Source organism: Derxia lacustris (genome assembly GCF_002105195.1).
GTDB classification, from domain to species: Bacteria; Pseudomonadota; Gammaproteobacteria; order Burkholderiales; family Burkholderiaceae_E; genus Derxia; species Derxia lacustris.
The window spans coordinates 1-57,671 of sequence record NZ_MUHU01000010.1 but is presented as its reverse complement, the minus strand read 5'-3'; the positions used below and the strand labels follow the sequence as shown (position 1 = coordinate 57,671).

Annotated in this window: 37 protein-coding genes (1 of these 37 running past the window's edge); 27 read left to right on the top strand and 10 right to left on the bottom strand. The window is 71.9% G+C overall.

From position 1 onward, the window contains the following. From B9P64_RS10345 to B9P64_RS10290, 12 genes are all read left to right on the top strand, one after another. Positions 1-1,394, top strand: the 3' portion of a protein-coding gene (locus B9P64_RS10345; protein ID WP_176256791.1) for an EAL domain-containing protein. The gene continues 1,216 nt to the left of window position 1, outside the view; only the last 1,394 of its 2,610 coding nucleotides appear in the window; its start codon lies beyond the left edge, outside the window; the stop codon is at positions 1,392-1,394. A gap of 80 nt (positions 1,395-1,474) precedes the next feature. Next, on the top strand, positions 1,475-2,317 hold the full coding sequence (gene dapD, locus B9P64_RS10340; protein ID WP_085316165.1) for a 2,3,4,5-tetrahydropyridine-2,6-dicarboxylate N-succinyltransferase: 843 nt from the start codon (positions 1,475-1,477) through the stop codon (positions 2,315-2,317). 27 nt (positions 2,318-2,344) lie between these two features. Beyond that, positions 2,345-3,484 carry a PilT/PilU family type 4a pilus ATPase gene (locus B9P64_RS10335; protein WP_085316164.1) on the top strand — a complete coding sequence of 380 codons (1,140 nt, stop codon included), beginning with the start codon at positions 2,345-2,347 and terminating at the stop codon, positions 3,482-3,484. A 4-nt stretch (positions 3,485-3,488) separates the two neighbouring features. Further along, complete coding sequence (locus tag B9P64_RS10330) at positions 3,489-3,839, top strand: arsenate reductase (protein ID WP_085316163.1); 351 nt, start codon at positions 3,489-3,491, stop codon at positions 3,837-3,839. Between the two features lie 7 nt (positions 3,840-3,846). Continuing rightward, positions 3,847-4,992: a succinyl-diaminopimelate desuccinylase gene (gene dapE, locus B9P64_RS10325; protein WP_085316162.1), complete on the top strand. Its 1,146-nt coding sequence runs from the start codon at positions 3,847-3,849 to the stop codon at positions 4,990-4,992. Between the two features lie 20 nt (positions 4,993-5,012). After that, complete coding sequence (gene prmB, locus B9P64_RS10320) at positions 5,013-5,912, top strand: 50S ribosomal protein L3 N(5)-glutamine methyltransferase (RefSeq protein ID WP_085316161.1); 900 nt, start codon at positions 5,013-5,015, stop codon at positions 5,910-5,912. Continuing rightward, positions 5,909-7,843, top strand: coding sequence for an ATP-binding cassette domain-containing protein (locus B9P64_RS10315; RefSeq protein ID WP_085316160.1), 1,935 nt, complete (start codon positions 5,909-5,911; stop codon positions 7,841-7,843). The genes prmB and B9P64_RS10315 overlap by 4 nt, the downstream gene beginning before the upstream one ends. Before the next feature lie 78 nt (positions 7,844-7,921). Continuing rightward, positions 7,922-10,297 (top strand): penicillin acylase family protein, encoded by a 2,376-nt coding sequence (locus tag B9P64_RS10310; RefSeq protein ID WP_085316159.1) that lies wholly within the window; start codon positions 7,922-7,924, stop codon positions 10,295-10,297. A 102-nt stretch (positions 10,298-10,399) separates the two neighbouring features. After that, the gene (locus B9P64_RS10305) at positions 10,400-10,657 is read left to right on the top strand and encodes an MbtH family protein (protein WP_085316158.1); all 258 of its coding nucleotides are present in this window, start codon (positions 10,400-10,402) and stop codon (positions 10,655-10,657) included. Positions 10,658-10,712: 55 nt separating this feature from the next. Next, on the top strand, positions 10,713-16,040 hold the full coding sequence (locus B9P64_RS10300) for a non-ribosomal peptide synthetase (RefSeq protein ID WP_085316157.1): 5,328 nt from the start codon (positions 10,713-10,715) through the stop codon (positions 16,038-16,040). Continuing rightward, on the top strand, positions 16,037-20,605 hold the full coding sequence (locus B9P64_RS10295; protein WP_085316156.1) for a type I polyketide synthase: 4,569 nt from the start codon (positions 16,037-16,039) through the stop codon (positions 20,603-20,605). Before B9P64_RS10300 ends, B9P64_RS10295 begins: the two co-directional genes overlap by 4 nt. A gap of 10 nt (positions 20,606-20,615) precedes the next feature. Beyond that, entirely contained in the window at positions 20,616-29,810 is a 9,195-nt protein-coding gene (locus B9P64_RS10290; RefSeq protein ID WP_085316155.1) for a non-ribosomal peptide synthetase, read from the top strand. An 81-nt stretch (positions 29,811-29,891) separates the two neighbouring features. On the opposite strand, the gene B9P64_RS10285 is transcribed toward B9P64_RS10290, so the two are convergent. The 4 genes from B9P64_RS10285 to B9P64_RS10265 form a co-directional block, all read right to left on the bottom strand. After that, positions 29,892-32,021, bottom strand: coding sequence for a TonB-dependent siderophore receptor (locus B9P64_RS10285; RefSeq protein ID WP_235839958.1), 2,130 nt, complete (start codon positions 32,019-32,021; stop codon positions 29,892-29,894). A 134-nt stretch (positions 32,022-32,155) separates the two neighbouring features. After that, positions 32,156-34,294, bottom strand: a complete 2,139-nt coding sequence (locus B9P64_RS27990) for a GNAT family N-acetyltransferase (RefSeq protein WP_235839957.1) — start codon at positions 34,292-34,294, stop codon at positions 32,156-32,158. A gap of 81 nt (positions 34,295-34,375) precedes the next feature. Then, on the bottom strand, positions 34,376-35,332 hold the full coding sequence (locus tag B9P64_RS10270) for an alpha/beta hydrolase (RefSeq protein WP_085316153.1): 957 nt from the start codon (positions 35,330-35,332) through the stop codon (positions 34,376-34,378). A gap of 3 nt (positions 35,333-35,335) precedes the next feature. Further along, positions 35,336-36,625 carry a lysine N(6)-hydroxylase/L-ornithine N(5)-oxygenase family protein gene (locus B9P64_RS10265; RefSeq protein WP_085316152.1) on the bottom strand — a complete coding sequence of 430 codons (1,290 nt, stop codon included), beginning with the start codon at positions 36,623-36,625 and terminating at the stop codon, positions 35,336-35,338. A gap of 177 nt (positions 36,626-36,802) precedes the next feature. Between B9P64_RS10265 and B9P64_RS10260 the strand changes: the two genes are divergently transcribed. From B9P64_RS10260 to B9P64_RS10245, 4 genes are all read left to right on the top strand, one after another. Further along, positions 36,803-38,479, top strand: coding sequence for a cyclic peptide export ABC transporter (locus tag B9P64_RS10260; RefSeq protein ID WP_085316151.1), 1,677 nt, complete (start codon positions 36,803-36,805; stop codon positions 38,477-38,479). Positions 38,480-38,548: 69 nt separating this feature from the next. Further along, entirely contained in the window at positions 38,549-39,070 is a 522-nt protein-coding gene (locus tag B9P64_RS10255; protein ID WP_235839956.1) for a sigma-70 family RNA polymerase sigma factor, read from the top strand. Between the two features lie 118 nt (positions 39,071-39,188). Then, positions 39,189-39,410, top strand: coding sequence for a FecR/PupR family sigma factor regulator (locus B9P64_RS10250; RefSeq protein WP_085316349.1), 222 nt, complete (start codon positions 39,189-39,191; stop codon positions 39,408-39,410). Positions 39,411-39,491: 81 nt separating this feature from the next. Beyond that, positions 39,492-40,223, top strand: coding sequence for a thioesterase II family protein (locus B9P64_RS10245; protein WP_085316150.1), 732 nt, complete (start codon positions 39,492-39,494; stop codon positions 40,221-40,223). A 50-nt stretch (positions 40,224-40,273) separates the two neighbouring features. Here the strand turns inward: B9P64_RS10245 and B9P64_RS10240 are convergent, their stop codons facing one another. From B9P64_RS10240 to B9P64_RS10220, 5 genes are all read right to left on the bottom strand, one after another. Beyond that, entirely contained in the window at positions 40,274-41,491 is a 1,218-nt protein-coding gene (locus tag B9P64_RS10240) for a PepSY-associated TM helix domain-containing protein (protein ID WP_328589862.1), read from the bottom strand. A 122-nt stretch (positions 41,492-41,613) separates the two neighbouring features. Next, complete coding sequence (locus B9P64_RS10235) at positions 41,614-43,941, bottom strand: TonB-dependent receptor (protein WP_085316149.1); 2,328 nt, start codon at positions 43,939-43,941, stop codon at positions 41,614-41,616. Positions 43,942-44,067: 126 nt separating this feature from the next. Continuing rightward, positions 44,068-44,454, bottom strand: a complete 387-nt coding sequence (locus tag B9P64_RS10230) for a DUF2946 domain-containing protein (RefSeq protein WP_085316148.1) — start codon at positions 44,452-44,454, stop codon at positions 44,068-44,070. Positions 44,455-44,493: 39 nt separating this feature from the next. Further along, the gene (locus tag B9P64_RS10225) at positions 44,494-45,162 is read right to left on the bottom strand and encodes a response regulator (RefSeq protein ID WP_085316147.1); all 669 of its coding nucleotides are present in this window, start codon (positions 45,160-45,162) and stop codon (positions 44,494-44,496) included. Continuing rightward, complete coding sequence (locus B9P64_RS10220; RefSeq protein ID WP_085316146.1) at positions 45,159-46,574, bottom strand: sensor histidine kinase; 1,416 nt, start codon at positions 46,572-46,574, stop codon at positions 45,159-45,161. Before B9P64_RS10220 ends, B9P64_RS10225 begins: the two co-directional genes overlap by 4 nt. 253 nt (positions 46,575-46,827) lie before the next feature. On the opposite strand from B9P64_RS10220, the gene B9P64_RS10215 reads away from it, so the two are divergent. From B9P64_RS10215 to B9P64_RS10165, 11 genes are all read left to right on the top strand, one after another. After that, a complete protein-coding gene (locus tag B9P64_RS10215; RefSeq protein ID WP_085316145.1) occupies positions 46,828-48,561 on the top strand; it encodes a methanol/ethanol family PQQ-dependent dehydrogenase in 1,734 nt (577 codons plus the stop codon). 70 nt (positions 48,562-48,631) lie between these two features. Further along, entirely contained in the window at positions 48,632-49,486 is an 855-nt protein-coding gene (moxJ, locus tag B9P64_RS10210; RefSeq protein ID WP_085316144.1) for a methanol oxidation system protein MoxJ, read from the top strand. Further along, positions 49,483-49,974, top strand: coding sequence for a cytochrome c(L), periplasmic (moxG, locus tag B9P64_RS10205; RefSeq protein ID WP_085316143.1), 492 nt, complete (start codon positions 49,483-49,485; stop codon positions 49,972-49,974). Before moxJ ends, moxG begins: the two co-directional genes overlap by 4 nt. 39 nt (positions 49,975-50,013) lie before the next feature. Further along, positions 50,014-50,304, top strand: a complete 291-nt coding sequence (locus B9P64_RS10200) for a methanol dehydrogenase (protein WP_085316142.1) — start codon at positions 50,014-50,016, stop codon at positions 50,302-50,304. A gap of 99 nt (positions 50,305-50,403) precedes the next feature. After that, positions 50,404-51,417 (top strand): AAA family ATPase, encoded by a 1,014-nt coding sequence (locus B9P64_RS10195; protein WP_235839955.1) that lies wholly within the window; start codon positions 50,404-50,406, stop codon positions 51,415-51,417. After that, positions 51,414-52,271: a DUF58 domain-containing protein gene (locus B9P64_RS10190; RefSeq protein ID WP_085316141.1), complete on the top strand. Its 858-nt coding sequence runs from the start codon at positions 51,414-51,416 to the stop codon at positions 52,269-52,271. The genes B9P64_RS10195 and B9P64_RS10190 overlap by 4 nt, the downstream gene beginning before the upstream one ends. Beyond that, complete coding sequence (locus B9P64_RS10185; protein WP_085316140.1) at positions 52,268-53,203, top strand: hypothetical protein; 936 nt, start codon at positions 52,268-52,270, stop codon at positions 53,201-53,203. Before B9P64_RS10190 ends, B9P64_RS10185 begins: the two co-directional genes overlap by 4 nt. Before the next feature lie 7 nt (positions 53,204-53,210). Continuing rightward, on the top strand, positions 53,211-54,218 hold the full coding sequence (locus B9P64_RS10180) for a vWA domain-containing protein (protein WP_085316139.1): 1,008 nt from the start codon (positions 53,211-53,213) through the stop codon (positions 54,216-54,218). Next, the gene (locus B9P64_RS10175) at positions 54,215-54,805 is read left to right on the top strand and encodes a hypothetical protein (RefSeq protein ID WP_085316138.1); all 591 of its coding nucleotides are present in this window, start codon (positions 54,215-54,217) and stop codon (positions 54,803-54,805) included. Before B9P64_RS10180 ends, B9P64_RS10175 begins: the two co-directional genes overlap by 4 nt. After that, positions 54,805-55,809, top strand: coding sequence for a VWA domain-containing protein (locus B9P64_RS10170; RefSeq protein WP_085316137.1), 1,005 nt, complete (start codon positions 54,805-54,807; stop codon positions 55,807-55,809). The genes B9P64_RS10175 and B9P64_RS10170 overlap by 1 nt, the downstream gene beginning before the upstream one ends. Further along, entirely contained in the window at positions 55,806-56,336 is a 531-nt protein-coding gene (locus tag B9P64_RS10165; protein WP_085316136.1) for an SRPBCC family protein, read from the top strand. The genes B9P64_RS10170 and B9P64_RS10165 overlap by 4 nt, the downstream gene beginning before the upstream one ends. Positions 56,337-56,361: 25 nt before the next feature. Here B9P64_RS10165 and B9P64_RS10160 read toward each other — a convergent pair whose 3' ends face one another. Next, a complete protein-coding gene (locus tag B9P64_RS10160) occupies positions 56,362-57,489 on the bottom strand; it encodes a tyrosine-type recombinase/integrase (protein WP_085316135.1) in 1,128 nt (375 codons plus the stop codon). Positions 57,490-57,671 lie beyond the last annotated feature (182 nt).

Below are 57,671 nucleotides of genomic sequence, written 5' to 3'. Positions count from 1 at the left end.
CGCTGCATGCCTCCGACGGCGAGGTGTCGGGCGTGCTCGGCATCGTCGCCGACGTGACCGAGCGCAAGGAGGCCGAGGCACGGCTGGTGTTCCAGGCCGCGCACGATGCGCTCACCGGCCTGCCCAACCGGCGCAATCTGGTCGAGCGGCTGCACGAGATGATCGACGAGGCGCGCGCCGCCAATACCCATCTGGCGCTGATCTTCTGCGACCTCGATTTCTTCAAGGCGATCAACGACATGCACGGCCATGAGCTGGGCGATCAGGTGCTGCGCTCGGTGGCGGCCAGCATCTCGTCCACCTTGCGGCCGACCGACTGGATCGCGCGCTTCGGCGGCGACGAGTTCGTCATCGTCTGCCGGCCGATCCACAGCGCGCCCGAGGGCATGGCGATCGCCGAACGGCTGCTCGAAAGCGTGTCGCGCGAAATCGATGTGGGCGGCATCAAGCTCAAGGTCGATGCCAGCTTCGGCGTGGCCTTCCTGCGCCATGAGCACACCCGCGCCAGCGAGCTCATCCGCGATGCCGACGCCGCCATGTATCTGGCCAAGGAAAAGGGCCGCCACCGCATCGCGGTGTTCGACGACGACCTGCGCCAGCGCACCCTCGCCCGCTCCAAGATGGATCAGGCGCTGCGCTACGCGGTCGAGCGCAACGAGCTGTTCCTGATGTATCAGCCCAAGGTCTCGCTCCAGACCGGCCGCCTCTGCGGCTTCGAGGCGCTGATGCGCTGGAAATCCAAGCAGGGGCTGATTTCGCCGGTCGAGTTCATTCCGCTGGCCGAGGAATCGGGCGCCATCATCCAGCTTGGCCACTGGGCGCTGCGTGCCGCCTGCGCCCAGCTGCATCACTGGCAGACCGAATTCCCGGCGCTCGACGACCTCACCGTGGCGGTCAATGTGTCGGTGCGGCAATTGTTCCAGGAAGGTTTCGTCGATTCGGTCTGTCAGGTCATCGATGAATTCGGCATCTATCCAAGCGCGCTCGAACTCGAAATTACCGAAAGCGCCGCGATGTCCAATCCGGCCCAGGCGGTGCGGCTGCTGTCCGAATTGAAGCGCTATGGCGTGCGGATTGCGCTCGACGATTTCGGCACCGGCTATTCCTCGCTCGCGCATCTGCAAAAGCTGCCGATCGATGTGCTCAAGATCGATCGCGCCTTCGTCAACGGCCTCGGCGTGCATCGTGAAAATGCCGAAATCGCCAAACTGGTGATCGCGCTGGCCAAGACGCTCAATCTCGAAACCGTGGCCGAAGGCGTCGAAACCACCGACGACATGCGCGCGCTGCAACGGCTTCAGGCCGATATCGCCCAAGGCTATCTGTTTTCCAAGCCCATGAGCATCAGCGAGGCCGAGCAGCAATTGCGCATCGGCTCGCCCTATCTCATCTGAATCGGCGCCGCGAAAGCCGGCGGAATCGGGCGGGGCCGGACCTATAATCCGGCCCTTTCGCTTTTGCAGAATTCCGACCGATGACGACCGAACTCCAGACCCTGATCGAAACGGCGTGGGACAACCGCGCCGAACTCTCGCCCGCCAGCGCGCCCGCCCCCGTAGCAGAAGCTGTCGCGCATGTGATCGCCGAACTCGACAGCGGCAAGCTGCGCGTGGCCGAGAAGCTCGACGGGCAATGGACCGTGCATCAATGGGTCAAGAAGGCGGTGCTGCTGTCCTTCCGGCTGGCCGACAACGCGCCGCAAGCCTTCGCCGGCGTGGGTGAAGCGCCCGCCCCCATCCAGTTCTACGACAAGGTGCCGACCAAGTTCGCCGGCTTCAGCGAGGCCGATTTCGCCGCTGCCGGCGTGCGCGTGGTGCCGCCGGCCGTGGCCCGGCGCGGCAGCTTCATCGCCAGGAACGTGGTGCTGATGCCGTCCTACGTGAACATCGGCGCCTATGTCGACAGCGGCACCATGGTCGACACCTGGGCCACGGTCGGTTCCTGCGCCCAGATCGGCAAGAACGTGCATCTGTCGGGCGGCGTCGGCATCGGCGGCGTGCTCGAGCCGCTGCAGGCCAATCCCACGATCATCGAGGACAACTGCTTCATCGGCGCGCGTTCCGAGATCGTCGAAGGCGTCATCGTCGAGGAGAACTCGGTCATCTCGATGGGCGTGTACATCGGCCAGAGCACCAAGATCTACGACCGCGCCACCGGCGAAGTCAGCTATGGCCGCATCCCGGCCGGCTCGGTGGTGGTGTCGGGCTCCCTGCCCTCGGCCGACGGCAAGTACAGCCTGTACTGCGCGGTCATCGTCAAGCGCGTCGATGCGCAGACCCGCGCCAAGACCGGCCTCAACGAATTGCTGCGCGACTGAGTCGTCAACCGATCGGAGGGTTTCCGCATGGCGATGGACCGGCTGTTCCAGCTGATGGCGGACAAGAAGGCGTCCGACCTCTATCTCTCGGCGGGCTCGCCGATCAACATCAAGATTTCCGGCAGCACGGTACCCATCAACCAGCAGGTGATGGATCCGGACAGCATCGCCTCGCTGCTCTCCGAGGTGCTGTCGGAAGAGCGGATGGATCAGCTGCTCGAACATCACGAGCTCAACATCGGCATCCCGATGCGCGGCATCGGCAGCTTCCGGCTGTCGGCGTTCCGGCAGCGCGGTTCGCTGGCGGCGGTGATCCGCTTCATCCCGTTCGACATCCCGGCGCTCGAGACGCTCAACGTGCCTTCGGTGCTGGGTGAACTCATCATGGAACGGCGCGGCCTGATCCTGATGGTGGGCGCGACCGGCAGCGGCAAGACCACGTCGCTCGCCTCGATGATCGACTACCGCAACGAGAAGTCGGCCGGCCACATCCTCACGCTCGAGGACCCGATCGAGTTCCTGTTCAAGAGCAAGAAGTCGGTCGTCAACCAGCGCGAGATCGGCAGCGATGCCGAGTCGCTGAACATGGCGCTCAAGAACGCGCTGCGCCAGGCGCCCGACGTCATCATGATCGGCGAGATCCGCGACCGCGAAACCATGACCGCCGCCCTCGCCTACGGCCAAGCTGGCCATCTGGTGCTGGCCACGCTGCATGCCAACAACGCCTATCACGCGCTCAACCGGGTCATCAGCTTCTTCCCGATCGATGCGCGCAACGCCCTGCTGGCCGACATGGCCACCTGCATCCGCGCCATCGTTTCGCAGCGGCTGCTCAAGGCCAAGGCGGGCGGCCGCGTGCCGGCCTGCGAGGTGCTGCTCAACACCCGCTACATCGCCGAGCTGATCGAGCACGGCAAGGTGCACGACATCAAGGAGGCGATGCAGAACAGCCTGGCCCAGGGCTCGATCACCTTCGAGCAAAGCCTTTACAAGCTGATCGTCGACGAACTCGTGACCCAGGAAGAAGCCGTGGCCAATGCCGATTCGGCCACCAATCTCATCTGGCTCATCAACAACCAGGGCCGCGCGCCCGAAGCCGAAAAACGCGAACCGCCGCCGGAAGAATCCGCCGGTCCGTCGTTCAAGGAATTCACGCTCGAAGTCTGATCGCATGCCCATCACCCTCCACGGCATTCCCAATTGCTCCACCGTCAAGAAGGCGCGCAGCTGGCTTGAGGCGCGCGGCGTCGACTACGGCTTTCGCGACTACAAGAAGCAGCCGCCGACGCCGGCCGAAATCGAAGGCTGGCTTGCCCACCTGAGCCTCGACGAACTCATCAACCGCAAGGGCACGACCTGGCGCCAGCTCGACGACACCCAGCGCGCCGACGCCGCCACGCGCGACGGCGCCATCGCGCTGATGGTCGCCAAGCCGTCGGTCATCAAGCGGCCGCTGGTCGAGGGCGCGAGCGAATGGCTGCTGGGCTTCGACGAGGCGCGCTATGCGCGCGTCTTCGGCTGAGCGCGGCATGACGACGACCACCTTCGATCTCGCCGCCGACCTGATCGCGCGCAACTCGGTCACGCCGGCCGACGCCGGCTGCCAGGCGCTCATCGCGCAACGGCTCGCGCCGCTCGGCTTCGTCTGCGAAACCATCGAGCGCGGCGGCATCCTCAACCTGTGGGCGCGCCGCGGCACGAGCGCGCCGCTGCTGGTGTTTGCCGGCCATACCGACGTGGTGCCGACCGGCCCGCTCGAGCGCTGGACCAGCCCGCCGTTCGCGCCCACGGTGCGCGACGGCAAGCTCTACGGGCGCGGCGCCGCCGACATGAAAAGCTCGCTCGCGGGCTTTGTCGTCGCCATCGAGGAGTTCGTCGCGGCGCATCCAAACCACGCCGGCTCCATCGCCCTGCTGCTCACCGCCGACGAGGAAGGCCCGTCGATCGACGGCACCGTGGCGGTCTGCGAGGCGCTCGCGGCGCGCGGCGAGAAGCTCGACTACTGCATCGTCGGCGAGCCCACGTCGGTCGATGCGCTCGGCGACACCATCAAGAACGGCCGGCGCGGCTCGCTCAGCGGCAAGCTCACGGTGCGCGGCGTGCAGGGCCATGTGGCCTATCCGCATCTCGCGCGCAACCCGGTGCACCTGATTGCCGGCGCCCTCGCCCGCCTCGCGGCCGAACGCTGGGACGACGGCAACGAGTTCTTCCCGCCGACCAGCTTCCAGATCAGCAACGTCCACGCCGGCACCGGCGCCACCAATGTGGTGCCCGGCGAATGCGTGGTCGATTTCAACTTCCGCTTCAGCACCGAAAGCACGCCCGACAGCCTCAAGTCGCGCGTCGCCGCGCTGCTGGCCGCCGAAGGCCTCGACGCCGAACGCGACTGGTCCATCGCCTGGACGCTCGGCGGCGAACCCTTCCTCACCGGCCGTGGCGCGCTGTGCAATGCCATCACCGCCGCGATCAAGGCCGAAACCGGCCTCGACGCCGAACTCAGCACCACCGGCGGCACCTCCGACGGCCGCTTCATCGCCAAGATCTGCGCCGAAGTTGTCGAGTTCGGCCCGGTCAACGCCAGCATCCACAAGCTCGACGAGCACATCGACGTGGCCGCCATCGAGCCGCTCAAGAACGTCTACCGCCGCACTCTCGAAGCCCTGCTCGCGGCCTGAAACTCATCAAAGACCTCCCCATGCAACACGAGCAAGCCCGCGCCGAACTGCGCACCGTGCGCGACCTGCTGCGCTACGCCGTCAGCCGTTTTGGCGCCGCCAAGCTGGCCTTCGGCCACGGCAGCGCCACCGCCTTCGACGAAGCCGCCTATCTCATCCTGCACACGCTGCATCTGCCGATCGACACGCTCGATCCCTTCCTCGATGCGCGCCTGCTGCCGACCGAGGTCGATGCCGTGCTCAACGTCATCCACCGTCGCGCCGACGAGCGCGTGCCGGCCGCCTATCTCACCGGCGAGGCCTGGCTCGGCGAATTCCGCTTCCTGGTCGATGAGCGCGTGATCGTGCCGCGCAGCTTCATCGCCGAATGGCTGCGCGACGGCTTCACGCCGTGGATCGAGGAGCCGGCCAGCGTCGGTCGCGTGCTCGACCTGTGCACCGGCTCGGGCTGCCTCGCCATCGTCGCGGCGCATCTGTTTCCCAATGCCCAGGTCGATGCGGTCGACATCTCGCCGGCGGCGCTCGAGGTGGCGCGCAGCAACGTCGCGCTCTACGGGCTTGAGGACCGGGTGCATGTCGTCGAATCCGACCTGTTCGCGCGGCTGCACGGCGAGAAGTACAACGTGATCCTGACCAACCCGCCCTACGTGCCCACCAAGTCGATGGACGCCCTGCCCGCCGAATACCGCCACGAACCGGCGCTCGCGCTCGGTGCCGGCGCCGACGGGCTCGACGTGGTGCGCCGCATCATGGCCGACGCGCCGACCTATCTGGCCAAGCGCGGAATCATGGTGGTCGAGGTCGGCCACGAGCGCGACGCGGTCGAAGCCGCCTGGCCGCGCATGCCGATGACCTGGCTCAGCACCAGCGCCGGCGACGACATGATCTATCTCGTCGACCGCGACGCCCTCGTGTCGTGATCCGCTTCATCGATCTGGCGCTGCGGCGCGGCAGCAAGCTGCTGTTCGACCATGCCACGCTGCAAATCCACCCCGGCGAGCGCGTCGGCCTCGTGGGCGACAACGGCAGCGGCAAGTCGTCGCTGATGGCGCTGCTGCTGCACGAGGTGGTGCAGGACGCCGGCGAGGTGGAAATGCCGGCCGTCTGGCGCGTGGCCCATGTGGCCCAGCACACGCCCGACAGCGACACCTCGGCGCGCGATTTCGTGCTCGACGGCGACATCGAATTGCAGCAGCTCAACCGCGAGCTGGCTGCCGCCGAGGAAGCCCACGACGGCAACCGCATCGGCGAGCTGCATGCGCGCCTCGCCGACCACGGCGCCTACACCGCCACGTCGCGCGCCGAATCGCTGCTGCTCGGGCTCGGCTTCCAGATCGACCAGCTCGCCTCGCCGGTCAGCAGCTTTTCGGGCGGCTGGCGCATGCGGCTCGCGCTCGCGCAGACGCTCATGCGCCAGAGCGACCTGCTGCTGCTCGACGAACCGACCAATCACCTCGACCTCGATGCCATCGTCTGGCTCGAAGGCTGGCTGTCGCGCTATGCCGGCACGGTGATCGTGATTTCGCATGACCGCGACTTTCTCGATGCGGTCGCGCGCTCGATCTGGCATCTGGACAATCGCAGCATCAAGCGATTCGGCGGCAATTACTCCACTTTCGAGCGCGAGCGCGCCCAGCAATTGGCGGTGCAGCAGGCGGCATTTGCGCGCCAGCAGATTCAGGTCGCCAAGCTCGAAAGCTTCATTACCCGCTTCAAGGCAAAAGCCACCAAGGCCAAGCAGGCGCAAAGCCGCGTCAAGGCATTGGAGCGGATGGAATTGATCGCGCCGGCGCATGCCGCCAGCGCACTCGAATTCGAATTTGCCACGCCCGAATCGAGCCCGAGCCCGATGCTGCAATTCGAGGCCGGACGCTGCGGTTATGGCGACAAGGTCATTCTCGACGGCGTGAACATGGTGATCGTGCCGGGCCAGCGGATCGGCCTGCTCGGCGCCAATGGCCAGGGCAAATCGACGCTCATCAAGACGCTGGTGGGCGAAATCGCGCCGCTGGCCGGCACGCTGCGGCCGGCCAAGGGATTGCGCATCGGCTATTTCGCGCAATACGAGGTGGAACGGCTGCGCGCCCACGACACGCCGCTCGATCACCTCGGCCGCATTGCGCGCGCCGAAGACCCGAATGTGCGCGAGCAGGTGCTGCGCGACTTTCTCGGGCGTTTCGATTTCTCGGGCCCGATGGCCACCTCGCCGATCGGCCCGTTTTCGGGCGGCGAAAAGGCCCGGCTGGCGCTGGCCTGCGTGGTGTGGGGCAAGCCCAATCTGCTGCTGCTCGACGAGCCGACCAATCACCTGGACCTCGAAACCCGGCATGCGCTCACGATGGCATTGGCGCAATTCGACGGCACGGTCATCGTGGTTTCGCACGACCGGCATCTGCTGCGCTCGACGGTGGATGAATTCCTGCTGGTCGCGCACGGCAAGGTCGAGCCCTTCGACGCCGATCTGGATGAATACGAAGCCTGGCTGCGCCGCAATCGGCCCAATGCCGATGCCACGCAAGGCGACGCAAAAGCCGCAGCGAAAGAAGCGCGCATCGAATCGGCTGAGGAACGCAAGGCGCGCAAGAAGGACGAGGCCGACGAGCGCAAGCGCCGGCAGGAGCAGCGCAAGCCGCTCGAAAAGCGCATGGCGGCTTGCGAAAAGGAAATGGAACGCGCGACCGCCGAGCGCGACCGGCTGGATGCGCAGATGGCGGCGGCGGAAGACCCCGCGATCGACTGGACCGCGCTGATGAAACAGCGCGCGGCGGCGCAGGCGGCGCTCGATTCGGCGGAGAGCGACTGGCTGGAGTGCGCGGCGGCGATCGAGGCGCTGGACGCGGCATCGCAGTAGCCGGGCCGATCCGGCGCGCCGCGCCCAAACATCCAAGGCCCAGCTTCGTCTACTCGGGACAACGACCCGAGGAAAGCGATGCTCATCACCCATTCGCAACGCCGCGCCGCGAGCCTGCTCGCGCTGCTGTCGGCCTTCGCCGTGCCGGCCGGTGCCGGCGACGGCATCGAGCTGCGCCGCACCGGCGACGACATCGTCCATGTCCGGGCCGCCGACTGGCGCGGCCTCGGCACCGGCATCGGCTATGCCCAGGCGCAGGACGCGCCTTGCACGCTCGCCGAAGCCTTCGTCACCTTTCGCGGAGAACGCTCGCGCCACTTTGGCGCCGAGGCGCGACCCGCGCGCGATTCCACCTTCGGTCGGCCGACGAATCTGGAACTCGACGTGTTCTTCAAGGTTTTCGCCGACGACGAGCTGGTGGCGCGCTACCGCGCGGCCCAGCCGGTCGAGCTGCGCGAACTCATCGACGGTTATGCGCGCGGCTACAACCGCCGCATCGCCGAGCTGCGCCAGCACCGCGATGCCGCCGGCGCCCCCGCCTGCGCGCACGCGCCCTGGTTGAGCGCCATCGCGCCGGCTGACATCTATCGCCGGCTCTACGCCGCCAATCTCGCGGCCGGCTATGCCCATTTCATTCCCGAGATCGTCAACGCCGCGCCGGCAACGCAGCCGGCGCCGGCCGCCGATCTCGGCGCCCGTCTCGCGCACCGCATCGGCGACCGCGACGGCATCGGCAGCAATGTGCTGGCCTTCGGTGGCGCGGCCACCCAGGGCGAGGGCGGCGTGCTGTTCGGCAATCCGCACTGGTACTGGGGCGGGCCGGACCGCTTCTGGCAGATGCACCTGAGCCTACCCGGCGCCATCGATGTGGCCGGCGTCGCCTTCCTCGGCGTGCCGGTGGTGATGATCGGCTTCAACCGGGACGTGGCCTGGAGCCACACCGTGTCGGCGGCGCGGCGCTTCGGCCTGTTCGATCTCACGCTCGATCCGGCCGACCCGACGCGCTATCTGGTCGACGGCGTGTCGGAGCCGATGCGCGAACGTGTCGTGACGATCGAGCTGCGCGGACCCGGCGGCGCGCCGCGGCGGATCGAGCGGCGCGTCTACCTCACCCGCCACGGCCCGGTGGTCGATCTCGGCGCGCGGCATCCGGCGCTCGGCTGGGGCCGCGACCATGCGCTCGCGCTGCGCGACGTCAATGCCGACAACTTCGGCGTCTTCGCCAATTTCCTCGACTGGGGCCGCGCGCGTTCGCTCGACGAGTTCGCCGCGATCCAGCGCCGCAACCTCGCCGTGCCCTGGGTCACCACCGCCGCCATCGGACGCGGCGACGCGCGCGCATGGTTTGCCGACATCGGCGCCGTCCCCGACGTGCCCGACGAACTGCGCGCGGCCTGCGTCACCGAACGTGCGCGCGGCTTCGCCGCCATCGATCCGCTGACGCCGGTACTCGACGGCAGCCGCAGCGCCTGCGACTGGCGCACCAGCGCCAACGCCCCCCGGCCCGGCAGCCTGCCGGCCAGTGCGCAACCCGGCCTCTGGCGCGCGGACTACGTGGCCAACATGAACGACAGCTACTGGCTCGCCAACCCGAGCCAGCCGCTCGAAGGCTATGCAAGCGTGCTCGGCGGCGAGCGTCAGGCCTTGTCGTGGCGCGGCCGCGCCGGCCATGCGCTCGCCCAGACGCTGCTCGCCAGCCCGCTGCCGGCACGCGATTTCGCCGCACGGCTGCGGTCGGCCGTGCTCGCCGGCCGGCCGCACACCGCCGAACTGTTCCGCGACGCACTGGTGGCCGGCGCCTGCGCGCCATCGGCGGCCGGGCGCGCTGCGGGCCCGGCCGCGACCGTCACGCCAAGCCTCGACGAGGCCTGCGCGGTGCTGCGCCGCTGGTCGCTCGGCGCCGATGCCGGCGATCGCGGCGCGCTGCTCTGGGAAAGCTTCTGGACCGGGCTCGACGGCCCCGATGGCGAGACGCTGTTCGCCACGCCGTTCTCGGCCGCCGCGCCGCTCGCCACCCCGGCCGCGCCGCGCGCCACCGATCCGCGCGTCGCCCAGGCGCTCGGCGCGGCGGTGCTCGACTTCCGTCGCAAGGGCTGGCGGCTCGACCGGCCGCTCGGCCGGGAACTGCGCGTCGATCTCGCCGGCACGCCGCTGCCGCTTTACGGCGGCTGCCCGGCGCTGGGCCATTTCACCGTCAACTGCTCGGCCGACGACAGCCATGTGCTCGACGCCAACGCCATCGCGAACAGCTATCTCCAGGTCGTGAGCTTCGGCGCCGACGGCGTCGCCGCGCACACCCTGCTCGCCCACGGCCAGCGCGAAACCGCCCTTGCCGGCGGCGCCGGCGCCGCGCCGGTGCGGCGCTATGCGCGCCGCGACTGGCTGCGCTTTCCGTTCACCGACGCGCAGATCGCCGCCGATCCGGCGCTGCGGGTGCGGCAGCTCGCGCCCTGACCGCGCGCCGCCGGCCCGAACAATTCCGGCGCTCGCTCGTCATCCCGAACCGAGCGGTGGCCGCACCGGCCGCCGCGCCCCTTGCCCGAGGAAGCGAACGACATGAACAGCAGCTGCTTCGACCGCGACGGCGAAACCTTCGTCGTGCTCGTCAACCATGAAGACCAGTACTCGATCTGGCCCGACTGGAAACCGGTACCGGGCGGCTGGACCGTCGTCGCCGGCATCCACGGCGACAAGCGCGCGGTGCTCGACCACATCGACCGCCTCTGGACCGATCCGCGCCCGCGCTCGCTGCGCGAATGGATGGACGCCAACGCCGCGCCGTCCGCCGATCCCGGCCTTGCCGCCGACCGCTGAGTCGCGCGCCCGACCCTCCGCCGCGCCAGCCGCCACCCTTGCCCGAGACGAGCCCATGACCGCCCCTTCCAGCGCCGGCCCCGCGCCGCGCAACTTCGTCAGCCAGCTGCGCACGCTGGCGGCCACGCGGCCCGACGACCGCGCCCTGGTGATCGTCGCCGAGCGCGACGGCCAGCCGCACGACACGCCGATCGGCTACGCCGCGCTCGACCGTCGCGTGCGCGCGCTGGCAGCGCGCTTGCAGTCCGGCTTCGCGCCCGGCGAACGCGCGCTGCTGCTGCTCGACAACGACGACCACTATGTCGTCGCCTTCCTCGCCTGCCTTTATGCCGGCCTCATCGCCGTGCCGGTGTTTCCGCCCGAATCGGGCCGGCCCCAGCACATGGCGCGCCTGCTCGGCATCGCCGCCGACGCCGAGGCGCGCTGCCTGCTGACCACGCGCGCGCTGCTCGACCTGATCGGCGGCACGGTCGAAGGCTTTGCCGGCGCGGCCGTCGTCGCGGTCGACGCCACCGACCCGACCCGCGCCGACGACTGGCAGCCGCGCGAGCCCGGCGCCGACGACCTCGCCTTCCTGCAATACACCTCGGGCTCGACCGCGGCGCCGAAGGGCGTGATGGTCAGCCACGGCAACCTGATGGCGAACGAGCGCGCGATCGAGGCCGGACTGGCGGTCGGCGCCGACGACGTCTTCGTGTCATGGCTGCCGCTGTATCACGACATGGGTCTCATCGGCGGGCTGCTGCAACCGCTCCATCGCGGCATTCCGGTCGGGCTGATGACGCCACGCTTCTTTCTCGAACGGCCGGCGCGCTGGCTCGAGGCCATCGCGCGGCTGCGCGGCAGCATCAGCGGCGGGCCCGACTTCGCCTACCGGCTTTGCGTCGAGCGCGTGCGTCCGGCCCAGATCGCGGCGCTCGACCTGTCGTGCTGGCGGCTCGCGTTCTCGGGCGCCGAGCCGGTGCGGCACGACAGCCTCGCGGCTTTCGTCGCCCATCTCGCGCCCTCGGGCTTCGACGCGCGCGCGGTCTATCCCTGCTACGGCCTGGCCGAGGCGACGCTGTTCGTCACCGGCGGCCGGCGCGGCGCCGGTCTCGACGCGCGCCGCTTCGCGGCAACGGCGCTGGCCGCCGGCGCCGCCATCGAATCCGCCGATCCCGCGGACCGGCCGCTCGTCGCCTGCGGCGCCCCGGCGCCGGAGCATGCCGTCGCCATCGTCGATCCGGTCAGCCATGCCGCGCGGCCCGAGGGCCAGGTCGGCGAGATCTGCGCCGCCGGACCGAGCATCGCCGGCGGCTACTGGCGCCGCGCCGAGGCCAGCGCCCGGACCTTCGTCGAGCGGGACGGCCGGCGCTGGCTGCATACCGGCGACCTGGGCTTCCTCCATCGCGGCCAGCTCTACATCACCGGGCGCGCCAAGGACCTCATCATCCTGCGCGGCCAGAACATCTATCCGCAGGACATCGAGCGCGCGGTCGAGGACGAGGTGGAAGCGGTGCGCAAGGGGCGCGTCGCCGCGTTCGCGGTCACCCAGCCCGACGGGATCGAGGGCGTCGGCCTGGCCGCCGAGGTCTCGCGCGGCTTGCAGCGGCTGGTGCCGGTCGACACGCTGGTCGAGGCCCTGAGCCGCAGCGCCGGCACGGTCTGCCGCGAGCCGCCGGCGCTGCTGCTGCTGCTCAACCCCGGCGCGCTGCCGCGCACCTCGAGCGGCAAGCTCCAGCGCAATGCCTGCCGCGAGGGCTGGCTGGCGGGCACGCTCGACAGCTATGCGACGGTGGAATTCGGCCAGCGCCGCGCGCCGCCGGCCGACGCGCAGGCCGAGCGCGCCGCTCCCGCCGCGCCGACCGCCGTCGCCACCGACGACGATGCCGGCGAGCTGGCGGCACTCTGGCGCGCGGCGCTGCGCCGCGCCGACGCCGCGCTCGGCAACACGCATTTCTTTGCCGCCGGCGGCGACTCGCTGGCGGCGGTCGAGCTCGCGGCCGGCATCGGCGCGCGCTGGAAGCTCGACTTCCCGGTGCGGCGCGTGCTGGCGGCGCCCTGCTTCGACGAGCTGCTGGCCGACCTGCGCGCAGCCCGCGCCGGCGCCGCGCCGCTCGCCGGCATCCCGGTGCTGGCGGCCGAGCGCCGCGCCGGCCCGCTCGCGCTGTCGCATGCGCAGGAGCGGCAGTGGTTTCTCTGGCGCCTCGATCCCGCCAACCCGGCCTATCACGTCGGCGGCGCGCTCGATCTGGACGGCCGGCTCGAGGTCGGCGCGCTGCGCGCCGCGCTCGCCGCGCTGGTGGCGCGGCATGAATCGCTGCGCACGGTGTTCCGCCCGGTCGCCGACGGCAGCGCGGCCCAGTTCGTGCTGCCGCCCGCGCCGGTCGCGCTGCCGGTCCTCGATCTGCGCGCCCTGCCGGATGCCGACCGCGCGGCCGAGGCCCGCCGCAGCGCCCGCGCCCTGGTCGATGCCGGCTTCGATCTCGCGCAGGGGCCGCTGCTGCGCGCCCTGCTGCTGCGGCTCGCCGACGACCGGCATCGGCTGGTCGTCGTGCTGCATCACATCGTCTGCGACGGCGCATCGATGCAGCTGTTCGTCGACGAGCTGGCCGACGGCTACGCCGCCCGGCTGGCGGGCCGCGCGCCCGCGCGCGCGCCGCTGGCGGTGCAATACGCCGACTACGCCGCCTGGCAGCGCGCGCGTCTCGCGGCCGGGCTGGCCGAACGCGAGCTGGCCTGGTGGCGCGCGCAACTCGGCACCGTCCATCCGGTGCTCGCGCTGCCGACCGACCGACCGCGCGCCGCCACCGGCGCGCGACACGCGGCGCGTCATGCGGTAGCGCTCGATCCGGCGCGGGTCGCCCGCCTGCGCCAGTGCGCGCGCGACGGCGACTGCACGCTGTTCATGCTGCTGCTCGCGGGCTTCCAGCTGCTGCTCGCGCGCGAAACCGGCGCGCGCGAGCTGCGCATCGGCGTGCCGGTCGCCAACCGCGAGCATCCGGACACCCACGGCCTGATCGGCTATTTCGTCAATCTGCTGGTGCTGCGCGGCAGGATCGATCCGCGCATGACGCTGGCCGAGCTGCTGGCCGCCACCCGTCGCGCCACGCTCGAAGCGCAGGCCCATCAGGAACTGCCGTTCGAGCAGCTCGTCGACGCGCTGCAGGTGGAACGCAGCCTGAGCCATGCGCCGCTGGTGCAGGTGGTGTTCAACCATTTGCGCCACGACCTGGCGCGCCAGCCGCTGCCCGGCGTCGTCATGACCCGGCATCGGCTCGACGATCCGGCGCCGCAATACGAGCTGGTGCTCGACGCGGTCGAGGACGGCGCGGGTGGGCTCGGGCTCGACCTCGCCTATGCCGCCGACCTGTTCGAGCCGGCCCGCATCGCGGCGTTGGCCGCGCGCTATCTGCGCCTGCTCGACGCCTTCGCCACGCGGCCGGCGACGCCGGTCGGCGCGCTCGACCTGCTCGACACCGACGACCATGCGCGGCTGGTGTACTGGAGCCGCGCCGCGCCCGAGCCCTTCGATCCGGCGCCGGTGCATGAGCTGATCGCGCGCCAGGCGCACGCCAATCCCGCCGCGCGCGCGCTCGTCTTCGGCGACCGCGTCGTCACGCGGGGCCAGCTCGATCGCCGCGCCAATGCCCTCGCGCACCGGCTGCGCGCGCTCGGCATCGGCCCGGAGCGCCGCGTCGGCGTGCTGCTCGAACGCGGCCCCGAGCTGGTCGTCGCGCTGCTCGCGGTGCTCAAGGCCGGCGGCGCCTATCTGCCGCTCGATCCGGCCGCGCCGGCGGCCCGGCTTGCCGCCACGCTCGACGACGGCGCAGTCGCGCTGCTCGTCTCCACCGGCGCGCTCTGCAAGGGCTTGCAGGCCGGCGCCGAAACCCGCCGGCCGCTGCTCGATCTCGACGCGCTCGACCTCGACCTCGACCTCGACGCCGGGCCGCCCGCCGGCGCGCTGCACGACGCCAGCCTCGCCTACGTGATCCACACCTCCGGCTCGACCGGTCGGCCCAAGGGCGTCGCCGTCGCCCACGGGCCGCTGAGCCGACATTGCCAGGCCACCGCCCGGCTCTACGAGATGGATGCCGACTCGCTCGAGCTGCACTTTCTCTCGTTCAGCTTCGACGGCGCTCATGAGCGCCTGTTCGCCACGCTCGGCTGCGGCGCCGCGCTGCTGCTGAAGGACGCTGCGCTGTGGCCGCCCGAGCACATGCTCGACATGATCGAGCGCCACGGCGTCAGCCATCTCGCGCTGCCGCCGGCCTATCTGGTCCAGCTGGCCGCCTGCGCGCGCGCCACCGGCCGCCGGCCGCCGCTGCGCGGAATCGCCTTCGGCGGCGAAGCCATGCCGCGCGAAGGCTTCGAGCAGGTACGCGCTGCGCTGCGGCCACGCTGGCTCGTCAACGGCTACGGGCCGACCGAGACCGTCGTCACGCCGATGCTCTGGAAGGTGTCGGCCGACACGCCCTGCCCGAGCGCCCAGGCGCCGATCGGCCGGCCGGTCGGCGAGCGCCGCGCCCATGTCCTCGACGCCGACCTGCTGCCGGTCGCGCCGGGCGTTGCCGGCGAGCTCTACCTCGGCGGCGCCGGGCTTGCGCGCGGCTATCTCGGCCGCCCCGGCCTGACCGCCGAGCGCTTCGTCGCCGATCCCTTCTCCGCGAGCGGCGGGCGGCTCTACCGCACCGGCGACCGCGTGCGCTGGCGGTCCGACGGCCAGCTCGAATTCCTCGGCCGCATCGACCAGCAGCTCAAGCTGCGCGGCTTTCGCATCGAGCCGGCCGAGATCGAGGCGCGCCTGCTCGCGCTGCCCGGCATCGCTGCCGCCGTCGTGCTTGCGCGCGCCGACGGCCCGGGCGGCGCAGTCCGCCTGGTGGCCTATGTCGCCGGGTCCGGTCCCGAGCGTCCCGATCCGCGCGCGCTGCGCCGCGCGCTCGCGGACAGCCTGCCCGACTACATGGTTCCGGCCGCCTTCGTCGTGCTCGACGCCCTGCCGGTCAATACCGCCGGCAAGCTCGACCGGAGCGCCCTGCCCGCGCCCGAGGCGCCGGCCGAGGCCGACCGCGTCGCGCCGGTCGGCGATCTCGAAGAACGCCTCGCCGCGCTCTGGTCGCTGACGCTCGGCGTCGACTCGATCGGCCGGCACGACAACTTCTTCGAGCTGGGCGGCCATTCGCTGCTGCTGCTCGAGCTGCACCGGCGCATCCAGACGCTGCTCGGCAGCAGCCTCCCGGTGAGCGACCTGTTCCGTTTCCCGACCGTCGCGACGCTCGCCGCCCATCTCGCCGGCGCGGTCGGCGCCGAAACCGCGGCGGCCGAGCGCGCCGCCGCGCGCGCCCAGCGCCAGCGCGCCACCTTCCTGCCCCGCAAGCCCGCCATCGACAGGACACCGACGTGAGCTCTCTCCCGCAAGACAGCACCGGCATCGAGATCGCGATCGTCGGCATGGCCGGCCGCTTTCCCGGCGCCGACGACATCGACGCCTTCTGGCGCCTGACGCGCGACGGCGTGGAGGCCGTCACCGCGCTCGACGACGCCGCGCTGCGCCGCGCCGGCGTGCCGGAGTCGGCGCTCGCCGACCCGGCCTATGTGAAGGCCGCCATCAAGCTCGACGGCATGGACCGCTTCGACGCCGGCTTCTTCGGCTATTCGCCGCGCGATGCCGACCGGCTCGATCCGCAGCACCGGTTGTTTCTCGAAACCGCCTGGCTGGCGCTCGAACATGCGGGTCATGCCGGCAGCGCGCGCCCCGCCTCGGTCGGCGTCTATGCCGGCTGCGGCGCCAACCTCTATCTGCTGCGCCATCTGCTGCCCGGCGCCGACCTGAGCAACGGTGCCGACATCGCCACGCTGCTCGGCCTGCTCAACGGCAACGACAAGGACTCGCTCGCCACCCGCGTCGCCTACAAGCTCGACCTGCGCGGACCGGCGATTTCGGTGCAGACCGCCTGCTCGACCTCGCTGGTGGCCGTCCATCTCGCCTGCCGGGGGCTGCTCAACCACGAGGCCGACATGGCCCTGGCCGGCGGCGTCTGGCTCAACCTGCTGCAGGACGGCGGCTACCGCCATCAGGCCGGCGCGATCCTGTCGCCCGACGGCCATTGCCGCGCCTTCGACGCCGCCGCCGCCGGCACCGCGATCGGCAGCGGCGTCGGCATCGTCGTGCTCCGGCGGCTCGCCGACGCGCTTGCCGACGGCGACACCGTGCATGCGGTCATCAAGGGCTCGGCCATCAACAACGACGGCGCGGCCAAGGTCGGCTACACCGCGCCCAGCGTCGAGGGCCAGGCCGAGGTGATTCTCGCGGCCCAGGCCATCGCCGGGGTGGCGGCCGACAGCCTCGGCTATGTCGAGGCCCACGGCACCGGCACCGCGCTCGGCGACCCGATCGAGCTCGCCGCGCTCGGCCTCGCCTTCGACGGGCAGACGCGGCGGCGCGGCTTCTGCGCCATCGGCTCGGCCAAGACCCAGATCGGCCATCTCGACGCGGCCGCCGGCGTGACCGGGCTGATCCGCGCCACGCTCGCGCTGCGCCATCGCACGCTGCCGCCAAGCCTCAACTTCTCGCGCCCCAATCCGCGCATCGATTTCGCGGCCAGCGCCTTTCACGTCAACACCCAGGCCCGGCCCTGGCCCGCCGGCCCGACGCCGCGCCGCGCCGGCGTCAGCTCGTTCGGCATCGGCGGCACCAATGCGCATGTGGTGCTGGAGGAAGCCCCGGCGCAGTCGCGCGCGCCACTGCCGCCACGGCTGCGCGAATTGCGCCTGTCGGCGCGCAGCGCCGGCGCGCTCGACGCCGCCGTGGCCGGCCTTGCCGAGCATCTGCGCCAGACCCCCGGACTCGATCTGGCCGACGTGGCCCACACGCTGCGCCACGGCCGGCGTGCCTTCGCCCATCGCGCCGTGCTGCTCGCGCGCGACGGCGACACCGCGGCGCAAGCCCTTGCCGGTCCTGCCGCCCCCGGGCTGGCGCGCGGCGTCGTGCTGTCCGAGGCGCCGTCGGTGGCCTTCCTGTTTCCGGGCCAGGGCGCGCAGACCGCCGGCATGGGCCGCGCGCTGCTGGCCGCCGATCCGGTATTCCGCGCCACGCTCGAACGCTGCTGCGCCCTCGTCGCGCCCTGGCTCGACATCGACCTGGGCGCGCTGCTGATCGACGCGCCGGTCGACGATCCCGCGACCGCCGCCCGGCTCGGCCAGACCGCCGTGACCCAGCCCGCGCTGTTCGCGGTCGAGTACGCGCTCGCGCAAGGCTGGATCGCGCGCGGTCTCCAGCCCGACGCGCTGCTCGGCCACAGCCTCGGCGAGTACGTCGCCGCCTGCCTCGCCGGCGTGTTCACGCTCGACGAGGCGCTGCGCCTCGTGGCGGCGCGCGGCCGGCTCATGCAGGCCTGCGCGCCGGGCGCGATGCTCGCGGTCGGCCTGGCCGAGGCCGAACTCGGCGCCTGGCTCGCCGCCGGCTGCGACCTGGCCGCCGTCAACGCGCCCGGCCAGTGCGTGCTGTCCGGCCCCGGTCCGGCCATCGACGCCGCCGAAGCCGCGTTCGCCGCGCGCGGCGTGCTCGCGCGCCGGCTGCCGGTGTCGCATGCCTTCCACTCGGCGCTGGTCGAGCCGGCGCTCGCCGCCTTCCGGCGCGAGCTGGCCGGCTGCCAGCTGCGGCCGCCGCGCATTCCGGTCGTCTCCAACGTCACCGGCGCCTGGCTCGACGCGGCCGACGCGACCAGTCCCGACTACTGGCTGCGCCAGCTGCGCGGCACGGTGCGCTTCGCCGACGGCATCGCGACCCTGCTGGCCCGGCCCGACCGCGCCCTGCTCGAAGTCGGCCCCGGCACGACCCTGGGCACGCTCGCGCGGCGCCAGCTGGCCGACGGCGACGCGCGCCCGGTGCTGGCCAGCCTGCCCGGCACCGGAGGCGCGACCGACGGCGCCGACCCGCGCGCCGACTGCCTCGCCCGGCTCTGGCTCGCCGGCATCGACACGCCAGACGTGCCCGAGCCCGGCGCCCGGCGCATTCCGCTGCCCGGCTATGCCTTCGAGCGCGGCTCGCACTGGATCGCGCCGCCGGCCGCCGGGGCCGCGCCCGGCAGCGATGCCGACCGGCCGCGTCCGCTCGACGACTGGTTCCATCTGCCGGCCTGGCGCCGCGCCGATGCGCTGCCGGTCCGCGCCGGCGCCGATCCGCTCGCCGACGCGGTGGTGCTGGTGCTGGCCAACGACGGCGCGCTCGCCGAACGCATCGTCGCCCGGCTCGCGACGCGTGCGCGCCGCGTGCTGGTCGCGGCCTGCGGCCCGGGCCTAGAACGGGTCGACGCGACCCGCTACCGGCTGCGCCCCGATGCGCGCGCCGACCATGCGCGACTGCTGGGCGACATCGCTGCCGAGCACGGACCGGTCGGCGCGGTCTGCCATCTGTGGAGCCTTGACATGGAAATGCCGAGCCACGACGCGGCCGTGGAACGCGGCTTCTTCGGCCTGCTGGCGCTGCTCCAGGCGCTCGATGCCGGCCTGCCGAGCGCCGGCCGCCGCCTGCCGCTCACCGTGATCGCCAACCAGATCGAGGATGTCGGCGGCAACGAGCCGCTCTGCCCGGCCAAGGCGCTGCTGACCGGGCTCGCGCGGGTGGCCGGCCAGGAAGCGCCGGCGCTCGACTGCCGCGTCGTCGATCTGGATTTCGCGGCCGGCGCCGGCGACGCGGCGGCGCTCGACCGGCTCGCGGCGGCGGCCTGCGCCGAGATCGGCGCGCCCGACGCCGTGCCGCTGGTGGCGCTGCGCGGACCGCATCGCTGGCTGCGCGGCTTCGAGCCGGCGTGCCGGCCGGCCGGCACGCCGCGGCTGCGGCGCCACGGCTGCTACCTCATCACCGGCGGGCTCGGCGGCGTCGGCTTCGCGCTGGCGCAGGCGCTGGCGCGCGACTGGCAGGCCCGGCTGGTCCTGCTCGGCCGCTCGGCCCTGCCGCCGGCCGAGGAATGGGCCGCGCGCCATGCGGCCGCCAGCCCCGGCTCGGCCGAACGACTGCGGCTCGGTCGGCTGCTGGCCCTGCGCGCGCTCGGCGCCGAGCTGCTGGTCGTCGAAGCCGATGTCGCCGACCGCGCCGGCTGCGATGCCGCGCTGCGCGCCGCGCGCGCGCGCTTCGGCCGCATCGACGGCGCGATTCACGCGGCCGGCATCGCGGGCGGCGGCGTCATCGCGCGCCGCCGCCCGGCCGAGGCGCGCGCGGTGCTGCGGGCCAAGGTCGAGGGCACGCGCACGCTGGCCGCGCTGCTCGCCGCCGACCGGCCCGACTTCCTGCTGCTGTGCTCGTCGATCAGCGCCTTTGCGGGCGGCTTCGGCCAGGCCGACTACGCCGCCGCCAACGCCTTCCTCGGCGCGTTCGCGGCCCGCGCGGCGCGCCAGGGCGACACGACGGTGCTGGCGGTCGACTGGGATCTCTGGCGCGACACCGGCATGGCCGCCGGCCGGCCGCTGCCGGCGGCCGGCGGCATCGACCCCGAGCGCGCCGGCGAACTGCTCGCGCGCCTGCTGGCCGGGCCGGCCGGCGCGCGCCTAATCGTGTCGACCGACGACCTCGCGCGCCAGCTCGCGCGCGCCGGCACCGGCGAGCTCATGGACGAGCTCGCCGCCGGCCTGCCCGCCACGCCGGTCGCGCCGCGGCGCCATCCGCGCCCCGCGCTGCCGCATGCCTTCACCGCGCCCGAGGGCGAACTGGAGACGGCGCTGGCCGAGCTGTGGAGCGGCTTTCTCGGCATCGACGCGATCGGCGCCGACGACAACTTCTTCGAACTCGGCGGCGACTCGCTGCTCGCGATCCAGCTGCTCGCCCGCGTGCGCCAGAGCTTCGGCGTCGAGCTGCACCCCGGCGACTTTCTCAAGACCCCGACCGTGGCCGCGCTCGCGCGGCGCGTCGAGACCCGGCTGCTCGACGAGATCGAGTGCGCCGAGGCCGCGTCCGACTCCGTTCCTCTCTGAGCCCAGCCTCATGCCCGACGATCAAGACCTCCAGGCCCGCCGCGCGCGGCTGACGCCCGAACAGCAGGCCCGGCTCCAGCGCCGCCTGCGCGGCGAGGATGCCGCGCCGCGCGCGCGCAGCGACATCGGGCGCATCGACGCCGACGGCTGGCTCGGCCTGGCGCCGGCCCAGGCGCGCATGTGGTTCCTGTGGCGCCTGGCGCCCGACGACGCCGGCCTGCACATGGCGCAGGCGCTGCGCCTGCGCGGTCGGCTCGATCCGGCCTGGGTCGAGCAGGCGCTGCGCCAGCTCGCCGAACGCCACGACCAGCTGCGCACCGTGTTCCGCGCGACCGCCGACGGTGGCGCCGAGCAGCGCCTGCTGCCGGCGCTCGCGCCCGGTTTCGCATTCATCGACCTCGGCGCCGATGCGCCGGACCGGCGCGCCGAGCGTCTCGACGCGGCGCTCGCCGCGCAGGCCGGCGCGCCCTTCGACCTGACCGCCGGGCCGCTCATGCGCGCGAGCCTGCTGCGGCTCGGCGCCGAGGAGCATGTGCTGGCGCTGGTGATGCATCACATCGTCTCGGACGGCTGGTCGATGCGGGTGCTTGCCGGCGAGTTCATCGAGCTGGTCGGCGCGGCCCGCGACGGCCGCGCTGCCCCTCTGCCGGCGCTGCCGCTGCGCTACGTCGATTACGCCGCCTGGCATGCGCGCTGGGTCGCCACGCCCGACTGCGCCGCGCGGCTCGACCGCTGGCGCGCCCGGCTCGGCAGCGCGCCGCCGCCGGGGCGGTTGCCGGCCGATCGGGACCGCCACGACGGCGCCGATCATCCGGCGCTCAGCCTGACGACCGAGCTGCCGGCGGCGCTCGCCGACGCGATTCGCGGCTGCGCGCGCGCCGAAGGCACGAGCGTGTTCGCGGTGCTGGTGGCCGGCCTGTTCGCGCTGCTGTACCGGCTGACCGGCGCAAGCGCGCCGCGCCTGGGCACGCTGATCGCCAACCGCGAGCGGCCCGAGACCCAGGGCATGGTCGGCTTCTTCGCCAACACCCTGGTGCTGGGCGCCACGGTCGGCGCGCGCGACGACTTTCGCGCGCTGCTGGCCCGGGTCCATGCCACGGTGCTCGAGGCCCAGGCCGATCAGGCGCTTCCGTTCGAGCTGCTGGCCGAGGCGCTGCGCGACAAGGCGGCGGGCGCGCGCCAGCCGCCGTTCGACGTGATGATCAATCACCAGCGCCGCGATCTGACCGGGCTCGGCCGGCTGCCCGGCCTTGCGGTCGAGCCGATGCCCGACGTCGAGATCGCGCCGCGCGCCCAGTTCGAACTGACCGTCGAGTCGGCCGAGCATGCCGACGGGCGCATCACCTGGCTGGTCAAGTACGCGAGCGACCTGTTCGAGCGCGCCACGGTCGAGCGGCTGATCGACGGTTGGCAGCGGCTGCTCGCCGCCGCGACGCGCAACCCGGCCGGCGCCCTCGGCGCGCTCGACCTGCTCGACACCGACGACCATGCGCGGCTGGTGTACTGGAGCCGCGCCGCGCCCGAGCCCTTCGATCCGGCGCCGGTGCATGAGCTGATCGCGCGCCAGGCACGCGCCAATCCCGCCGCGCGCGCGCTCGTCTTCGGCGACCGCGTCATCACGCGCGGCCAGCTCGATCACCGCGCCAATGCCCTCGCGCACCGGCTGCGCGCGCTCGGCATCGGCCCGGAGCGCCGCGTCGGCGTGCTGCTCGAACGCGGGCCCGAGCTGGTCGTCGCGCTGCTCGCGGTGCTCAAGGCCGGCGGCGCCTATCTGCCGCTCGATCCGGCCGCGCCGGCGGCCCGGCTTGCCGCCACGCTCGACGACGGCGCGGTCGCGCTGCTCGTCTCCACCGGCGCGCTCTGCAAGGGCTTGCAGGCCGGCGCCGAAACCCGCCGGCCGCTGCTCGATCTCGACGCGCTCGATTTCGACCTCGACCTCGACCTCGACCTCGACGCCGACCTCGACGCCGACCTCGACGCCGGGCCGCCCGCCGGCGCGCTGCACGACGCCAGCCTCGCCTATGTGATCCACACCTCCGGCTCGACCGGTCGGCCCAAGGGCGTCGCCGTCGCCCACGGACCGCTGAGCCGGCATTGCCAAGCCACCGCCCGGCTCTACGAGATGGATGCCGACTCGCTCGAGCTGCATTTCCTCTCGTTCAGCTTCGACGGCGCCCATGAGCGCCTGCTGACCGCGCTGGCGAGCGGCGCCGCGCTGCTGCTGACCGATTCGACGCTCTGGACTCCCGAGCAGACGCTGGCCGCGATGACGCGCCACGGCGTTACCCATGCGGGCTTTCCGCCGGTCTATCTGCGGCAGCTCGCCGCCATTGCCCGGCCCGGCGCCGGCGCCGCGCTGCGGCTGCTGTCGTTCGGCGGCGAAGCCATGCCGCGCGAAGGCTTCGAGCAGGTACGCGCTGCGCTGCGGCCACGCTGGCTCATCAACGGCTACGGCCCCACTGAAACCGTCGTCACGCCGATGCTCTGGAAGGTGTCGGCCGACACGCCCTGCCCGAGCGCCCAGGCGCCGATCGGCCGGCCGGTCGGCGAGCGCCGCGCCCATGTCCTCGATGCCGACCTGCTGCCGGTCGCGCCGGGCGCCGCCGGCGAGCTCTACCTCGGCGGCGCCGGGCTTGCGCGCGGCTATCTCGGCCGCCCCGGCCTGACCGCCGAGCGCTTCGTCGCCGATCCCTTCTCCGCAAGCGGCGGGCGGCTCTACCGCACCGGCGACCGCGTGCGCTGGCGGCCCGACGGCCAGCTCGAATTCCTCGGCCGCATCGACCAGCAGCTCAAGCTGCGCGGCTTTCGCATCGAGCCGGCCGAGATCGAGGCGCGCCTGCTCGCGCTGCCCGGCATCGCCGCCGCCGTCGTGCTTGCGCGCGCCGACGGCCCGGGCGGCGCAGTCCGCCTGGTGGCCTATGTCGCTGGGCCCGGTCCCGAGCGTCCCGATCCGCGCGCGCTGCGCCGCGCGCTCGCGGACAGCCTGCCCGACTACATGGTTCCGGCCGCCTTCGTCGTGCTCGACGCCCTGCCGGTCAACACCGCCGGCAAGCTCGACCGGAGCGCCCTGCCCGCGCCCGAGGCGCCGGCCGAGGCCGACCATGTTCCGCCCGAGGGCGCGGCCGAAACCGCGCTCGGCGCCGTCTGGGCCGAGGTGCTCGGCCTCGCGCGCGTGGGGCGCGACGACAACTTCTTCGAACTCGGCGGCGATTCGATCCTGAGCCTCCAGATCGTCGCCCGGCTGCGCACGGCCGGCTGGACCATCACGCCGCGCCAGCTGTTCGAGCGCCAGACCGTGCGCCAGCTGGCCGAGGTGGCCACGCGCGGTGCGGTCGCGGCGCCGGTGGCGCGCGGCCCGGTCGAGGGCACGGTGCCGCTGCTGCCGTTCCAGTCGCGCTTCTTCGAGCTCGACATCCCGGCGCGCGGCCACTGGAACCAGGCGCTGCTGCTGCGCTGCCGCCAGCCCTTGCGCGCCGATCTGCTGGCGCGCGCCCTCGCGGCCGTCGTTGCCCATCACGACGCGCTGCGGCTGCGCTTCCGGCCACTGCCGGACGGCGGCTGGGAACAGTTCCATGCGCCGCTCGCCGAAGCCCTGGCGCCCGACCTGCTCCAGACCCGCCACGGCGCCAGCCCGGCCGACCTGCCCGCGCTCTGCGACGCGGCCCAGCGCAGCCTCGACATCGAGCGCGGCCCGCTGCTGCGCGCGCTCGCGATCGAACTCGACGCCGGCGACGACCACCTGTTCATCGCCATTCACCATCTCGTCGTCGACGGCGTGTCGTGGCGCCTGCTGCTCGAAGACCTGCAATCGGCCTACGCAAGCCTGCTCGCCGGCGCCGCGCCCGCGCTGCCGGCGAAGACCGACAGCTTCCAGGACTGGGCCCGCGCGCTCCGGGACCGCGCGGCCGGCCTGGGCGACGAGATCGACCACTGGCTCGCGCTCGCCGGCGCGCCGGCCGCGCTGCCGGTCGACCATCCCGACGGCGCCAACAGCGCCGCCACCCAGGCCCGGCTGAGCTTCACGCTGACGCGCGCGACGACGCAGGCGCTGCTGCGCGAGGCGCCGGCCGCCTATCGCACCCAGGTCAACGATCTGCTGCTCACCGCGCTCGGGCGCGCGCTCTGCGGCTGGACCGGCGAAGACCGCGTGCTCATCGACCTCGAAGGCCACGGCCGCGAGGACTGCTGCCCCGGCATCGACCATTCGCGCACCGTCGGCTGGTTCACCAGCCTGTTCCCGGTGCTGCTCGATCCGCTCGGCGAGCCCGGCGCGGCGCTCAAGCGCGTGAAGGAAGACCTGCGCCGGATTCCCGGCCGCGGCCTCGGCTACGCGGTATTGCGGCACCTGGGCCAGGCCGACCAGCGCGCGCGCCTGGCCGCCGTGCCGCGCCCGCGCGTGGTGTTCAACTACCTCGGCCAGTTCGACCGCAGCTTCGACGAGCAGGCGCCGTGGCTGCCGGCCGATGCCGGCTCGGGCGCCTGGATGGACGAACGCGCCGAGCAGACCCATGAGGTGCTCATCGCCGGCCGGGTCTACGACGGCGAACTGATCATGCTGATCGACTGGTGCGCGGCGCGCTTCGAGCGCGACCGCGTCGCGGCCTGGGTCGAGCGCTTTCGCGTCGAACTCGAGGCGCTGATCGCGCATTGCCGCGCCGGCGCGCACGGCATGACGCCCTCCGACTTTCCGCTCGCCGGGCTCGACCAGCCGGCGCTCGACGCGCTGCCGCTCGCGCCCGAGCGCGTCGCCGATCTCTATCCGCTCGCGCCGATGCAGGCCGGCATGCTGTTCCACAGCCTGGCCGACGGCGCCGGCACGGCCTATGTGACCCAGCTGCGGCTCGGCGTCGAGGGCCTCGATGCCGCGCGCTTCCGGGCCGCCTGGCAAGCGGCGCTCGAACGCCATCCCATCCTGCGCACCGGCTTCCTGCCGCGCGCGGACGGTCCGCTGCAATGGGTTGCACGCAGCGCGCCGCTCGATTTCGTCGAGGAAGACCTGCGCGGCGTCGCCGACCTGCCGGCGCGGCTCGACGCGCGCGCCGCCGCCGACCACCGGCCGTTCGACCTGGCGCGGCCGCCGCTGATGCGGCTGGCGCTGCTGCGCACCTCCGACACCGGCCATCACTTCGTCTGGACCCACCACCATCTGCTGCTCGACGCCTGGAGCGGCTTCCGTCTGGTCGGCGAGGTGATGCGCGAATACGCTGGCGAACGGCTGCCGGCGCCGGCCACCGTCTACCGCGACTACATCGCCTGGTTGCAGACGCGCGATCGCGGCGCGAGCGAGGCCTGGTGGCGCGAGCGGCTGCGCGCGGTCGAGGCGCCGACGCTGCTGGCCGGCGCCGCGACCGCGCCGGCCGACGGCGCCGGCCATGCCGATCTGGTCGAGCGCCTCGACGCCGCCGGCACGCGCGCGCTGGTCGAGTTCGCGCGCCGCGAGCGCATCACCGTGAACACCGTTGTGCAGGGCGCCTGGGCGCTGCTGCTGGCCCAGGCCACCGGCCAGGAGACGGTCGTGTTCGGCACCACCGTCGCCGGCCGGCCGCATGACCTGGCCGGCGCCGACACGATGCTCGGCCTGTTCATCAACACCCTGCCGCTGGTGGTCCGGCCGCAGCCCGACCGGCCGCTCGGCGACTGGCTGCGCGAGTTGCAGGCAAGCAGCCTGGCCGCGCGCGAGCACGAGTTCACGCCGCTCTACGACATCCAGCGCTGGGCCGCCAAGGGGCCGCAGGGCCTGTTCGACAGCATCGTGGTGTTCGAGAACTACCCGGTCGACGCGGCGCTGGCCAGTCCGCGCGGCGACGGTCCGCGCTTCGAGCGCTCGACCGCGATCGACGTCAGCAACTATCCGATGGATGTCGAGGTGCATCTCGGCGCCGAGCTGCTCATCAAGTTCATCTACCTGCGCGCCTGCTTTCGCGCGCCCACCGTCGCCGCGCTGGCGCGCCGCATGTTCCATCTCATGCGCGAGATGACGGCCGGCGGCGCGCGCCGGCTGCGCGAGCTGGACTGGCTCGCGGCCGACGAACGTGCGGCGCTGTTCGCGCTCGGTCGCGGCGACGATGCCGGCCCGACGCCGCAGCCGGTGCATCGGCTCATCGCCGCCCAGGCCGCGGCCCGGCCCGAGGCGGTCGCGCTCGCGATGGACGACGAGGAGCTTTCCTATGCCGAACTCGACGCGCGCGCCAACCGGCTCGCGCATGCGCTGCTGGCGCTCGGCGCGGCCGGGCCGGCGCCGGTCGGCGTGGCGCTCGGACGCGCGCCGCGCGCCATCGTCGCGCTGCTCGCGGTGCTCAAGGCCGGCGGCGCCTATCTGCCGCTCGACCCCGCGCTGCCGCCCGACCGGCTCGACATGATGGTCCGCGACAGCGGCATGCGGCTGCTGCTCACCGAGCGCCGCCTGCTGGCGCAGCTGCCGGCCGGCCCGGCCCGCGCGGTCGATCTCGACGCGCTCGATCTCGACGCCCTGCCCGCCACCGCGCCGTGCCGCGCGGTCCACGAGGCCGACCTCGCCTACGTGATCTACACCTCGGGATCGACCGGCCGCCCCAAGGGCGTGGCGGTGGCGCACGGTCCGCTCGCCATGCACTGCCTGGCGACCGCCGCCATCTACGGCATGAGCCGCGAGTCGCGCGAGTTCCACTTCATGTCGCTGTCGTTCGACGGCGCGCACGAACGCTGGATCACGCCGCTGTGCGTCGGCGCGCGGCTGGTGCTGCGCGACGACGAGCCGTGGAGCGCCGAGCGCAGCTGCGCGGCCTTGCGGCGGCATGGCATCACCAACGCCGCCTTCCCGCCCGCCTACCTGGGCCAGATGGCCGAATGGGCCCGCCTGAGCGGCGAGGCGCCGCCGGTCGAGCTCTACGTGTTCGGCGGCGAGGCCATGCCGCGCGCGGGCTACGACCGCATCCGCCGCGCGCTGCGGCCGCGCACTCTCATCAACGGCTACGGCCCGACCGAAACCGTCGTCACCCCGCTGATCTGGAAGGCCGACGCCGAGACCGGCTTCGAGGGCGCGTATGCGCCGATCGGCCGGCCAGTCGGCCGGCGCAGCGTCTACCTGCTCGACGCCGAGCTGCGGCCGGTGCCGCGCGGTGTCGTCGGCGAGCTCTACGTGGGCGGCTACGGACTCGCGCGCGGCTATCTCGGCCGGCCGGGACTGACCGCCGAACGCTTCGTCGCCGATCCGTTCGCGGGCGACGGCGGCCGGCTCTACCGCACCGGCGACCTCGCGCGCTGGCTCGACGACGGCAATGTCGAATACCTCGGCCGGGTCGACCAGCAGGTGAAGATCCGGGGCTATCGCATCGAGCTTGGCGAGATCGAGGCGCGCCTGCGCGAGGCGCCGGAAGTGGCCGACGCGGCGGTGGTCGCGCGCGACGGCGGCTCGGGCCGCCTGCTGGCCGCCTACGTGGTGCCGGCGCCGGGCACGACCGAGGCCGGGCTCGGCGACCGGCTGCGCGACCGGCTCGCGCGGACGCTGCCCGAGTACATGCTGCCGGCGCGCTTCGTCGCGCTCGCGGCGCTGCCCCGGCTCGTCAGCGGCAAGCTCGACCTGGCGGCGCTGCCCGCGCCGGTCGCCGCGCCGGCGGCCGGCTGGACCGCGCCGCGCAATGCGGTCGAGCGGCGCCTGGCCGAGCTGTGGCGCGAACTGCTCGGCGTCGAGCGGGTCGGCATCACCGACAACTTCTTCGAGCTTGGCGGCGATTCGATCCTCAGCCTCCAGCTCGTGTCGCGCGTGCGCGAGGCCGGGCTCGGCATCGAGCTGAAGCTGCGCGACCTGCTCCGGCACCAGACCATCGCGGCGCTGATGGCGCGCGACGATGCCGAGCCGGGCCCGCCGTCCGGCACGCCGGCCGCCGACAACCCGCCGGCGGACGAGGCCGATCCGATTCCGCTCACGCCGATCCAGGCCTGGTTCTTCGCCGAGCCCATCGACGCGCGCGCGCATTTCAACCAGTCGCTGCTGCTCGCGAGCGACGCGGCGCTCGACGACGCGGCGCTCGAGGGCGCGCTGCAAGCGCTGTCACGCCAGCACGGCGCGCTGCGCCACCGCTTTGCCCGCGCTGCCGGCGGCGACTGGCGCCAGCAGCGTGCGGCCAGCGACACGCCCGCCAGCGAGCTGCTCTGGCGCGGCGAGGCGCGCGACGCCGAGGCCCTGGCCCGGCTTTGCGACGCCGCCCAGCGCAGCCTCGATCTCGAGCGCGGACCGATCTGGCGCGCGGTCCATGTGCGCATGGCCGACGGCGGCGCCCGGCTGCTGCTGGTCATCCACCATCTCGCGGTCGACGCCGTCTCCTGGCGCGTGCTGCTCGACGACCTGGGCCGCGCCTATGCCGATCTGGCCGCCGGCCGGCCGCCCCGGCTCGGCGGCGCGACGGCCAGCTTTGCCGACTGGGCCCGGCGACTGCTGGCCGACGCCGGCAGCCATGCCGCCGAGGCCGATTTCTGGCGCCGCCAGCTGGCCGGCGCGCGCGACCTGCCGCGCGACGATCCCGCCGCGCCCAACCTGGCCCGCGACGCGACCACGCTCAGGCTCGCGCTGCCCGCCGCGCTCACCTCCGACCTGCTGCGCACCGCGCCGGCCGCCCACGGCACGCGCATCGACGAGCTGCTGCTGACCGCGCTCGCGCGCGCGCTGCGGCGCTGGGCCGGCGATGCCGAGCCGCTGGTGCTGCTCGAAGGCCATGGCCGCGCCGGCGACATGGCCGGGCTCGACCTGAGCCGCACCGTCGGCTGGTTCACCAGCGCCTATCCGCTGCGACTCGACGGCGCCGACCGGCCGCTCGGCGCCGCCATCGTGGCCACGCAGGCACGCTTGCGCGCCGTGCCCTGCGCCGGCATCGGCTACGGCGTGCTGCGTCATCTCGGCGCCACGCCCGGGCTCGATGCCGCGACACCGCGCATCGCCTTCAACTACCTCGGCCAGTTCGACGGCGCGGCCGGCCAGCGCACCGGACTGCGCCAGGCCGACGAGCCGCCCGGCCGCGAGCTGGACGAGCAGGCGCCGCTGGCCAACTGGATCGAGGTCATCGGGCGGGTCTGGGGCGGCGAGCTGGTGCTGGAGTGGATCTTCAGCCACCGGGTCTACCGGCCGGCCAGCATCGAGCGGCTGGTCGCGGCCTATCGCGCCGAGATCGAGGCCGTCGTCGCGCATTGCGTGGCGGCGGTGGCGCGCGGCGATGCTGAGCCGCGCGCCTGAGTCCCGGATGCGACACGGCCCGGCGCCACGCGGGTGACGCCGGGCCGGCGGTGGCGCGGCGGCCGCCGCGCGCGGGCAGTGTCAGAAGCGGTAGGCCGCGCTCAGCACTATGCGGCGCCGCGTGCCGCGCCAGCAATCGCTGCGTTCGAGACAGGTCGCGACATAGTCGCGGTCGGCCAGGTTGTTGATGTTGAGCGCGAAGCGCCAGTCGCGCAGGTCGTAGCTGGCCGCCGCGTCGACCAGCGTGACCGAGGGCACCGACTGCACGCCGATGCCGTCCCAGCTCCGCCCGGCATAGCGCACGCCGAGGCCGGCACGCGCGCCGGCCAGCCCCCAGACGCCGAGCTTGTGCATCGCCCAGGCGGCGGCGCTGTGCTTCGGGATGCTCTCGATCTGCTTGCCGAGGTAGCGCGCGTCGTCGGGCGTGGTGCTGGTGACCTCGGCATCGGTGTAGGTGTACTGGGCGAGCAGGCTCCAGGCCGACAGCTCGGCGCCGCCCTCCAGTTCGAGGCCCTTGGTCGTGGCCTCGCCGCGCTGCACCTGGAACGACACATCGGTCGGGTCGGTCGCGAGCCGGTTCTTCTCGACCAGGCGGAACACCGCCGCGCTCGCGCGCATCCGGCCGCTGGCCGGCTGCCACTTCAGGCCGGCCTCGACCTGGCGGCCGCGCTTGGGCTTGAACAGCGCGCCGCCGGCATCGGTGCCCGACACCGGCTCGAACGATTCCGAGTAGCTCAGATAGGGCGACCAGTCGGCGGCGCGATGCACCAGGCCGACGTTCTTGCTCGTCGCGCTGTTGGTCTGGCCGGTGCCGTCCTTGATGTCGCTGCGGGCGCGATCGCGGCGCACGCCGAGCGTCAGCAGCCAGGCCGGATCGAGCCGGATCTGGTCCTGGGCCAGCAGGCCGAAGCTGCGGTTGTAGCTGACCGTGGCGGGCTGGTAATCGAACGCCGGCACGGCGGCGCCGTACACCGGGTTGTAGACGTCGAGCGGCGTGGCGGCCTGCTCGGCATAGGCGGTCTGGTCCGAACGCTGGCGGATGACGTCGGCGCCGAACAGCAGCCGGTGCCCGATCGAGCCGGTCTCGAACCGGCCTTCGAGCAGCAGGTTGGCGCTGGCGATGCGGTCCATGTCGTCGGTCGCATAGGCGACGCGATTCATGTAGGTGCCGTTCGGATCGCTCGCGCCGGTGGCATCGACGAAGCCATCCCAGAAGGCGGCGTACATCGACCTCAGCCCGCCCTTGACATGGTCGAGGCGGCTGTTCTGGCGCAAGGTCCAATGCTCGTCGAGGCGGGTGCTGAACTCGTAGCCGATGCGCTGGCGCCGGCCGCCATAGCGGTCCCAGCCCGGTTCGCTGATGAAGGTGCTGTCGGGAATGCGGCCGTGCGGCGCCTCGTTCAGCGTGCCGTTGGCGGTGTAGAAGGCGTTCGTGGTGCCGCTGCGGTCGTACTGGTACTCGGCATAGGTGGTGAGCCGGGTGTCGGCGTCGATCTTCCAGGTCAGCGACGGCGCGAAATAGAGGCGCTTGTCGTCGGCATGGTCGACCTGGGTGCCGCTGTCCTTGCCGAGCGCGACCAGCCGATAGAGCAGCCGGCCTTCATCGTCGAGCGGGCCGGTCATGTCGAGCATGAGCTGCTTGTGGTCGCGGTTGCCGACCTGCACCGCGATCTCGCGCGCGGCCTCGTCCAGCGGGCGCTTCGAGACCAGGTTGACGAGGCCGCCGGGCGCGTTCTGGCCGGCCATCACCGACGACGGTCCGCGCAACACCTCGATGCGTTCGAAGGCATAGGGCTCGTTGCGCATCACGCCGTACCAGCCCGACAGCGGCAGCCGCAGGCCGTCGAGCAGCGTGGCGGCATCGGCGCCGCGCACCTTGAACCAGTCGCCCCGGTTGTCGAGGCCGTAGGTCTCGGCGCGCACGCCGGCGGTGTAGCGCAGGGCGTCCTGCAGGCTCTGCGACGCCTGGTCGGCGATCTGGTCGGCGGTGATCACGCTGACCGATTGCGCGACCTCGTTGAGCGGCGTGTCGGTGCGGGTGGCGGTGGCCGAGCGCTTGGCGACATAGCCCTGGACGCGCCCGGTGGCGGTTTCGGGCACGCCGCCGGCCGACACGTTGACGATCGGCAGAACGGCCTCGCCGACCGGCTCGGGCGCCTGCTGGGCCTGGGCCGCGCCGGCGCAGGCAAGACCGAGCAGTCCGATGCGCAAGGCAGTCGCGCGGGGAAGAAAAGGAATGGCGGCCGGGAGCGCGGCGGGATGGCGTCGGTTGCGGTTCATCGCTGGGAAGTGGTGGTTGGTCGGTTCGGGATGGCGCCCCGGCGCGGACTGGCCCGGGGCAAGGGTCAGTCGGCGCGCGGCCACCAGAGCGCGTCGGCGAAGAAGCGCTCGCGCAGCAGCATCACGAGCAGTGCGCGCTTGTGCGGGAAGTCGAACTCCTTGACCTTGGCGTAGCCGGAGCGGTCGAGGTTGCGGATCTGCCGCGCGTGGTCGGCGCGCGGCTCGCCGACCACGCGCGAGGTGCGCGGATCGTCGAGAAACAGGTAGTGCGAGATCGAGGTGAGCCAGGCGGTGGCGCAGGCCTTGCCGCGAAACGCCGGCTCGCCGATCAGCACATGCCAGCCGCGGTCGTGGTCGGCGGCGTCGTAGAACGGCGCGATGCGGTTCTCCTTGGCCCAATAGACCTCGAAGTAGCCGAACGGCTGGTCGTCGAGGCTGGCGATCATCGAGTAGATGTGCGGATCGGCGGCGATCGAATCGAGGTAGGCGCGGTGCCGGTCGAGGTCGCCCTGCTCCTGCCAGACGCGCGCCACCTCGGGATCGTTGAGCCAGCGGTGCAGCATCGGCAGGTCGCGTTCGGGCTCGACCATGCGAAAGCTGAAATCGCGTCCGAGCCAGGGGATGTGGCGGCGGTACACGACGCCGCAGGGCTTGGGCGGTCGGCGCGGATGGCGCCGGCCGGCGTCGAGCCGCTGCTGCGGCGGCATGCACGGGCCGGCATCGGGCAGCCACAGCCGGGGCTGCTGGAACAGCAGCTCGCGGCTGGCGCGCAGCCGGCCGGCGCCGGCGTCGAGCAGCACGCCGGCGCGCCGGCACCAGTCCGGCGCCGGCGTGCGCAGCCGCACGTCGATCTCGCGCCAGTCGGGCCGGAAGCTGAACGCGGCTTCGAGCGCGGCCAGCAGCCCGGCCTCGGAGACCGGCGCGTCGGTGACGGCGGCCAGCGCGGGCGTGGCGTCGTCCAGATGCCAGCGCGTCGGCTCGCCGCCGGCGCGCGCGCCCAGGTGCAGCGCATTGCCGTCGCGCGCGATGTCGTGGCGCCGGCCGTCGGCATGGCTGGCGAAGTCGGCGAGGCCCTGCCAGTCGAGCGGATCGACGGGCGATGCGGGACTGGTCATCGGAACTCCGGGGCGGGAAACGGTCGGGGTCGGTGGCGCGGCGAGCGGGTCGTCGGGCCATTGCCAGGGACAGCGGTCGAAGAAGCGGTCGCGGTCGAGCACGCCGAGCCGGGCGCGCTTGTGCGGCAGCTGGATTTCCTTGACGAAGACATAGCCGCAGCGTTCGAGGCTGCGGACCATCCGGTCGTTGTCGATGCGCGGCTCGATGACGAGACGGCGGGTGCGCGGCTCGTCGAGAAACAGGTAGTGCGCGACCGACGGCATCCAGGCGGTGAGCCAGGGCCGGCCGCGCAGTCCGGGCTCGCCGATCAGCACATGCCAGCCGCGGTCGTGGTCGCCGGCGTCGCAGAGCGGGCCGATGCGGTCCTCGCTGGCCCAGTAGGCCTCGACATAGCCGAACGGCCGGTCGTCGAGGCTGAGCACCAGAGCGATCGCATGCGGGTCGGCCGCGAGGCCGTCGAGATAGGCCCGGTGCGCGGCAAGCTCGCCGGCCTCGCGCCAGAAGTGCGCGACCAGCGGGTCGTTCATCCAGCGGTGAAAGTCCGCGAGATCGCGCTCCGGGTCGAGCGCGCGCAGCGTGAGCTGCTGCCCGAGCCACGGGATGTGGCGCCGGTAGACGATGCCCCGGGGCTTGGCCGGCCGGCGCGGATGATGCCGGCCGGCCGTGGCGGGGCCGGCGGCCGTGGCGGGCGGCGGCGGCGCCGCTGCCCAGCGCCCCGGCTGCTGCCAGAAGTCGGCGCGGTCGAGCGCGATCCGGCCGTCGTCCGCGCGCCGGGCCCAGCGCGGCAGGCCGAGGCGGCCGTCATCCGCGAGGCGCAGGCAATCGACATCGCGGTGCTGCGCGAACAGGGCTTCGGCGACCGCGAGCAGATCGTCGTCGGCCGGCGCGCCGTCGCCCTCGCACACCAGCGCCAGGCCGCCGCGCTCGGGCCGCCAGTGCCAGCGGCTCGACGGCCGGCCGGCGGCGCTCACCACGAGCCACGGGCCGTCGCCGCTCACCCGGAGCGCGGGCGTGCCGGAATGCGGCTGCGCGACGAAGATCGGCGCGGGGCCGCTTGCGGCCGGATTGCCACCGGTCGACATGGGCATCGGTCCTCCCAGGAGCGTGAACGTGAACGGCGGGGAATCGCTTCCCCTTCCCGCAACACGACGAACCAGCCGGCCGGGCGTTTAGCCGGCGCGCGCGGCCTCGGTCCGCAAGGCCTGCGCGAGCGCGCGGGCCAGGTCGCGGCGCAGCGCCGCGCTTTCGCCCACGACATTCCCGAGCCGGGCGAAGTCGTGGACCATGCCCGCGTGCAGGCGCAGCTCGACCGGCACGCCGGCGTCGGCGAGGCGGCGCGCGTAGGCGCGGCCTTCGTCGACCAGCGGGTCGTATTCGGCCAGGTCGATGCGCGCCGGCGCCAGGCCGGCGAGCGAGTCGGCCTCGGCCGGCGCGAAGCGCCAGTCCAGCCGGTCGCGCTCGTCGCGCAGGTACTGGTCGAACATCCAGCGCAGGGTGTCCGCTTCGAGCAGATGGCCGCGCGCGAGGCGCCGGTGCGACTCGCTGTCCTGGCGCGCGGCGGTGCAGGGATAGAGCAGCAGTTGCAGCAGCGGCTGGCGCCGTCCGGCGGCGCGCGCGGCCAGGCAGAGCGCGGTCGCGAGCGTGCCGCCGACGCTGTCGCCGGCGATGGCGATGCGCGAGCCGTCGAGTCCGTGCTCGGGGCCGTGGCGCAGCAGCCATTCATGCGCGTCCTCGGCGTCCTCGAAGGCGGCGGGAAAGCGGTGCTCGGGCGCGCGCCGGTAGTCGATCGCGAGCACCGCGCAGGGCGTCGCGGCGGCCAGGTCGCGGCACAGCGAGTCGTGCGAATCGAGGCCGCCGAGCACATAGCCGCCGCCGTGGAAGAACAGCAGCGTCGGCGCCAGACCCGGGCCGGCGCTGCCGCGATAGAGCCGGGCGCCGATGGCGGCGGCGCCGCGCCCGCGCAGCGCGAGCGACTCGACCGGCAGCTCGGCGCCGACGCTGTCGAGCCCGAGCGTGGCGCGGTCGTAGGCAAGGCGGGCCGCCGGCGCGGACATCGCGCTCATCGGCAGCCGCCGGGCGTCGTTGGCCAGGTCGAGGAAAGCGGCGAGATCGGGATGCAGCGGCATGGTTCAGGCGCGCGCGAGTTGCAGCGCCTCGTCGTGCCGCTGCGCGGCGCGCGCCAGCAGGCCGCTGATCTCGCCGCTGCGCATGGCGGTGATCGACAGCAGGGTGTCGCTCAGACCGTGGCTGTCCTCGCAGGCGCCTTGCAGGAACACGGCGGGATGGAAGTCGGGGCGGCTCCGGAGGCGGTAGTGGCGGTCGACGTCGAGCGTGCCGAGCCAGGGCGCGAGCGGCGCGAGCAGCTCGGCATGGCTGTCGCGCCGGTAGCCGGTGGCGAGCACGACGGCGTCATAGCGCTCGCTGCGCTCGCTGCCGGTGTTGAGATCGTGCAGCGCCAGTTCGATGCCGTCGGCAGTGGCGCGGGCCGCGCGCACCTCGTGCCGGCGCAGGAAGCGGTGGCGCGCGTCGCCGCGCACCTTCTGCTGGTAGAAGACGTCGAACAGCGATTGCACCAGTTCGAGATCGGGCGCGGCGTAGTTGGTGTGCCAGAACTCGTCGAGCAGCGCGGCGCGCTCGCCGGGGCTGCGGCTGTAGACGTAGTCGGTGAAGTCGGCGTTGAAGATCTCGTTGACGAAGGGGCTGTCGTCCGACGGCTTGATCGAGCGCGCCCGCATGACGAGGTCGACGCGCGGCGCGCCCGGGCGGCCGTTCAGGTCGCGGAAGATCTCGGCCGCGCTCTGTCCGGCGCCGATGACCGCGATGCGGCGGGCCTCCGGATGACGGCCGATCGCATCGAGGTAGCCGCTCGAATGGAACACGCGCGGATCGTCGCGCAGCGCGCGGAACTGCTCGGGCACGTTCGGCAGGCCGCCGACGCTCACGACGAGGTTGCGCGTCAGGCGTTCGCGCACATGTCCGTCGCGCAGCCGGGAGCGCACGCGCAGCAGCCGCACCTCGCCGTTGTCCTCGGCCACCGGAAGCAGCTCGAACACCTCCTCCGCATAGGCGCAAAGATCGTCGAAGCAGCTGGCGGCCCAGCCGAGGTAGTCGTTGAATTCGTGCCGGCTCGGAAAGAAGGTCTTGAGGTTGATGAAGTCCTGCAGCCGGCGTTTCTCGTGCAGGTAGTTGAGGAAGGTGAAGCGGCTGGCCGGATTGCGCAGCGTGGCGAGGTCCTTCAGGAAGGAGATCTGCATGTGGCTGCCGTCGAGCATCATGTTCGGATGCCAGGCGAAGACCGGCTGCTTCTCGATGAACAGGGCGTCGACCGGCGCGCCGGCTTGCCGCTTCTCGTCGAGCGCGATGGCCAGCGCGATGTTGGACGGGCCGAAGCCGATGCCGATCAGGTCGTGGATGTGCATGGTGTGTCCTCAGGTTGAGACGAGAAGCCATCGCTCCGGCACCGAGGCGGGACGCGGCGACGCTCCATGAGCACCAAGACGGGCCGGGCGGTCCGGCGTTTACACCGCCACGGGCGCGGGTAAACGGCTGCGGTCGCGGTTCGTCAGCCGGGTACGTCCACGCCATCGAGGTGTTCCTTGCTCGCCCATCTGCTCCGGCAATCCCGCGCCCTGCTGGTCGCGGCCACCCTCGCCAGCACTGTCTCGGGCCTGTGCGCCGTGCTGCTGATCGGTCGCGTCAACGCCGCGCTCAACGCGCCGGACGCCGTGGCTCGCGCCGCGCTCGCCCCCGGCTTCGTCGCCCTCGCGCTGCTAGCGATGCTCGGCCACATGACCTCGGTGCTGCTGTTCGAGCGCCTGAGCCAGCGCGTGCATGCCTGGCTGCGCGGCTTCGTCGCCGCGCGCGTGCTGCGCACCGACTTGCGCCGGCTCGAGGAACTCGGCGGCCCGCGCTTGCATTCGGCCCTCGCCGAGCACAGCGGCAAGGTGGCCGAGGCGTTCTCGTCGCTGCCGGCCATCGTCATGAATGCCGTGGTGGTGACGGCCAGCCTGGTCTATCTGGCCTGGCTGTCGCCGCGCGCCTTCGCAATGGCGGTCGCGGTGATCGGGCTCGGCTCGCTCGGCTATCACTTCGCCCATCTCAGGGCCATCGCCCATCTCGACCGGGCGGCGCGCGAGCAGGACCGGCTGTTCGGGCATTTCCGCGCGCTGGTCGAAGGTGCAAAGGAATTGCGCCTTCACCGCGCCAAGCGCGAACGCTTCGAGCGCGACGTGCTCGGCGGCTCGATCGAGGCGGTGCGCGCCGACCGCACGCGCGGCATGTCGATCTTCGCGGTCTCGACGGCCTGGGGCGCCTTCCTGATCCACGGCTTCATCGGGCTGGTGCTGTTCGCGCTGGTCGACGACGGACCGGACCGGCTGCGCGTCATGACCGGTTTCGCGCTGGTGTTCGTGTACATGACGCCGGCGCTGGAGGCGGTGCTGCTGAACCTGCCGCGCCTCGATCTCGCGCTTGCCTCCGCCGCGCGCATCGAGGAGATCACGCGCGATCTGGACCAGCATGCCGCGCCGGGGGCCGAATCGCCGCCGCCCGCGCCCGCCCCCCTCCACCCTCTGGTGCTGGCTGGCGTGACCCACAGCTACTACCACGAGGCGCGCGACGAGATGTTCACGCTCGGCCCGATCGATCTTGCGTTCGCGCCCGGCGAAATCGTCTTCCTGGTCGGCGGCAACGGCAGCGGCAAGACCACGCTGGCCAAGCTGCTGGTGGGCCTGTACCGGCCGACGGCCGGCCGCATCGTCGTCGGTGGCCAGCCGGTCGATTCCACCCAGCTCGACCGCTATCGCCAGCACTTCTCCGCCGTCTTCTCCGACTACTTCCTGTTCGACAGCCTGCTCGACGTGCCGAGCGCCGAACTCGACGCGCGCGGCAACCGCCTGCTGGCGCGACTCAATCTCGCGCACAAGGTGCGACTCGACCACGGCGCCTTCACGACGCGCGACCTGTCGACGGGCCAGCGCAAGCGGCTCGCGCTGGTGGTCGCCTGCCTGGAGGAGCGGCCCTTCATCGTCTTCGACGAATGGGCTGCCGACCAGGATCCCGTGTTCAAGGAAGTGTTCTACCGCGAGCTGCTGCCCGAGCTGAAAGCCCGGGGCAGGACCGTGCTCGTGATCTCGCACGACGACCGCTACTTCGACCTCGCCGACCGTTTGCTGCATCTGGAGAACGGCCGCCTCGCCCCGAATGCCCAAGCGTCGTCCGGGGCCGTCGCGACTGCCGCCGGCCACCCTGCCGGCGGTTGCAAATCCCTGTAGCCCGAAACCGATGCTCGATACATAATGCGAATGATTCGCATTACTGAAACGACGTCCAGAAGGGTTCCGGTGGAAACGACAGCTTGCCCCGGGCCGCTTGCGCAGACCTTCATCGCGCATCGAGGCCGGCTGAAAGATGCGGCGCAGAAGATCGTCCGGACGCCGGAGATCGCCGAGGACATCCTCCAGGAGGCCTATCTCAAGGTCACCGGATTTGCCGCCGATGTCGCCGTGCAGCATCCGGTCGGCTACTGCTTCCAGATCGTGCGCAACCTTGCGATCGATCACCGGCGGCGCGGCAAGCTCGAACTCGACCTGTTCACCGAAAGCGAGAAGGGCGAACAGGTGCCGGCCGCCTGCACCAGCCCCGAGCAGATCGCCATCGACCGGCAGAACCTGCGCATCGTCTGCGCGGTCATCGCCGACCTGCCCCCGCGCACGCGGCAGGCCTTCGAGCTGCACCGGCTCCAGTCGATGACTCAGCGCGACATCGCCGAACGGCTCGGAATCTCGGCCACGCTGGTCAATTTCATGATCAAGGATGCGATGGCGGCGCTGCAAAACTGTCGCCATCTGCTGGCGCGCGACTGACATCGCGCCGGCTCTCGGGGCAGGCTGGACCGGAAGCGACCGCCTGGCTTCGGCGACTTAGAATCGGCAGGTTTCTCACCCATTTCGCGGCCGGCCGATGCTGCAACAGGTTTCAAGCATGAACACGACGCCCCCCGAGCCGGACGACCCGATCTGGCGTCAAGCCTGGGATTGGGTGCAGGCCGAGCACGCGGAGGAACTGGATGGCGAGCGCCTGGAGCGGTTGCGCCAGTGGCTGGCGGCGGATCCGGCACATGCCCGGGCTTACGAGGATGCGGCGCGGCTGTGGCTGCTCGCCGGTCTGGTCCCGCCGCTGGACGACCCGGGTCCGGCGTCCTAGCGCTGGCTGCCACGGCAGCGCGGCCGACCGTGTAAACGGCGCCGCTCCTGCTTCGTCGTCGACGGCGAAAGGCTGCCGACGATGAATCCGATCACCCTGTTTTGCCTGCCCTGCGCCGGCGCAAGCGCCACCATGTATCTGCGCTGGCGGCGTCACCTTCCCGCATGGCTGCGCCTGCAGCCGATCGAGCTGCCGGGACGTGGCGCGCGGCTCGACGAGCGCCCGGTCGACGATTTCGACGCGCTGGTCGAGTTGCTGCTCGCCGAGCATGCAAGCGCTTTCAACGCGCCGCATTGCCTGTTCGGCCACAGCATGGGCGGCTTGCTGGCGCATGGATTGGCGCGGCGCCGGTTCGCTCGCGGCGAGCTGCCGCCGGCGGCGCTGTTGATATCGGCGGTGGCGGCGCCGCCACGGCTGCGGGATCGTCCCCGGCCCGACCGCAACGACGACGCGGCGCTGATCGCCGACCTGCGCCGGCAAGGCGGCACGCCCGCCGCGCTCTACGAGGCGCCCGAGTTGCTGCGGCTCACGCTCGACGTGCTGCGGGCCGACTATGGCGTCTGCGACAGCGCGCCGGCCGTCGGCGGCCCCCGGCTTCCGCTCGCGCTGCATGTCTTCGGCGGATGCGACGACGACATCGCCGCCGAGGCGCTCGCCGCCTGGGCCGACGAGACCTCGGGCAGCTTCACGCTCGACTGGTATGCCGGCGGTCATTTCTACCTGCGGCAGAACGAGGTCGCGCTGGTTGCGCGCATCGTCCAGGCGCTCGAACCGCTCCGCGCCCTGGCGCCAGTCGCCGCCCCCGGGCGCTGAGCCGCGCGCGCCGGATCGTCGACCAGCGCCCGGCCCGCATCGGCGCAGGGTCAGGACCCGACGGCGGACCGCATCGGCAGCCGGGCCTGCACGGCCCGCGCACGCCGCTTCCTCAGCCAGATGACGACGCCCGTCACGCTGAGGGTGGCGACCGCCACGCCCATGAACGACACCAGCACCCGCCCGGGCAAGCCGAGGATGCGGCCGGAATGCAGGGGAAACTGGGCCTGCATGAAGACATCGCCGGCGGTGCCGAAGCCCGGCCGCTCGACCGCGAGCACCGCCCCCGAATTCGCATCGAGCGTGATCCAGGGATTGCCGAGGCCGCCGTCGCCGTGCTCTTCCCCGGCGCCGAAGAAGCCGATGCGATAGATGCCGTAGCGCGTGGCATGAAAGATCCCGCCCGGCGGTTCGGCGATGCCCTGTTCACGCGCGATGCGCATTGCCAGGGCCAGCGCCTGCGCGCGATTGAGCCGGGGTTCCTCGACCTTGGCGTCGGGCGGCGCCGGCGTGCGCATCTCGAACACCGACGGCGTGAGCGCAGACAGGCTGCCCACGATGGGGCGGACGACTTCCTGGCCGAGGTTCATGGATACCGACGTCACCGCCATCACGAGCAGGATCGCCCACAGCCATACGCCGCCCGAACGATGCAGGTCGAACGTCAGCGCATGGCCACCCCGGCGCCAGCGGAATGCAAACGACTTGCGCCAGCCGCGCCGGCTCGGGAACGCCAGCCAGAGCGAGACGAAGCAGTCGAGCACCCAGCCGATCGCGATGCCGCCCATCAGGATGACGCCCAGTTCGAGCGCGCCGACCTCGGGGAGATGCAGGCTGTAGTGCAGCTTGTAGAGAAACGGCAGCAGGTTCTCGCGGTCGAGCGACATCGCGCCCCAGAAGCGCCGGCCGACCACGGCACCGCTGACCGGATCGACCGCCACCTGGTTGTAGTCGACCGCCGAAGGCTGACCGCCGCCGGCGCCGCCGCGCGGCTCGACCTGCATCAGCAGCGCATGGCCGGGTTCGGCGGCGAGCGGCAACCAGCTCACGCGCACCCGCTCATCGGCGGCCTCGACGCGCGCCGCCAATTCGATCGCCGGCAGCGGCGCGCCCGCCGACGTCGCCCGGAACAGCCCGGGATTGAGCCAGGCATCGAGCTCGTGATCCCAGGAAATCACCGCGCCGGTAAGCCCGGCGACAAACAGGAACAGGGCCGACGCCAGGCCGACCCAGCGATGGAACTTGAGGAGGAGCGGGCGAATTTCCATGACGACGATGCCAGATCACGATTGATAATCATTCTCATCATCGTGCAGAACCTGTTTTTGCCGCAAGCGTCGTCATCGCACGGGGCCTTCAAGCCCCGCGCTTTGCGCCGGAATGGCAGCGCTCAAAGATCGAACCTCAACTCCGCCGAATAGCTCCGCTGCGGATACGGATGGAAGTTCCAGTACTTGTCGTTGTTGACGTTGTCGATCCCGATAGCCGCGCTCCACTGCCGGTCGATCCGGTACAGCACCCGCAAATCCACCGTGAAATACGGGCTGACGCCCTGATAGGCATAGCCGTAGACATCGGCGTTGTTGAGCGTGCGGTACTGCCGCCCGCTGTAGCGCGCGCCGACGGTGCCGGTCCAGTTCGCGTCGAAGCGATAGCCGGCCAGCGCCGTCGCGCGCCAGCGCGGAATGTTGGGCTGCCACTTGCCGACCGTGTCGCCGGGCGTGACCACGAAGCCGTCGTTCTCGCGGATCTTCGAATCGGCGAAGGTGAGGCTGGCGTTCAGGTCGAGGCCGTTGGCGAGCCAGTCGCGGCTGTTCAGCGCGGTTTCGATGCCGCGCGTGGCGATGCGGCCGATGTTCTGCACCCGGCTGATGTTCTTGTTGGCGCTGGCGTCGTAGCTGGTCTGTGAATAGAGCGCGTCGCGTGTGGTCTCGGCAAAGAAGGTCAGGCGTGCGAGCGCGGGGCCGAGGTCCTGTTCCAGACTCAGCTCGGTGGTCCAGGAGCGCTCGGGCTTGAGGTTGGGATCGTTGATGTATTGCGAGTTGGTGGTGGATGTGGCGCCGTACAGCTCGCTCACCGTGGGCATGCGCACCGCGCGGCCGACCGAGGCTTTCACCAGCGTGTCGGGCAGCCATTGCCAGCCGAGCGCGCCCTTGGGCGAGAAGTAGTTCTCGCGCCGCGACGGCCGGGTGGCAAAGCTGCTGGCCGAGAAGTCGGTGCGGCCGTCGGTGGCTTCCCAGTGCTCGGCGCGCAGGCCGGGCACGGCGGTCAGGCGGTCGGAAATCTTCCAGCTGTCCTGCGCATAGACGCTTTGCAGCCTGGTGTCGCCGCGCACGGCGCTGGCCAGCGTGCCGGGGCCGTCGCTGAGCCAGTTGCCGGCGATGTTGCTGGTGCGGTAGCGCAGCGCGTAGCTGTCCTGCTGCACGCCAAAGTCGATGGCGTGGGCGCCGTCGGCGGCCGGCGGGCGCCAGGTGCCGCGCGCGGCGAGCGTGTTCCAGCCGGTGCCGCTGCCGTCGGCCAGGGTGCCGGCGCCGCCGTTGAGCGCTACCGGTTGCGGATTGGCGGCGGCGTTCTGGCGCTTGTCGTCGCGCTGGTAGTCGTAAAGGCTGGCGGCCAGTTCCCAGTCGAATTCGCCGCGCGTGTGGGTCTTGAGCGAGACGCCGTGCATCACATGCAACAGGCTTTCGCGGGTGGCGGCAAAGTCGCCGCCGCCGAGCGCCTGGCTGCCGGTGTAGGCCAGGCCGTTGATGTTGATGGCGCCGCTGTAGATCGGCTTGCCGCTCGCGTCGCGCAGGTACGAGACCGAATTGCCGTCCGACTCGTTGCGCCACACGCCCAGCACATAGCTGGCGCGCAGCGCGGGCGTGAGGTCGTAGGCGAGCTTGATCTTGAGGTGGTCTTGCCGGGTGTCGTACTGGGTGCCGGCGCCGAGCAAGTACCACTGCTGGCGCGCGTTGTTGGCGCCGGCCACCGCGCCGGTCACCGCGGTGCCGCTGCTGCCGGCCGTGCCGGCGCTGGCGAGCCGGCTGGCAAAAGTGAGCGGCTGGCCGGTGCTGTCGGTGTGGTTGACGTTGATCCACCACGCAAAGGCGCCATCGCGGCTGCCGACCGAGGCGCTGGTCTGCCAGGCGCGGTAGGTGGAATGGCTGTTGTAGAGGTCGAAGGGCTGGACCACATAGCCGACCTTGGCATGGGCCTCGAATTTCGTCGGCATGCGGGTGACGTAATCGACCACGGCGCCGGCCGAGTTGCCCGGGTAGGCGGCCGAGAACGGGCCGTACATCACGTCGACACGCTCGATTTCCTCCGGCGTCACCAGCCCCCAGCGCGGCGGAAAGGACAGCCCGCCCACGCCATTGCCGAGGTAGTTGGACAGCAGGATTCCGTCGGCATACACGGCCGAGCGCGCGCTGTTGCCGGTGCCGGACGCCCGGCTGGAAAGAATCGCGTGGTTGTAGTCGCCGATGTAGCGCTTGCGCACCAGCAGGCTCGGGAAGTACTTGAGCGCGTCTTCGCTGTCGGTGGCGTTGATGCCGCGTTCGATCTCGTCGCGGGTGATGCCTTCGGTGGTGGTCGGGATGTGGGTCGGCAGCGAGCTGGGCTGCGCCGAGGTGATGGTGACGATGCCGAGCGATTTGACGGGCGTGCTGTCGTCGGCGGCGGCGGCCAGCGGATAGGCGAGCGCGAGCGCCGCCATCAGGCGGGTGGTCTTGAACATGGTGTGCGGTCTGCGGGGGCACGGGCGCGGGCGTCGGCAGTGCTGCGGACGGCGACGGGCCTGTGACGGAACGGCGGGCGGCAGGGCGCCGCCAGGGTCAGCGCGGTGCGCTGGTCGGCTGCGGGATCAGCCGCGTGCCGGTGGCGCGCGTGGCTGGGCGCTGGCCCAGGCATGCAGGGTGCGCGGCGCGTCGAGGAAGGCGGCGGGGGCTTCGTCGCTGGCGAGCGGCAGCGGCAACGCGACGGGCTGGGCCGGCAGCGGTGCGGCATCCGCATGCAGCGAGCAGAACGGGCAATGCTCGAAGGCATGCGCGCCGTGATGCGACGCCGGCTGCTTGCGCTCGATGGCGAACGGCCGCCACTTGTCGCCGTCCACCGAGCAGACCCGCACCAGTTGCGGCGCGGCATCGCGGGCGGCGAGCGCCTGCGAAATCGTCGGCGCGAGCGCCGCCATCAGCACGGCCAGCAGGGCGAGCCAGCTGGCAAGTCGGCGGAGGGCGGCGGGAAATTTCATGGGCGCGGATTCTAGATGCGCTTGGCTGCGGTCTGGCGGTCAATCCAGCGGGGCTGTGGTTTCCCAGGCAATCAGGCCGGCGTTGGCCGCCAGCCGCGCCATCGCCACGTCCGAATCCACCTCCAGCTTCTGGCGCGCCGCGCTGAGGCGGTTGGAGACCGTCTTGGGGCTGAGCTTGAGTTCGTCGGCAATCCGCTCGACCGTCATGCCGGTGAGCAGCAGCCGGCAGACCTCGAACTCGCGCGGCGACAGCATCTCGAACTGCCGCCCGCCGGGGCTGTAGGGCTCCAGCGCCAGCGTCTCGGCGACCGTCGAGCCGAGATGGCGCCGGCCGCGCGCCACGGCCGAGATTGCCGTCATCAGCGCTTCGGGCGGGCTGTCCTTGGTGAGCACGCCGAGCGCGCCGGCCTGGAGCGCCTGTCGCACGATCGCCGGCTGCGAGCACATCGAGAACACCAGGATGCGGGCATCGGCATCGAGGGCAACGATGCGACGCACCGCCTCGATGCCGCTGGCGCCGACCATCATCACGTCCATCACCGTCACGGTCGGGCGCAGTTCGCGGTAGCGCAGATAAGCCTCGTCGGCATTGGCCGCCTCGCCCACCACCTCATAGCCGCCCTGGTATTGCAACAGCAGCCGATAGCCGCTGCGCACGACCGCGTGATCGTCCACCAGCAGTACCCGTACCGGGCCGTCGTCCTTCATGTCGTCTCCTTGCAGATGGGCAGATGCGCGTGGACTTCCCAGCCGCCGTCGGCACCGGGGCCGGCGTCGATGCGGCCGCCGAGGGCCAGGGCGCGTTCGCGCAGACCGAGCACGCCGTAACCGCTGGCCGGGAAGGTCTGGCCATAGCTGTTGCCGTCGTTCCAGACCCGCAGGTCGATGGCGCTGCCGGCGGCATCGACGGCAATCCGCACCGCGATCCGGCCGCAGTCGGAATGCTTGAAGGCGTTGGTCACCGACTCCTGGACGATCCGGTAGACGCTGGTTTCGAGCGCCGCCGCCAGGGCCAGCTGCGGCAATCCGAAGTCGAGGTCGATGCGCAGCTCGCGCGGCGCGGCCAGGCGGCGCTGGCGCAGCAGCTCGCCGAGCGCGCCTTCCAGCCCCAGGCTCTGGAGCTCGGGCGGATGCAGGGCTTCGAGCAGATCGCGGGTACGGCGCAGCAGGCGGTCGAGATGATCGGCCAGCACTTCGGCGCTGACGCGGGTGCCGGCATGTGCCGGATCGTCGGCGCAGCAGCGCGAAATGATGACGACATGCGGCCGCATCGCCACCAGCCACGGCGACAGCTCGTCATGCAGGTCGCGCGCGATGCTGCGGCGCGTGGTCTCTTCCATCGCGATCAGCTTGTCGAGCAGGCACTGGCGCAGATGCACCGACTCCTGCAAGGCGCCGGCGGTGCGGTTGAAGCAGTTGGCCAGGTCTTCGAGCTCGCCGAACTCGCGCGCCACCAGCCGGGTGCCGAGCTGGCCCTGCTCGATCGCGCCGAGCGCGCCGGCCACCCGCGCCAGTGGCCGCATCGCACGGCTGACGGCCCAGTACACCAGCGCGCCCAGCACCAGCGTGATGAGTCCGAGCAGGCGCATCTCGCGCAGGTAGTCGCGCGAGTTTTCGAGCAGCTCGTCGCCCGGATCGGCCAGCACGGTGAAGCTGCCGAGCGGCGTGCTGCCGGCCAGCACCGGCTTGTGCCGCTCGGAGGGCCAGTCGTCGCTGCTGAAGGCCAGGCGCGCCAGCAGTCCGTCGGGGCGCGGGTGGGCCGCGCGCGAGCTGAGCGTCACGCTGCCGTCGAGGCTGCGGAACTCGACCCGCACATGGCGCAGCTCGGCCAGCCCGTCCATGAGGCTGCGGGTGGCGCCCAGGGCCGCCTCGCGGTTGGCGGCGTCGAGTCGCGCGGGCAGCAGGTCGTAGACCGTATCGGTCGCAGCCCTCACCTCGTCGAGCGTGTCGTGGGTTGCGGCCAGCAGCCGCGCCACGCTGGTCGCCAGCATCAGCGCCAGCATCGCGCCCACCACCATCAGCGTGAGCTTGAGCTTGAGCGTGAGCTGGGCGCCGCCCGCCGGCTGCCGCGCCGGCTGGAACAGGCTGTTGCTACCGAGGACTTCCTGCGATGTGCCCATGACAGTTTGCGTACTCCTGGTGAGGGAAGACTTCCCCGGCCCGGACGGGGCGGAGTCCCCGATTTCCGCACTGCACTCTCCCTAGCATCTGACCCGCGCCGCACCGGTTTCCCGACCGGTGCGACGGGCCAAACGATCCCGGTCCACCGGGACGACCAAGCAAGCAAAGAGGAGTGAGACCGTGAGACATGACCCGAAGCCTTTGGGCCTGCGCCGCCTTGCCTGTGCAAGCGCTATCGCCGCCCTTTCCGCGATGACCGCAGCCCCCGCCAGCGCCGATGCGGATCTGCTGCGCCTGAGCAAGGACGACCGACAGTGGGTAATGCAGGGCAAGGACTATGCCCATAGCCATTACAGCGGCCTCAAGCAGATCAACCGCAGCAACGTGAAGAACCTGCATGCCGCCTGGAGCATGTCGACCGGCGTGCTGCAAGGCCACGAGGGCGGCCCGCTCATCGTCAACGGGATCATGTATGTGCACACGCCCTTCCCCAACATCACCTATGCGGTCGATCTCGACCGGCCCGACAAGATCCTGTGGGAGCACAAGCCCAAGCAGGAGGCTTCGGTGCGCGCGGTGGCCTGCTGCGACGTGGTGAACCGCGGCCTCGCCTATGGCGACGGCAAGATCTTCAAGACCCAGCTCGACGGCCACATCGTTGCGCTCGATGCCAAGACCGGCAAAGAGGTCTGGAAGATGGAAAACAGCGACCCGAAGGTCGGCTCCACCCTCACCGCCGCGCCGATGGTGGTCGAAGACCTGGTGCTGGTCGGCTCGTCGGGCGCCGAACTGGGCGTGCGCGGCTACGTGACCGCCTACCGCATGAAGGACGGCAAGCAGATGTGGCGCGCCTATGCCACCGGCCCCGACGAGGACCTGCTGCTGGCCGACGACTTCAACCTGGCCAATCCGCAATACGGCGGCAAGGGCCTGGGCACCTCCACCTGGGAAGGCGAAGCCTGGAAGATCGGCGGCGGCACCAACTGGGGCTGGTATGCCTATGACCCGGACCTCAAGCTCTTCTATTACGGCTCGGGCAATCCGGCGCCGTGGAACGAGACCATGCGCCCGGGCGACAACAAATGGACCATGTCCATCTGGGGCCGCGACGTGACCTCGGGCAAGGCCAGGTTCGCGTTCCAGAAGACGCCGCACGACGAATGGGACTACGCCGGCGTGAACTGGATCGGCCTGTCGGAACAGGTGGTGGACGGCAAGAAGCAGAAGCTGCTCACCCACCCCGACCGCAACGGCATCGTCTACACGCTCAACCGCGAGAACGGGAATCTGGTGCGTGCCGACAAGATCGATCCGTCGGTGAACGTGTTCAAGGGCTACGACATGAAGCAGGGCGTGCCCATCCGCGATCCCGAGTACGCCACCCGCATGGACCATCAGGCCAAGGGCATCTGCCCGTCGGCGATGGGCTATCACAACCAGGGTCACGACTCCTACGACCCCAAGCGCGAGCTGTTCATGTTCGGCACGAACATGATCTGCATGGACTGGGAGCCGTTCATGCTGCCCTACCGCGCCGGCCAGTTCTTCGTGGGCGCCACGCTCAACATGTACCCCACGCCGAACAACAACGGGAACATGGGCCAGGTGAAGGCCTACGACGTGAAGACGTCGAAGTTCAAGTGGGTCAAGGACGAGAAGTTCGCCGTCTGGGGCGGCACCACCGCCACCGCCGGCGACCTGGTCTTCCACGGCACGCTCGACGGCTACATCAAGGCGCGCGATGCCGACACCGGCGAGGTGCTCTGGCAATTCAAGCTGCCCTCGGGCGTGATCGGCCATCCGGTCACCTACGAGCACAAGGGCAAGCAGTACGTCGCCATCTACTACGGCGTGGGCGGCTGGCCCGGCGTGGGTCTGGTGTTCGACCTGACCGATCCGACCGCCGGTCTCGGCGCCGTCGGTGCGTTCAAGGAACTCCAGCAGTTCACCAAGATGGGCGGCGGCGTGATGGTGTTCTCGCTCTGATCCAACCCGGCCGACGCAGCCAGCCGGCCTGGGCTGGCACGGCTGGCGTCGGCGTTCATGGAGAACTCCGATGAAGGCATTGCTGTGGACGCTGCTGTTGTGCGGCGGGACGGCGCTCGCGCAGGGGCGGGATGAATCGACCCTGAGGCTGTGCGCCGCCAACGACGACCTGCCCTATGCCAACGCTCGCGGCGAGGGTTTCGAGGACCGGATCGCGACGCTGATCGCCAGGGACCTGGGCAAGCGGCTGGAGCGGGTCGGTTTCAGCGATCCGCGCTACGTGGTGCGCGACCTGCTCGACAAGGGTGAGTGCGACATGCTCACCGGCGTCGATGCCGGCGATCCGCGCCTGGCCACGACCGCCAGCTACTACCGCTCCGACTACGTGTTCATCACCCGCGCCGACAACCCGGCCACCGTGAAGAACTGGGACGACGACTACCTGAAGACAGCCCGCATCGGCGTCGTGCCGGGCACGCCGGCCGAGACGATGCTGGTGCAGATCGGGCGCTGGGCCGACATGTTTCCCTACCTGATGGCGCTCGGCGACAACAAGGCGCCGCGCAACCGCTATGTCCGCTACGACACCGCAAAGCTGGTGCGCGATGTCGGTTCGGGCGAGATCGACGTGGCGGTGGCCTGGGCGCCGTCGGTGGCGCGCTTCATCAAGGCGTCGGACGTGCCGCTGCGCGTGGTCGATGTGCCCGACGGCGCGCGCAAGTCGAACGGCGAAGCGGTGCAGTTCAGCTACGACACCGCCGTCGGCGTGCGGCGCGGCGACACCGAACTGCGCGACCGGATCGATGCCGTGCTGCGCGGTCGCCAGACCGAAATCCGCGAGCTGCTGCGCAACGAAGGTCTGCGCATCGCCCCACCTGAACAAGGTGCCCGACTCCAACCGAATGCCAAGGACAAGCAAGGATGAATCGCCCCGCAGCTCAACTCCATCGCCTGGCCATCGCGCTCGCGCTTGTCGCAGGCCTGGGCAGTGGCCTCGCGCAGGCGCAGGACGCGCCGCGCTTCAGCAATGTCGTCGAAGGCAATCCGCTCGACTTTTCGGGACTGCGCGAGACCGAAACCGATGCGGTCCGCAAGTTCAAGGCCAACGGCCGCAATCCCTACAACGCCGACAAGGTCGCCATCGAACACGGCGAGTCGCTGTTCTCGACCGCCTGCTCGGGCTGCCACGGCCACAACGCCGAGGGCAAGCTCGGGCCGGGTCTGGCCGACGACTACTGGACCTACAACGCCAACAAGAACGACGTGGGCCTGTTCTCCAGCATCTTCGGCGGCCTGCAAGGCCAGATGGGGCCGCAGCGCGGCCGCCTGACGCAAGACGAGATCCTTCAGGTGATGGCATGGGTACGTTCCATCTACACCGGGGATCCGAAGAAGGCCGACTGGCTCAAGTAGCCGAGCGGCCCGACCCACCACCCAGAAGAGGAGATCCCCATGAACCGCAACACCCCGCGCCGCATCGCCACGCTGATCGCCGGTGCCGTGCTGGCCGCGGCCGCCCAGCAGGCGGCGGCCTACGACGGCACCAAGTGCAAGGCACCCGGCGACTGCTGGGAGCCGAAGCCCGGCTTCCCCGACAAGATCGCCGCCACCAAGTACGACCCCAAGCACGACCCGAAGGAGGTCGCGCGCCAGTCCAATTCCATCAAGGAAATGGAAGCGCGCAATGCCCGCCGGGTCGAGCAGGCCGCCAAGACCGGCGTCTTCAAGTACGACGTGGACTGAAGCCGCCAACCGAGTCTCTTCCACGGATGTCCCGTGGAATTTTCGGCGCCCGGGCAACCGGGCGTCCTTTTCTGCATGCGGTAGTGAGGGAGACGGGCAGTGACAGTGGATCTCGCAGCCTGGCGGGCGCGCGCCCTGACCTTCGAGCGCGAGCTGGACAAGGTGGTGGTGGGCATGCCCGACAAGCTCAGGCTGATGCTGGTGGCGGTGTTCGCGCGCGGCCATGTGCTGCTGGAGGGCGACGTGGGCGTGGGCAAGACCACGCTGCTCAAGGCGCTGGCGCGCGGCGTGGGCGGCGCCTATGCGCGGGTGGAAGGCAGCGTCGACATGATGCCGTCCGACCTTCTGTACTACAGCCATGTCGGCAGCGACGGCCGGCCCCGGGTCGAGCCGGGCCCGGCGATCGCCCAGGGCGAACGGCTGTCGGTGTTCTTCTTCAACGAGATCAACCGGGCCCGGCCGCAGGTGCATGCGCTGCTGCTGCGGCTGATGGCCGAACGCAGCGTGCAGGCCTTCGACCGCGACTGGCCGCTGCCGCATGTGCAGGTGGTGGCCGACCGCAACCGGGTCGAGCGCGAGGAGACCTTCGAGCTGCCGCTGGCGGCGCGCGACCGCTTTCTGTTCGAGCTGTCGATCGAGGTGCCAGAGGACATCGAGCATCTGCGCGCGCTGATGTTCGACACCGGCTTTCACGATGCCGATGCCCGGGTGGCGCGGCTGACGCCGGGCCTGCTCGACCATGCCCAGCTCGGCACGGTGGCGGTCGCCATCCAGGAGGCAATCTGGGCCAGCCCGCGGCTTCAGGCGTATTGCGTGGAACTGTGGCAGGCCACGCGGGCACCGGCGCGCCACGGCGTGCGGCTGGCGGACGTGGACATGGACGAACTGGTGCTGGCCGGCGCCAGCCCGCGCGGCGCCGCGATGCTGGTGCGCGCGGCGCGGGTGCAAGCCTGGCTGGCCGGGCGCGACCATGTGTTGCCCGACGATGTGCGCAGCGTGTTCGCGCCCGCCATCGCGCACCGCATCTGCTTCACGCCAGTCCATGAAATGCAGCGTGGCCAGCTGGCGCGGCCGTTTGCCGAGGCGGTGCTGCAAGCGATTGCAACGCCATGACTGCGCCGCCACCGCTGCTGCTGTATTCGGCCCGCAGGCGCGGCCGCCGACCCTGGGCCGGCGAGCACCGCTCGCTCGCGCTCGGGCCCGAGGGCGAATACGCCCGCTCCGAACCCTTTGTCGGTCAGGGCGATCTGCGCCGCTTCGATCTGCGCGCCGCCGCCCGCGATCCCTGGGAGCGCGACTGGGTGCGGCGCTACCGCCAGCCGGCGCTGCTCGACGTGGTGGTGCTGGCCGACGTGTCGCGTTCGCTCGACTTCGACGGCACGGCGCGGCGGCGCGATGTGCTGCGCGATCTGGCCTGCGCGCTGGCCTGGTCGGCCTGGCGTCGCGGCGATGGCTTTGGCTTTGTCGCCGCCGATGAACGCCCGCGCGCCGAGCTGCATCTGGCCACGGCGCGGCGGGCCGGCCGCCACCTTGAACTGGCGCGCCGGCTCGATGCCTTCCGGCCCGACGGCAGGGGCGCCGCCGGCCTGGTCGAGGCGGCGCGCCAGCTCGGCGCCCGGCCGGCGCTGGTGTTCTGGGTGTCCGACATGCATCTGCCGCCGGCGCTGATCGATGCCGTGCTGCTGGCGCTGGCGGCCCACGAGGTGGTGCCCGTGGTGCTCGCCGATCCGGCCGAATTCACGCCGCCGGCGCGCTGGGGCCTGGCCAGCCTGCGCGACCTGGAAGGCGGCGGCGAGCGGCTGCTGCTGCTGCGTCCGGGCCTCGCGCCGCGCCTCGAAGCCGCCCGCGGCGACTGGCGCCATGCGCTCGGCCGCCGGCTCGCCCGCGCCGGCCGCGCGCCGGTGTGGATCGACGGCGCCTTCGACGCCGCCCGCTTCAACCGGCATTTCCTGGCGGAGGCGGCATGAGTCGGCACTACCGCGCCCTGACGCTGCTGGCGCTGGCCGTCGCCGGCCCGGCCGCTGTGGCCGAGACCGACGCCGAGCCGCCCGCGCAACTGCTGCAAGTCGACTGGCCACGCGGCTTCGGGCACACGGTCGGCGACCTGATCGAGCTGCGCGCCCGGCTGCGGCTGGCGCCTGGCTGGGCGCTCGACCGCGACGGCCTGCCGCCGCTCCAGCCCGACGACCGCTTGCTGGCGCTGCGCGCGGCCGACTGGCAGGCCGACCCTGCCGATTGTGCCGACTGCCACCGGCTGCTGCTGCGCTGGCAGTTGTTCAAGAGCGTGCGGTCGCCGCAGTCGCTCAGCCTGCCGGCCGTCACGCTGCGGCTGCGCAAGGGGCAGCAGATCGCCGCCATCGACCTGCCGGCGCATGCCATCGATGTGGTGCCGCTGGCGGCCTGGCAAACCCGGCGCGACTGGGGCGCGACGATCCGCCCCGGCTTTGTCGCCACGCCGTTCGATGTCGCGAGCGCGCTCTGGCCCGCGCTTGCCTGGGCGCTGGCGGCGCTTGTCTGCGCCGGCGGATGGCTGTTTGCCAGCGGCCGGCGCCGGTTCGGCGAGCGCCCGTTTGCCGATGCCTGGCGCGCGGTCGCGGCACTGGCGCGCAAGCCCGATCCGGCGCTGCTGCCGGCGGCCTTCGCGCACTGGCATCGCGCCTTCGACCGCAGCGCCGGCCGGGCGCTGTCGTCGGGCCAGCTGGCCGGCTGGTTCGCCAGCCATCCCGAGTTCGCCGATCTCCAGACCGAGGTCGCGGCGGTGTTCGCCGCCTCCGACGCCTGCTTCTTTGCACGCGATCCCGCGCCGGCGGCCGGCATCGACACCGGCCGATTGCGCGATCTGCTGGCCCGGTTGCGCGACCGCGAACCGCTCGGCCTCACTCCCCACCGGCCTGCCTGACCCGCCCATGCCTACTTCCTTGCTGACCGATGTGTTCACCGCGCCGGGCTGGCTGCTGCTGGCCCTGCCCGCGCTGGCCATGCTGGGCTGGCACGGTCCGCGCGCCTGGGCTCATGGCCATGTGGCGGTGCTGCCGGCCGATCCGCCGTCGCGCCTGCTCGGGTGGGCGCTGCGGCTGGCGGCAGCGCTGGCGCTGGGCGCCATCGCGCTGGCACTGGCCGGGCCGCGCAGCGCGGCGCCGATGGTCGAGCGCACCGGCCTCGGCGCCCATGTCGTCATCGCCATCGACCGCAGCGCCAGCATGGCCGACGACTTTGCCGGCCACGGCGCGGGCAGCCGCGACAGCGGCGAGGCCAAGGGCGAGGCCGCCGCGCGGCTGATCGACCGGCTGGTCGAAGCGCGCCCCGGCGACCGCTTTGCCGTGACCGGATTCAGCACCGCGCCGCTGCCGGTGCTGGGCCTCGGCGACGACCCGCAAGCGGTGCGCGCCGCCGTGCGCGCCTCGGCCTGGCCCGGCGTCGGTCTGACCAACATTGCCGGCGGGCTGGCGCTGGCGCTGGAGCAGTTCCGCGATCAGCCGATGACCGGCGCACGCGTGGTGCTGCTGGTCTCGGACGGCGCCGCCCACATCGACCCGCGTGCCCAGGCCATGCTGCGGCAACTGTTCGCCGAGACGCGGGCCTCGCTGCACTGGGTGTTTCTGCGCACCGCCGGCGGCCCCGCGCCGACCGTGGCGCCCGGCCCCGACGACCATGCCGAGCCGAGCGCCGAATGGCAGCTCGACCGCTTCTTCCGCGACATCGGCGCGCCCTACCGGCTGTACGAGGCCGACAACCCGGCCGCGCTCGACCGCGCCATCGCCGACATCGCCAGCCTGCACAACCTGCCGCTGCGCACCCGCTGGCAGCCGCCACCGCGCGATCTGGCGCCGGCCGCGCTGACGCTCGCGCTGGCCTGCTGCCTGTTGCTGCTGGCGGCGCGCCTGGCCGAGGTCGTGCCGGGAGCGCGCGAATGACGCCGCGTGCGCGGCTGGCGCTCGCCTTGCGGCGCGGCCTGGGTCGGCTGCTGCTGCTGGCCGCAGTGGCTTGCGCGCTGGCGGCACTGGCCCAGCTCGGGCTGGCGGCGCGGGCTGCCGGCTACAACCAGCGGCTCGCGGCTGGCCGCGCCGATCCCGGCGATCCGGCCATGCTGCATTTCGGCAAGGCCATCGCGCTGGCCCGCCACGGCGATGCCGAAGCGGCGCTGGCCAGCTATGCCGACGCCGAAGTCGCGGCCACCGCCGACCCCGCGCTGCAACTGGCGGTGCGCATGAATGTCGCCAACCTCTATCTGCGCGAGGCGCTCGCCAACGCCAGCGACCCCGACGCCGCGCCGCGCGCCATCACCCTGATCGAGCTGGCCAAGGCCAGCTACCGCCGCGTGCTGCACGACCGGCCCGACGCCTGGGACGCGCGCTACAACCTCGAACTGGCGCAGATGCTGATGCCCGACTACCAGCAGCGCGAATGGCGCCAGTCGGGCAACGAGACCGGCGTGGATGAAAAGCCGGCCGCCCGCTCGGCCTGGACCGACATGGTCGGCACGCCGCGAGGCATGCACTGATGGCCGGCGCACTGGCCCGGGCAGCCCGGCGCGGACCGGTCCGGGTGCTGGCCGCCGCCTGCGTGCTGCTGGCGCTGGCACTGCTCGATCCGCAGCCGCCCATGCCGGTGGCGGTGGGCAGCTATTTCTTCGTGTTCGACATCACCCAGAGCATGAATGTGGAAGACGCGCGCGCCCCCGGCGGCGGCACCGCCAGCCGGCTGGCGCAGGCGCGCGCGGCGGCGCAGGAACTGCTGGCCCGCCTGCCCTGCGGCACCGAAGTGGGCCTGGGCGTGTTCACCGAGCGGCGCAGCCTGGCGCTGCTGACGCCGGTCGAGATCTGCGTCCATCGCACGGCGCTCGACCAGTCCATCGCCACGCTCGACGCACGCATGGCCTGGGCCGCCGACAGCCATCTGTACTACGGCCTGTACTCGGCGCTCGACCTGCTGCGAGACCACCTGCCCGGCAGCGCCCTGGTGCTGTTCACCGATGGCGACCAGTCGCCGCCGCTGCATCCCGACCGCATTCCCGCGCCCGGCGCGCCACCCGGCAGCACGCCCGGGCTGCTGCTGGGCGCGGGCAGCGTGCTGCCGGCGCCGGTGCCCCGGCTGGGCGAGGGCGGCCGCATTGCCGGCTACTGGGGCGTCAACGATGCCGCCGGCTATGCCTCGGCCGGCGGCCCGGTGCTCTCGGTGGCCGACATGGAGGCGCTGGCTGCCGGCACCGATCTGCGCAATGCGCCGCAGCGCGTGGCCGGCGCGGTGCCGGCGCATCTGTCGGCGCGTCGCGATGAAGTGCTGGCCGATCTGGCCCGGCGCACCGGCATTGCCTGGCAGCCGCTCGGCGACGGCGGCGCCAATCTGGCCGCGCTGCAAGCCCTGCCCGGCGCTCGGCGCGTGCAACGGCCGCGCTCGTTTCGAGGGGCGCTGGCGCTGGCTGCCGCCGCCTGTCTTGCCCTGGCGCTGCTGCCCGAGGGCAGCTGGCGTCGCCTTTCACTCCTCATGCAAAGGAAGCGAACATGAAGTCCCCGATCCTGCTGGCCGCCGCGCTGCTGCTGTCTCCGCTGGCCGCGCTGGCCCACGGCCCCACGCCGCAGAAGATCGACGAAGCCATCGAGCTGCCGGCCACGCCCGACGAGCTGTGGAAAACCATCGGCGATTTCGCGGCGCCCGAGCGCTGGAACCCGGCCCTGCGCAGCACCCGCACCGACAAGGGCAGCACCGCCGGCTCGACGCGCCAGATCACGCTCGCCAACGGCTTGCGGCTCGAAGAGCAGCTCGACGAGATCGACGCCGCCGGCCGCACCATGAGCTATCGCTCGGGCGCGACCGTCGACCCCAAGGCGCTGCCGGCCAGCTCCTGGTCGGCCCGGCTGCGCGTGACCGCCCAGGGCAGCGGCAGCCGACTGGAATGGCGGGTGCGCGCCTACCGCGCCGATACCGGCAACGAACCTGCGCCGGGCATGGACGACGCCGCCGTAGTGGCCGGCTTTCAGGCGCTCATCAAGCCGGCGCTCGACCATTTGCGCGCGAGCGGCGGGCGCAGCTGAGGCGGGCGCAGCGCTTGCCGCGCCGCTAACCGCCGCGCGGCCGCGTGGTCTGTTCGTGACGCCGGTCGTCGTCGGCATGCAGATAGATGGCGGTGGTCTCGATCGACGCGTGGCGCAGGTTCTTCTGGATGTGGCGCAGATCGTTGCCGGCATCGGCCTGATGGGTGGCGGCGGTGTGGCGCAGCCAGTGGGTTGACGCGCGCCGCAGCGTGGCGGCGCCGGCCGGGTCGCCCGCATCGAGCTGGTCGGCGATGCGCCGGAAGGCTTCTTTCACGATGAGATAGACCAGCGTCGGCGTCACAGGCTTGCCGGCGCGGCCCGCGATGGGCAGCAACAGCGGCGTGGTTTCGCCGGGCGCGGGCTGCGGCGGCAGGCCGTGGAAGCGGCGGTAGCGCGCGAGGTCGGCCATGAGCTCGTCGCTTACCGGCACGTCGCCGATGGCGCCGCCCTTGCCTTCGACCGTGAGCCACCAGCGCTCGCGGCGGCGGTGCAGATCGTCGCTGCGCGCGGCGGCGGCCTCGGAGGCGCGCAGGCCGGTGCCGACCAGCAGCCGCAACAGCCAGCGCACCCGCTCGCGATGCTGCTCGTCGCGCGGCGTGGCGGCCGGCCAGTCATCGACCTGCGCCAGCACCGTCGCCCACAGCGCCTGATCCAGATAGCGCTCCTGCACCCGCGCCCGCACGCTGCCGCGCGGCGCTGCCGTGCGCCGGCGCAGCGCCAGCGGGTTCGCGGCCAGATAGCCGGCCTGCACCAGCCAGCCAAACAGCCCGCCGACGATGTTCATCGCCTGCCGCCGGCTGGCCTCGGACAGCGGCGCGGCAAACAGCCGCCGCCCGGCCCCGGTCCGTGGCCGGGTCGGATCGGCCCAGTCGCCGTCGGGTGCGGCCAGGAAGGCTTCATAGGCGAGCAGGTCGTCGCGCTGGAGCGCCGCCAGCGGCTTGCCGCGCGCCTGCGTGGCCCAGACCAGCAGCCGCACCGCCTCCTTGCGATAGGCGCGCAGCGTGTGCGGCGAGCCGGCGAACTCGGCCAGCCAGGCGGCGATGGCTTCGGCGTCGGTGTCGGCGGCGATCTGCTTGCCGGCCGGCGGCGCGCGATTGGGCGCGAGCGTGGCGGAAACGAGCAGCGCGGCGGCTTCTGATGGCTTGGGATTCATGGCACGGCGCATTTTGCGCTGAATTTTCGATTATGTTGATTATCGTAAATTTCTTGCTGGATACGATACGTACATAATGATATACATATCAATACACCGTAACGATGCCGCCAGCCGCCCCGCCATGAGCCGATTCAGCGATACCCGCCAGAAAACCCGCGAAACCGCGCTGCGCCTGCTCG

Excerpts from the sequence above, each read along its gene's own strand:
- dapD (WP_085316165.1), top strand. The coding sequence starts at position 1,475 with ATGACGACCGAACTCCAGACCCTGATCGAAACGGCGTGGGACAACCGC.
- B9P64_RS10335 (WP_085316164.1), top strand. The coding sequence starts at position 2,345 with ATGGCGATGGACCGGCTGTTCCAGCTGATGGCGGACAAGAAGGCGTCC.
- B9P64_RS10330 (WP_085316163.1), top strand. The coding sequence starts at position 3,489 with ATGCCCATCACCCTCCACGGCATTCCCAATTGCTCCACCGTCAAGAAG.
- dapE (WP_085316162.1), top strand. The coding sequence starts at position 3,847 with ATGACGACGACCACCTTCGATCTCGCCGCCGACCTGATCGCGCGCAAC.
- prmB (WP_085316161.1), top strand. The coding sequence starts at position 5,013 with ATGCAACACGAGCAAGCCCGCGCCGAACTGCGCACCGTGCGCGACCTG.
- B9P64_RS10310 (WP_085316159.1), top strand. The coding sequence starts at position 7,922 with ATGCTCATCACCCATTCGCAACGCCGCGCCGCGAGCCTGCTCGCGCTG.
- B9P64_RS10305 (WP_085316158.1), top strand. The coding sequence starts at position 10,400 with ATGAACAGCAGCTGCTTCGACCGCGACGGCGAAACCTTCGTCGTGCTC.
- B9P64_RS10300 (WP_085316157.1), top strand. The coding sequence starts at position 10,713 with ATGACCGCCCCTTCCAGCGCCGGCCCCGCGCCGCGCAACTTCGTCAGC.
- B9P64_RS10290 (WP_085316155.1), top strand. The coding sequence starts at position 20,616 with ATGCCCGACGATCAAGACCTCCAGGCCCGCCGCGCGCGGCTGACGCCC.
- B9P64_RS27990 (WP_235839957.1), bottom strand. The coding sequence starts at position 34,294 with ATGCCCATGTCGACCGGTGGCAATCCGGCCGCAAGCGGCCCCGCGCCG.
- B9P64_RS10270 (WP_085316153.1), bottom strand. The coding sequence starts at position 35,332 with ATGCCGCTGCATCCCGATCTCGCCGCTTTCCTCGACCTGGCCAACGAC.
- B9P64_RS10265 (WP_085316152.1), bottom strand. The coding sequence starts at position 36,625 with ATGCACATCCACGACCTGATCGGCATCGGCTTCGGCCCGTCCAACATC.
- B9P64_RS10250 (WP_085316349.1), top strand. The coding sequence starts at position 39,189 with ATGAACACGACGCCCCCCGAGCCGGACGACCCGATCTGGCGTCAAGCC.
- B9P64_RS10245 (WP_085316150.1), top strand. The coding sequence starts at position 39,492 with ATGAATCCGATCACCCTGTTTTGCCTGCCCTGCGCCGGCGCAAGCGCC.
- B9P64_RS10240 (WP_328589862.1), bottom strand. The coding sequence starts at position 41,491 with ATGGAAATTCGCCCGCTCCTCCTCAAGTTCCATCGCTGGGTCGGCCTG.
- B9P64_RS10235 (WP_085316149.1), bottom strand. The coding sequence starts at position 43,941 with ATGTTCAAGACCACCCGCCTGATGGCGGCGCTCGCGCTCGCCTATCCG.
- B9P64_RS10230 (WP_085316148.1), bottom strand. The coding sequence starts at position 44,454 with ATGAAATTTCCCGCCGCCCTCCGCCGACTTGCCAGCTGGCTCGCCCTG.
- B9P64_RS10225 (WP_085316147.1), bottom strand. The coding sequence starts at position 45,162 with ATGAAGGACGACGGCCCGGTACGGGTACTGCTGGTGGACGATCACGCG.
- B9P64_RS10220 (WP_085316146.1), bottom strand. The coding sequence starts at position 46,574 with ATGGGCACATCGCAGGAAGTCCTCGGTAGCAACAGCCTGTTCCAGCCG.
- B9P64_RS10215 (WP_085316145.1), top strand. The coding sequence starts at position 46,828 with ATGACCGCAGCCCCCGCCAGCGCCGATGCGGATCTGCTGCGCCTGAGC.
- moxJ (WP_085316144.1), top strand. The coding sequence starts at position 48,632 with ATGAAGGCATTGCTGTGGACGCTGCTGTTGTGCGGCGGGACGGCGCTC.
- moxG (WP_085316143.1), top strand. The coding sequence starts at position 49,483 with ATGAATCGCCCCGCAGCTCAACTCCATCGCCTGGCCATCGCGCTCGCG.
- B9P64_RS10200 (WP_085316142.1), top strand. The coding sequence starts at position 50,014 with ATGAACCGCAACACCCCGCGCCGCATCGCCACGCTGATCGCCGGTGCC.
- B9P64_RS10190 (WP_085316141.1), top strand. The coding sequence starts at position 51,414 with ATGACTGCGCCGCCACCGCTGCTGCTGTATTCGGCCCGCAGGCGCGGC.
- B9P64_RS10185 (WP_085316140.1), top strand. The coding sequence starts at position 52,268 with ATGAGTCGGCACTACCGCGCCCTGACGCTGCTGGCGCTGGCCGTCGCC.
- B9P64_RS10180 (WP_085316139.1), top strand. The coding sequence starts at position 53,211 with ATGCCTACTTCCTTGCTGACCGATGTGTTCACCGCGCCGGGCTGGCTG.
- B9P64_RS10175 (WP_085316138.1), top strand. The coding sequence starts at position 54,215 with ATGACGCCGCGTGCGCGGCTGGCGCTCGCCTTGCGGCGCGGCCTGGGT.
- B9P64_RS10170 (WP_085316137.1), top strand. The coding sequence starts at position 54,805 with ATGGCCGGCGCACTGGCCCGGGCAGCCCGGCGCGGACCGGTCCGGGTG.
- B9P64_RS10165 (WP_085316136.1), top strand. The coding sequence starts at position 55,806 with ATGAAGTCCCCGATCCTGCTGGCCGCCGCGCTGCTGCTGTCTCCGCTG.
- B9P64_RS10160 (WP_085316135.1), bottom strand. The coding sequence starts at position 57,489 with ATGAATCCCAAGCCATCAGAAGCCGCCGCGCTGCTCGTTTCCGCCACG.